General features: G+C 69.2%; 47 protein-coding genes and 1 rRNA gene. 32 read left to right on the forward strand and 16 right to left on the reverse strand.

The window, feature by feature from the left end; all coding sequences use genetic code 11:
- Positions 1-259 precede the first annotated feature (259 nt).
- From ACFOWZ_RS37390 to ACFOWZ_RS37425, 8 genes are all read left to right on the forward strand, one after another.
- Positions 260-550 carry a hypothetical protein gene (locus ACFOWZ_RS37390; RefSeq protein WP_030471916.1) on the forward strand — a complete coding sequence of 97 codons (291 nt, stop codon included), beginning with the start codon at positions 260-262 and terminating at the stop codon, positions 548-550.
- 378 nt (positions 551-928) lie between these two features.
- Positions 929-1,351, forward strand: coding sequence for a peptide-methionine (R)-S-oxide reductase MsrB (gene msrB, locus ACFOWZ_RS37395; protein ID WP_030471915.1), 423 nt, complete (start codon positions 929-931; stop codon positions 1,349-1,351).
- Between the two features lie 252 nt (positions 1,352-1,603).
- Entirely contained in the window at positions 1,604-2,494 is an 891-nt protein-coding gene (locus ACFOWZ_RS37400; protein WP_382378678.1) for a TIGR04222 domain-containing membrane protein, read from the forward strand.
- Positions 2,495-2,584: 90 nt separating this feature from the next.
- Positions 2,585-3,370 carry a TIGR04222 domain-containing membrane protein gene (locus ACFOWZ_RS37405; protein ID WP_382378679.1) on the forward strand — a complete coding sequence of 262 codons (786 nt, stop codon included), beginning with the start codon at positions 2,585-2,587 and terminating at the stop codon, positions 3,368-3,370.
- 23 nt (positions 3,371-3,393) lie between these two features.
- Positions 3,394-4,164 carry a TIGR04222 domain-containing membrane protein gene (locus tag ACFOWZ_RS37410; RefSeq protein ID WP_382378680.1) on the forward strand — a complete coding sequence of 257 codons (771 nt, stop codon included), beginning with the start codon at positions 3,394-3,396 and terminating at the stop codon, positions 4,162-4,164.
- Positions 4,164-4,994 carry a DUF692 domain-containing protein gene (locus tag ACFOWZ_RS37415; protein ID WP_382378681.1) on the forward strand — a complete coding sequence of 277 codons (831 nt, stop codon included), beginning with the start codon at positions 4,164-4,166 and terminating at the stop codon, positions 4,992-4,994. Before ACFOWZ_RS37410 ends, ACFOWZ_RS37415 begins: the two co-directional genes overlap by 1 nt.
- A gap of 1 nt (position 4,995) precedes the next feature.
- The gene (locus ACFOWZ_RS37420) at positions 4,996-5,358 is read left to right on the forward strand and encodes a hypothetical protein (protein WP_382378682.1); all 363 of its coding nucleotides are present in this window, start codon (positions 4,996-4,998) and stop codon (positions 5,356-5,358) included.
- 166 nt (positions 5,359-5,524) lie between these two features.
- Entirely contained in the window at positions 5,525-8,605 is a 3,081-nt protein-coding gene (locus ACFOWZ_RS37425; protein WP_382378683.1) for a S8 family serine peptidase, read from the forward strand.
- Positions 8,606-8,607: 2 nt separating this feature from the next.
- On the opposite strand, the gene hemQ is transcribed toward ACFOWZ_RS37425, so the two are convergent.
- The 3 genes from hemQ to hemE are packed head-to-tail and all read right to left on the reverse strand — an operon-like array spanning position 8,608 to position 11,821.
- Positions 8,608-9,300: a hydrogen peroxide-dependent heme synthase gene (gene hemQ / locus ACFOWZ_RS37430; RefSeq protein ID WP_382378684.1), complete on the reverse strand. Its 693-nt coding sequence runs from the start codon at positions 9,298-9,300 to the stop codon at positions 8,608-8,610.
- 23 nt (positions 9,301-9,323) lie between these two features.
- On the reverse strand, positions 9,324-10,763 hold the full coding sequence (hemG, locus tag ACFOWZ_RS37435) for a protoporphyrinogen oxidase (RefSeq protein ID WP_382378685.1): 1,440 nt from the start codon (positions 10,761-10,763) through the stop codon (positions 9,324-9,326).
- Positions 10,763-11,821, reverse strand: a complete 1,059-nt coding sequence (hemE, locus tag ACFOWZ_RS37440; RefSeq protein WP_382378686.1) for a uroporphyrinogen decarboxylase — start codon at positions 11,819-11,821, stop codon at positions 10,763-10,765. Before hemE ends, hemG begins: the two co-directional genes overlap by 1 nt.
- A 70-nt stretch (positions 11,822-11,891) precedes the next feature.
- On the opposite strand from hemE, the gene ACFOWZ_RS37445 reads away from it, so the two are divergent.
- Positions 11,892-12,434, forward strand: coding sequence for a DUF3000 domain-containing protein (locus ACFOWZ_RS37445; RefSeq protein ID WP_030471905.1), 543 nt, complete (start codon positions 11,892-11,894; stop codon positions 12,432-12,434).
- Between the two features lie 26 nt (positions 12,435-12,460).
- On the opposite strand, the gene ACFOWZ_RS37450 is transcribed toward ACFOWZ_RS37445, so the two are convergent.
- Positions 12,461-13,603, reverse strand: a complete 1,143-nt coding sequence (locus ACFOWZ_RS37450; RefSeq protein ID WP_030471904.1) for a dipeptidase — start codon at positions 13,601-13,603, stop codon at positions 12,461-12,463.
- A 255-nt stretch (positions 13,604-13,858) separates the two neighbouring features.
- Here ACFOWZ_RS37450 and ACFOWZ_RS37455 point away from each other — a divergent pair, with 255 nt between their 5' ends.
- Positions 13,859-14,575 (forward strand): response regulator, encoded by a 717-nt coding sequence (locus ACFOWZ_RS37455; protein ID WP_015099292.1) that lies wholly within the window; start codon positions 13,859-13,861, stop codon positions 14,573-14,575.
- 70 nt (positions 14,576-14,645) lie between these two features.
- The gene (locus tag ACFOWZ_RS37460) at positions 14,646-15,896 is read left to right on the forward strand and encodes an HRDC domain-containing protein (protein ID WP_382378687.1); all 1,251 of its coding nucleotides are present in this window, start codon (positions 14,646-14,648) and stop codon (positions 15,894-15,896) included.
- On the opposite strand, the gene ACFOWZ_RS37465 is transcribed toward ACFOWZ_RS37460, so the two are convergent.
- A complete protein-coding gene (locus ACFOWZ_RS37465) occupies positions 15,844-16,806 on the reverse strand; it encodes a GlxA family transcriptional regulator (protein ID WP_382378688.1) in 963 nt (320 codons plus the stop codon). The two genes, ACFOWZ_RS37460 and ACFOWZ_RS37465, sit on opposite strands and share 53 nt — an antisense overlap.
- Before the next feature lie 110 nt (positions 16,807-16,916).
- Here ACFOWZ_RS37465 and ACFOWZ_RS37470 point away from each other — a divergent pair, with 110 nt between their 5' ends.
- Entirely contained in the window at positions 16,917-17,852 is a 936-nt protein-coding gene (locus ACFOWZ_RS37470) for an NAD-dependent epimerase/dehydratase family protein (RefSeq protein ID WP_382378689.1), read from the forward strand.
- 132 nt (positions 17,853-17,984) lie between these two features.
- Entirely contained in the window at positions 17,985-18,515 is a 531-nt protein-coding gene (locus tag ACFOWZ_RS37475; protein ID WP_382378690.1) for a GNAT family N-acetyltransferase, read from the forward strand.
- Positions 18,516-18,585: 70 nt separating this feature from the next.
- Here the strand turns inward: ACFOWZ_RS37475 and ACFOWZ_RS37480 are convergent, their stop codons facing one another.
- Both ACFOWZ_RS37480 and ACFOWZ_RS37485 read right to left on the reverse strand, forming a co-directional pair.
- A complete protein-coding gene (locus ACFOWZ_RS37480; protein WP_382378691.1) occupies positions 18,586-19,074 on the reverse strand; it encodes an HIT family protein in 489 nt (162 codons plus the stop codon).
- A gap of 61 nt (positions 19,075-19,135) precedes the next feature.
- A complete protein-coding gene (locus ACFOWZ_RS37485; RefSeq protein ID WP_382378693.1) occupies positions 19,136-19,789 on the reverse strand; it encodes a MerR family transcriptional regulator in 654 nt (217 codons plus the stop codon).
- 62 nt (positions 19,790-19,851) lie between these two features.
- On the opposite strand from ACFOWZ_RS37485, the gene ACFOWZ_RS37490 reads away from it, so the two are divergent.
- The 7 genes from ACFOWZ_RS37490 to ACFOWZ_RS37520 all read left to right on the forward strand — a co-directional run bounded on the left by ACFOWZ_RS37490 (position 19,852) and on the right by ACFOWZ_RS37520 (position 29,332).
- Positions 19,852-20,754, forward strand: a complete 903-nt coding sequence (locus ACFOWZ_RS37490; RefSeq protein WP_382378694.1) for a hypothetical protein — start codon at positions 19,852-19,854, stop codon at positions 20,752-20,754.
- Positions 20,751-21,200, forward strand: a complete 450-nt coding sequence (locus ACFOWZ_RS37495) for an ABA4-like family protein (RefSeq protein WP_382378695.1) — start codon at positions 20,751-20,753, stop codon at positions 21,198-21,200. Before ACFOWZ_RS37490 ends, ACFOWZ_RS37495 begins: the two co-directional genes overlap by 4 nt.
- 34 nt (positions 21,201-21,234) lie before the next feature.
- A complete protein-coding gene (locus ACFOWZ_RS37500; RefSeq protein WP_382378697.1) occupies positions 21,235-22,506 on the forward strand; it encodes a thiolase family protein in 1,272 nt (423 codons plus the stop codon).
- Positions 22,503-24,611, forward strand: a complete 2,109-nt coding sequence (locus ACFOWZ_RS37505; RefSeq protein WP_382378699.1) for a 3-hydroxyacyl-CoA dehydrogenase NAD-binding domain-containing protein — start codon at positions 22,503-22,505, stop codon at positions 24,609-24,611. The genes ACFOWZ_RS37500 and ACFOWZ_RS37505 overlap by 4 nt, the downstream gene beginning before the upstream one ends.
- A gap of 139 nt (positions 24,612-24,750) precedes the next feature.
- Positions 24,751-25,074, forward strand: coding sequence for a CU044_2847 family protein (locus tag ACFOWZ_RS37510; protein ID WP_382378701.1), 324 nt, complete (start codon positions 24,751-24,753; stop codon positions 25,072-25,074).
- Complete coding sequence (locus tag ACFOWZ_RS37515; RefSeq protein WP_382378702.1) at positions 25,050-29,024, forward strand: nSTAND1 domain-containing NTPase; 3,975 nt, start codon at positions 25,050-25,052, stop codon at positions 29,022-29,024. The genes ACFOWZ_RS37510 and ACFOWZ_RS37515 overlap by 25 nt, the downstream gene beginning before the upstream one ends.
- Positions 29,025-29,176: 152 nt before the next feature.
- Positions 29,177-29,332: a hypothetical protein gene (locus tag ACFOWZ_RS37520; protein WP_382378703.1), complete on the forward strand. Its 156-nt coding sequence runs from the start codon at positions 29,177-29,179 to the stop codon at positions 29,330-29,332.
- 9 nt (positions 29,333-29,341) lie between these two features.
- On the opposite strand, the gene ACFOWZ_RS37525 is transcribed toward ACFOWZ_RS37520, so the two are convergent.
- The 4 genes from ACFOWZ_RS37525 to ACFOWZ_RS37540 form a co-directional block, all read right to left on the reverse strand.
- A complete protein-coding gene (locus ACFOWZ_RS37525) occupies positions 29,342-29,662 on the reverse strand; it encodes a hypothetical protein (protein ID WP_382378704.1) in 321 nt (106 codons plus the stop codon).
- Positions 29,659-29,883, reverse strand: a complete 225-nt coding sequence (locus tag ACFOWZ_RS37530; protein ID WP_382378705.1) for a hypothetical protein — start codon at positions 29,881-29,883, stop codon at positions 29,659-29,661. Before ACFOWZ_RS37530 ends, ACFOWZ_RS37525 begins: the two co-directional genes overlap by 4 nt.
- A gap of 91 nt (positions 29,884-29,974) precedes the next feature.
- Positions 29,975-30,385, reverse strand: coding sequence for a type II toxin-antitoxin system VapC family toxin (locus ACFOWZ_RS37535; protein WP_030471870.1), 411 nt, complete (start codon positions 30,383-30,385; stop codon positions 29,975-29,977).
- Positions 30,373-30,660, reverse strand: coding sequence for a type II toxin-antitoxin system Phd/YefM family antitoxin (locus ACFOWZ_RS37540; RefSeq protein WP_382378706.1), 288 nt, complete (start codon positions 30,658-30,660; stop codon positions 30,373-30,375). Before ACFOWZ_RS37540 ends, ACFOWZ_RS37535 begins: the two co-directional genes overlap by 13 nt.
- Positions 30,661-30,733: 73 nt before the next feature.
- Between ACFOWZ_RS37540 and ACFOWZ_RS37545 the strand changes: the two genes are divergently transcribed.
- Entirely contained in the window at positions 30,734-31,453 is a 720-nt protein-coding gene (locus ACFOWZ_RS37545) for a DUF72 domain-containing protein (protein WP_382378707.1), read from the forward strand.
- On the forward strand, positions 31,450-33,162 hold the full coding sequence (locus ACFOWZ_RS37550) for a glycoside hydrolase family 5 protein (protein ID WP_382378708.1): 1,713 nt from the start codon (positions 31,450-31,452) through the stop codon (positions 33,160-33,162). The genes ACFOWZ_RS37545 and ACFOWZ_RS37550 overlap by 4 nt, the downstream gene beginning before the upstream one ends.
- Here ACFOWZ_RS37550 and ACFOWZ_RS37555 read toward each other — a convergent pair.
- A complete protein-coding gene (locus ACFOWZ_RS37555; RefSeq protein WP_382378710.1) occupies positions 33,117-33,848 on the reverse strand; it encodes an arylamine N-acetyltransferase family protein in 732 nt (243 codons plus the stop codon). The genes ACFOWZ_RS37550 and ACFOWZ_RS37555 overlap by 46 nt on opposite strands.
- Before the next feature lie 17 nt (positions 33,849-33,865).
- Here ACFOWZ_RS37555 and ACFOWZ_RS37560 point away from each other — a divergent pair, with 17 nt between their 5' ends.
- The 6 genes from ACFOWZ_RS37560 (at position 33,866) to ACFOWZ_RS37585 (ending at position 41,468) form a co-directional block, all read left to right on the forward strand.
- Positions 33,866-34,675, forward strand: coding sequence for a DUF72 domain-containing protein (locus ACFOWZ_RS37560; protein ID WP_382378711.1), 810 nt, complete (start codon positions 33,866-33,868; stop codon positions 34,673-34,675).
- Positions 34,676-34,716: 41 nt separating this feature from the next.
- Positions 34,717-35,085 carry a peptidase inhibitor family I36 protein gene (locus tag ACFOWZ_RS37565; RefSeq protein ID WP_382378712.1) on the forward strand — a complete coding sequence of 123 codons (369 nt, stop codon included), beginning with the start codon at positions 34,717-34,719 and terminating at the stop codon, positions 35,083-35,085.
- Positions 35,086-35,252: 167 nt separating this feature from the next.
- Entirely contained in the window at positions 35,253-37,610 is a 2,358-nt protein-coding gene (locus tag ACFOWZ_RS37570; protein ID WP_382378713.1) for an AAA family ATPase, read from the forward strand.
- Positions 37,607-37,993 (forward strand): hypothetical protein, encoded by a 387-nt coding sequence (locus ACFOWZ_RS37575; RefSeq protein ID WP_382378714.1) that lies wholly within the window; start codon positions 37,607-37,609, stop codon positions 37,991-37,993. The genes ACFOWZ_RS37570 and ACFOWZ_RS37575 overlap by 4 nt, the downstream gene beginning before the upstream one ends.
- A gap of 8 nt (positions 37,994-38,001) precedes the next feature.
- Entirely contained in the window at positions 38,002-38,841 is an 840-nt protein-coding gene (locus ACFOWZ_RS37580; protein ID WP_382378715.1) for a metallophosphoesterase family protein, read from the forward strand.
- Complete coding sequence (locus ACFOWZ_RS37585; protein WP_382378716.1) at positions 38,838-41,468, forward strand: ATP-binding protein; 2,631 nt, start codon at positions 38,838-38,840, stop codon at positions 41,466-41,468. The genes ACFOWZ_RS37580 and ACFOWZ_RS37585 overlap by 4 nt, the downstream gene beginning before the upstream one ends.
- Here the strand turns inward: ACFOWZ_RS37585 and ACFOWZ_RS37590 are convergent.
- Complete coding sequence (locus ACFOWZ_RS37590) at positions 41,449-41,922, reverse strand: very short patch repair endonuclease (RefSeq protein WP_382378718.1); 474 nt, start codon at positions 41,920-41,922, stop codon at positions 41,449-41,451. The genes ACFOWZ_RS37585 and ACFOWZ_RS37590 overlap by 20 nt on opposite strands.
- Before the next feature lie 36 nt (positions 41,923-41,958).
- Here ACFOWZ_RS37590 and ACFOWZ_RS37595 point away from each other — a divergent pair, with 36 nt between their 5' ends.
- The 3 genes from ACFOWZ_RS37595 (at position 41,959) to ACFOWZ_RS37605 (ending at position 44,991) form a co-directional block, all read left to right on the forward strand.
- A complete protein-coding gene (locus tag ACFOWZ_RS37595) occupies positions 41,959-42,591 on the forward strand; it encodes a hypothetical protein (protein ID WP_382378719.1) in 633 nt (210 codons plus the stop codon).
- A 423-nt stretch (positions 42,592-43,014) separates the two neighbouring features.
- Positions 43,015-43,953, forward strand: coding sequence for a helix-turn-helix domain-containing protein (locus ACFOWZ_RS37600; RefSeq protein ID WP_382378720.1), 939 nt, complete (start codon positions 43,015-43,017; stop codon positions 43,951-43,953).
- Between the two features lie 120 nt (positions 43,954-44,073).
- A complete protein-coding gene (locus ACFOWZ_RS37605) occupies positions 44,074-44,991 on the forward strand; it encodes a hypothetical protein (RefSeq protein ID WP_382378721.1) in 918 nt (305 codons plus the stop codon).
- Here ACFOWZ_RS37605 and ACFOWZ_RS37610 read toward each other — a convergent pair.
- The gene (locus ACFOWZ_RS37610; RefSeq protein WP_382378722.1) at positions 44,964-45,764 is read right to left on the reverse strand and encodes an SDR family NAD(P)-dependent oxidoreductase; all 801 of its coding nucleotides are present in this window, start codon (positions 45,762-45,764) and stop codon (positions 44,964-44,966) included. The two genes, ACFOWZ_RS37605 and ACFOWZ_RS37610, sit on opposite strands and share 28 nt — an antisense overlap.
- An 88-nt stretch (positions 45,765-45,852) precedes the next feature.
- Between ACFOWZ_RS37610 and ACFOWZ_RS37615 the strand changes: the two genes are divergently transcribed.
- On the forward strand, positions 45,853-46,212 hold the full coding sequence (locus ACFOWZ_RS37615) for a nucleotide pyrophosphohydrolase (protein ID WP_382378723.1): 360 nt from the start codon (positions 45,853-45,855) through the stop codon (positions 46,210-46,212).
- Between the two features lie 197 nt (positions 46,213-46,409).
- On the opposite strand, the gene ACFOWZ_RS37620 is transcribed toward ACFOWZ_RS37615, so the two are convergent.
- Both ACFOWZ_RS37620 and rrf read right to left on the reverse strand, forming a co-directional pair.
- Positions 46,410-46,574 carry a hypothetical protein gene (locus tag ACFOWZ_RS37620; protein ID WP_156094242.1) on the reverse strand — a complete coding sequence of 55 codons (165 nt, stop codon included), beginning with the start codon at positions 46,572-46,574 and terminating at the stop codon, positions 46,410-46,412.
- 171 nt (positions 46,575-46,745) lie between these two features.
- Positions 46,746-46,862 (reverse strand): 5S ribosomal RNA (rrf, locus tag ACFOWZ_RS37625).
- Positions 46,863-46,963: the final 101 nt, after the last annotated feature.

Genomic DNA, 46,963 nt, shown 5'->3' on the forward strand with positions numbered 1-46,963 from the left:
TGGGGCCATCAGTCCTCATCATCCAGGCTTGATGGTCTCCATCAAACCCGGTACGGAACACCGTCAAGCCGTCGCACTGGCCTGTTGAATCAAGTCCAGTTGATCCCGGTTGCGTGACCAGGTGTTGACGGGTCCACTCCCGCATGGATCCGTCAACATGTTGATTGCCATCAACGCGCGAATCAACGTGTCAACCATCGCGTCAACACGGACGCACGGCACGGCGTTGATCCCCGCCCCTGGCACTACCCTGGGGGTTATGGGCGATTCGAAGGACGAGCGCGAGAAGTTCCAGGAGGAGCTGATCGGCCTCGACCCCCACGACCCCGAGACGAAGGCCTTCGCCGAGCACCTCGACCGGATGAAGCGAGAGCGCCCCGGCTACACCGTCGAGGGGTACCTGGAGGGCGTGCAGGACTTCGCGGACTCGGCGAACCGCACGACCGGACAACAGCGGCTGGTCGCCGTCGTCGTCGTGGGCCTCATCCTGCTCGGCGTGATCCTCACGATCTGGTTCGCGTTGGGCGACATCATCGCCATCATCTTCTGACCCACGCCTTCGGACCCGAGCCTTCTCGTCGGAGCCTCCCAGCCCACGCCTTCCAGCCCGCGCTCTCCGGTCGCGCTCCGGCCTGCGGCTCCCTGCCCAAGCCTCCAGGTCCACAGCTTCCAGCCTCAGCCCTCGTCTGCGCCCCGGTCCGAGCCTCTCGACTCAAGGCTCCCCAGCCCAAGCTTCCCGGCCCACGGCTCCCAGGCTCAGCCCTCCGGTCCACAGCTCCCAGCCCAGGACCCCCAGCCCACAACTCCCGTCCAAGCCCCCGACCCGAGCCCCCACCCCGACCGACAACTCCTTAACGGGGTCTCACGACCGCTCACTCCCCCACACCCGCCGGGAAGCCCTGCGCCGCACCCCGCGTTATAAAGGGACATGGAACCTGTTGTCGGCGCCACCCCCAAAGTCGTGCGTTCCGAAGAGGAATGGCGCGCCCAGCTGAACCCCGCCGAGTACGCGGTGCTGCGCCAGGCCGGCACCGAGCGTCCCTGGACGGGCGAGTACACCGAGACCAAGACCGAAGGCGTCTACGAGTGCCGTGCGTGTGGGGCCGAACTGTTCCGCAGTGACACCAAGTTCGACTCGCACTGCGGCTGGCCCTCGTTCTTCTCGCCCCTGGCCGGCGACTCGGTCATCCTGCGCGAGGACCGCGCGCTCGGCATGACCCGCGTCGAAGTGCTCTGCGCCACGTGTCACAGCCACCTGGGACATGTTTTCGAAGGTGAGGGGTATCCCACCCCGACGGACCAGCGGTACTGCATCAACTCCGTCTCCTTGAAACTCGTTCCGTCCGAATAGGAGACTGAGCCCGAGTCCGGTCGCACTGGACCGGACCGACCTGGGAGGCGCAATGATCTTCTTCGGTACCGACGGCGAAGGCTCCAGCGGAGTCGATGGCGGTTCGTCCAGCTAGATGGCAGCTGGAACCGCGAATCAGTGACAGAAGACGGACAACCCTAAGGCTTCGTCAACAAGCCTTGTGGGCATGTGGCCCGGACCACACCATGGACGCCACCGAAGCACTTTCGGGGCAGTCAGGGGGTGGGTCGCATGCAGAGGCCTTGGGGGTTGTCCGGACCGGAGTTCCTTCAGCTGTACTGGATCGGGCTGGCACTGGCAGTGCTGGTCGTGATCATCGTTCGGGTGCGCGTGCGGGCGGGTCACAGCAACCAGCCCGTGCGTTCGCTCGACATGGACGAGCTCGCGTACCTCGCGGGCGGTCCGCGGCGCGTGGTCGAGACGTCCATCGCGCGACTGCTCACCTCGGGTGAGCTTCGCACTTCACGGCGTGGCACCGTCCAGGTCACGTCCACCTCGCGGTCGCTGAACCCGGTGGACCGCGCCGTCATCACCGACAGCCAGCGCTACACCAACCGCACGGTCAACCTGATGATCCCCGCCGTCTCCAGGGACGGCGTCGTCACGGCGATCGGTCAGCGGCTCGAGGACATGGGCCTGGTCGTCAGCCCGGACGTCGCGAAAAGCGCGCTGCGCAAGGGATCCGTCGTGTTGTGGGTGCTGCTCGCGGTCGGGGTCGTCCGCTGGGTCAACGGGATCGCGATCAGCGCGCCCGTCGGCTGGCTGACGTTGCAGCTCGTCGTCACGGGCGTGCTCATCTGGCTCCTCACGCGGCGCGGCAAGCACCTGCGCACGTCCAAGGGCAACCGCGTGCTCGAGGAGGCCCGCACCACGAGCAGCAGCAGGCTGGCCACTTCCGACGACGCCCTGTACGCGGGCGCGGCCGGCATGGTGCTCTTCGGTGGCCTCGTGACGTACCCGGATCTGGCGGTGCGCAGCTCGTTGCTCGCCTCGTCCTCCTCCGCGTCGTCTTCGAGCTACACCGGCTACAGCGGGTGCTCGTCCAGCTCTTCCTCGTGTTCGAGCGGAAGCAGCTGCGGCGGGGGCGGCGGCTGCGGTGGAGGGTGCGGCGGCGGCAGCTGACCCGTTGTTCGGTCTGAATCAGGTAACACCAGGAACCCAGGGGTAGATCTCACGTCGAAGATGCACTGGCACCAGTGAACGGGAGTGCTGATGGCCAAGTCTTCGACACCGCACCAGACGATCTGGTCCGCGGAGGAGATCGGGTTCCTGGCAGGGGGACCGGGCAGGGCGGCGGAAGCCGTGCTCGCCCGGCTGATGGACGGCGGTCTCGTGCGTGTCTCACGCGAGGGGGTCGTGACCGCCGTCCACCAGAACGGCTACGGCGCGACGACGGCGTTGGAGGCGTACGTCCTCGCCGGGTTGCACGGCACCTCTCGCCCGATCCACCAGGTCGTGCAGGTGGCGATGCACAGCAACGAGATGGCCGCGCTGCACCACAGCCTGATCGCCCGCTCGGTGGCACGTAAGACCGGGAACAAGCACACCGGGTTGCGGGTCCTGCTGTTCCTGCTGGCCGTCGCCTCCGTCCCGGCGGCGATCCTGTTCGACGCGTGGTTGCTGGTGCTCACGGCGGTGCTGCTGTTCCTCGCCATCGTGGTCCTGCGGAACAAGGGCCGGCTCACCAAGCACGGCAAGCTCGTGCTGCTCCACGCGTACCGGAACCCTCGCAGCGGCGCGGACCAGGTGGCGCTTTTCGGTCTGCGCAGGGGAAAGCAGCAGCCGCGAAGGTCCACTTCACACGGTGGCGGGTGCGGGAGCAGTTGCAGCAGCTCGTACGACTGGAGCCACCACAGCTGCGGCGGCTCGTCGAGCTGTTCCAGCAGCAGCGGTTGCTCGTCCAGCAGCTGCAGCAGCAGTTCAAGCAGTTGTTCCAGCAGCAGTAGCAGCTGCAGCAGTTCGAGTTCCAGCAGCAGCTGCAGCAGCTCCAGCAGTTGAGGGGGGAACCGATGGTCACACCGATGACCGCACAGACGACACAGCTGTCCGCGGAACAGGCCGGGTACCTCACGGCGGGCCCGGGCAGGGCCGCCGAGACCGCGCTGGCCCGGTTGATCGACGCCGGCTTGGTGCGGGTGTCGCGCGACGGGCTGGTGTCCGCCGTGCACCAGACCAACCACGGCGCCACCACGCCGGTCGAGGCGCGGCTGCTGAACCACGCGCGGGCCGCCGTCCGGTTCGACGCGATCCTGCAGTCGACCGCGACCAGCACCGAGATGACCCAGCTGCACGAGCACCTGCTGGGCCGCGGGCTCATGCAACGCCCGCGCCGCCGCAGCCCGGCGTGGGGGTTCTCCCTCGGGGTCGCGGTGTTCCTGGTCTTCCTGGGCTTCTCGACGCCCGCCTTCTTCATCGGCGTGCCGATCGCCCTGCTGTTCTTCACCTGGCAACGCGGCCGCAGCGCCGTCACCAAGGCGGGCAAGGAGGCGCTGCGGCAGGTGACCGCGAGCGACCGGGTGCACGCGGTGGCGTTGTACGGCTTCGCGGGCAAGGTCAGCGGGCACAGGGTCGGCGACCTCTTCGACCTCTCGCAGAGCGTCGTCAAGATGATCCCGCTCAAGAAGAAGCACCGGTCCTCTTCGGACGGTGGCGGGTGTGGGTCCGTGTCGAGCTGCAGCAGCTGCGGCAGCGGATGTGGTAGCAGTAGCAGCAGTTGTTCGTCGGGCAGCAGCTGTTCGTCCGGTGGCAGCAGCTGTGGCGGAGGCTGCGGCGGCGGTGGAGGAGGCGACTGATGGCGGGGATCACGGACCTGGGTGTCGGCATCGGCTGGCGTTCGGAGATCGACCTGACCGTGGAACGGCTGCCCGGCGTCGACTTCGTGGAGGTCGTCGCCGAGAACCTCCACGGTGACGTCCAAAGGGGACACCTGCCGGAGTCCGTCACCCTGTTGCTGGAACGCGGAATCCCGGTCCTCCCCCACGCCGTGTCGCTGTCACTGGGCGGCGCAGACCCGGTCGACCTGACCCGCGTCGAGCACCTGGGCAAGGTCGCGGAGGCCGTCGGAGCGCCGATGGTGAGCGACCACGTGTGCTTCGTCCGGGCCGGCGGGCTCGACTCCGGCCACCTGATGCCGGTCCCGCGCACCAAGGACGCCCTCGACGTGCTCGTGGCGAACGTAAAGCTGGCACAGCAGAACCTGCCCGTCCCGCTCGCGCTGGAGAACGTCGCCGCGCTGCTGGAGTGGCCGGACGGCGAGCTGTCCGAGGGCCAGTTCCTGGCCGAGCTCGTGGAACGCACGGACTGCTGGCTGCTCGTCGACGTAGCGAACCTGTACGCGAACGCCCGCAACATCGGCACGAACCCGGAGCGGTTCCTCGACGAGATCCCGCTGGAGCGCCTGGCCTACGTGCACGTGGCGGGCGGCGTCGACCACGGCGACGTCTACCACGACACCCACGCGCACGCGGTGCTGCCGGAAGTGCTCGGTGTTCTCGACGAACTGTGCTCACGCGTCTGTCCTCCCGGCGTTCTGCTGGAACGCGACGACAACTACCCGTCCGACTCCGAAATCGCGTCCGAACTGGCGGCGATCCGAGCGGTCGTGGACGCACACCGTGGCTGAAATGATCGAAGACAATGAGGCTTCGGCTGCGCGCAAAAGGCTTGCAGCCCAGCAGGCAGAGCTGCTAAATGCATTGCTCGCAAACGGTCCGACCCCAGCGGGATTCGACGAACAACGACTCGACGTCGAACGCCGCGCGCTGCTGTCGAAGCGCCGCGGCATCGTGCGGATGCTGGGCCCTGGTGTCGCCGACGAGCTCGGCGATCGGTTTCGGCCGCTCTTCGACGCCTACGCGGTCGAGCATCCGCGCCGTGCGGGCTCACGCGCGCGCGAGGATGCCGCGTCGTTCGCGGAATGGTGCCGCGCCGCCGGAGAACTGTCGGTGAAACGCAAGGCGCGCTGGAAGTTCTGGCAGTCGAACTGACGGGCGAACGATTCGGGGGCCAGAATCCCCCATTCAGCCCTGTGTGACCCGAGCCACCATCGATACGTTCGAAAGGGTCGGGGGACCTTTTTCGCATAACCGCATCAGGTTTTCCGGCCTGCGCGGACCACAGCGCGCAGAAATTCGAACCACTGAGGGGATTCGAATGCACGGAAAATCCACGGTGCTGGGCGCCGCCTTCACTGCGCTCGCACTGACCACGGTTCCGGCCGCCGTTGCGACGGCCGCACCACCACCCACCACACCGCAGAAGGCGGTCGACGAGGTCACGCTCGTCACCGGCGACAAAGTCCTCTTGGGACGAGGACAGCAGGTCGTCGCGATTCAGCCCGGCGAAGGCCGCCGGGGCATGACGTTCAAGACGCACCGCGGTGCCGACGGGCACACGACGGTCGTTCCGAAGGACGCGTTCGGGCCCCTGGCGGCGGGCCGGCTCGACCGCAGACTCTTCGACGTCACCACGTTGCTGGAGTTCGGCTACCGGGACCGCATGCCGTTGATCGTGGACGGTCAGGCGAGACTCGGGGCGCGGTCCGCGAACGACTGGGCCGCTCTCAAGGCCGAGACGGACTCCGGTGACAAGGTCTGGCTCGACGGCATCCGTCAGCCGAGCCTCGACCGCTCCGTGGCCCAGATCGGCGCGCCGGCCTCCCACCAGAAGGGCATCACCGGCAAGGGGATCAAGGTCGCCATCGTCGACACCGGTGTCGACGAGAACCACCCCGACCTCAAGGGACAGCAGATCGCGGAGAAGAACTTCACGACCGACCCCGACAACACCGACAAGGTCGGCCACGGCACGCACGTCGGCTCGACGGTCGCGAGCCACGACTCGAAGTACGGCGGCGTCGCACCCGGCGCGCAGCTGCTCGACGCCAAGGTCTGCATCGAGTTCGGCTGCCAGGAGTCCTGGATCCTCGACGGCATGCGCTGGGCCGCCGAACAGGGCGCCCAGGTCGTCAACATGAGCCTCGGCGGCGGCGACACCCCGGACGTCGACCCGCTGGAGCAGGCCGTCAACGACCTGACGGCCAAGTACGGCACGTTGTTCGTCATCGCGGCGGGCAACGCCGGTTCGCCGGGCTCGGTGAGCTCGCCCAGCACCGCGGAGGCCGCACTGTCGGTCGGTGCGGTGGACCGCGACGACAGCCTCGCCCCGTTCTCCAGCAGGGGTCCTCGTATCGGCGACAGCGGCCTCAAGCCCGAGGTGACCGCACCGGGCGTGGGCATCGTCGCAGCAGCAGCGGGCACGAACGGCGAGCACGTGGCGTTCAGCGGCACGTCCATGGCGACGCCGCACGTGGCGGGCGCAGCGGCCCTGCTCCGCCAGCAGCACCCGGAGTGGACGCCCGCGCAGGTCAAGTCGGCGCTGGCCACCACGGCCAAGCCGACGGCGGGCGTGAGCGCGTTCGACCAGGGCGCCGGCCGCATCGACGTGGCCAAGGCGATCGGCCAGGCGCTGACCGCCGATGTCGCGGTGAACCTCGGCCGTCACGAGTGGCCGCACGGTGACGACAAGCCTGAGACCAAGTCGATCACTTACAACAACCCGACCGACGCGGCGATCACGCTCGACCTCAAGCTCACGAGCGGCGCGCCGCAGGGCATGTTCTCGCTGAGCACCTCGAAGGTGACGGTTCCCGCCAAGGGCACCGCGTCGGTCGAGGTCACCGGTGACACCCGCGTCGGCACGCAGGACTCCACGTACAGCGGCGAGGTCGTCGCCACGTCCGGCCCGCACACCGTCCGCACGCTCGTCGGCGTCGACCGCGAGGTGGAGAGCTACGACCTCACGATCGACCTGACCGCCCGCGACGGGCAGGACCCGGCGAGCTCACTCACGTTCGTCGACGGCATCGACACCAGGACGTTCAAGGCGGTCTACGGCGCGGGCGACCAGAAGGTCCGCCTGCCCAAGGGCACCTACGTGGCCGACACGACGATCAGCACGGCGAACAGCATGGACATGCTGCTGCAGCCGACGGTGAAGCTGCACGGCAACGTGACGATCAAGCAGGACGCCCGCCTGGCACAACCGTTGTCGATCAAGGTCCCCGAACCTGCCGGTGACTTCGTGGCCGGCGAGATCCAGTGGAGGCGCACCCTCGGCCAGTTCTCGATCGGCGCGGGACTGGTCTCGTTCGGCGGCTTCGACGGCATCTCCGTCGCCCAGGTCGGCGGGCCGCTCTCACCGAAGGAGCTGTCGTCGCTCACGACGCTGCACGCCAACTCCGCGGCCGACGCGAGCACGTACTACCGGCTGTCCTACCCGGTCGCAGGCAGCCTGCCGAACGGTCTGACGCGCGCACCGGCCAAGCAGGACCTGGCCCGCGTCGAGGCCACCATCGGCGGCCTGAAGCCGGACAGCAAGGCGAACAAGGGCGAGTTCCCGCTGTCCGTGCACGGCCTGAGCGGCGGTTCCGCGCTCTACCCCGTGCCGGCGGGCAAGACGGTCGACTACGTGACGACCGAGGACGTGCGCTGGCAGTCCATCGTCAGCATCGCCCACGCGAACGGCGCCCAGGCGAGCGTCATCTCGGGGCCGCGCACGTACGAGGCAGGCAAGACCTACCAGGAGAAGGAGAACCAGCCGGTCTTCTCGCCCGGCCTGCCCGAGGCGCCGTACCCGTACACCTCGCGAAACGGCACGCAGCTCTCCTTCCGCGTCCCGCCGCTGAGCGACGCGAGCAACGGCGAAGGCTCTTCCACTGTGGACAGTGCCCGAACGGCCCTGTACCGCAACGGTGTGCTCATCGGCGAGAGCACGACTCCCTACGGCAACTTCCAGAACGTGCCGCTGCCGGAAGGCGACTTCCGCGCCGAGATGAGCCTCGACCGGAGCTCGCAGTTCGAGTTCAGCACGAAGGTGTCCGGGGTGTGGACCTTCAAGTCGAAGGGCACGCCGGACCAGATCGACACCGTGCCGCTGTCGGTGGTGCGGTTCGCGCCGAAGCTCGACGCGAACGGCGGGGTGCCCGCGGGCACGTTGCAGCGCATCGGGTTGCTCACGCAGTCCCAGGGCGACACGGGCAAGGTGCGCGTCACCGGTGTCGAGTACTCGCACGACGACGGCCAGTCGTGGCGCCGTGCAGGAGTGGTCGGCAACAGCGCGCTGATCTACCACCCGGCGAACGCGCAGTGGACCTCGTTGAAGGCCACTGCGACGGACGCCAAGGGGAACACCGTTGAACTGACGGTGATCCGTGCTTACCGAGTCAGTGTCTGATTTTAGGGCAGGTTCGTAACCAGTTCGGCCGCCGGGACGCGGGTGCCCGTGTAGAAGGGGATCTCCTCACGCACGTGCAGCCGCGCCTCGGTGCCGCGCAGGTGCCGCATCAGGTCGACGATGCGGTGCAGCTCGTCGGCCTCGAACGCGAGCATCCACTCGTAGTCGCCGAGCGCGAACGACGCGACGGTGTTCGCGCGCACGTCCGGGAAGTCGCGGGCTTCCTTGCCGTGGTCCGCCAGCATCTTGCGGCGGTCCTCCTCCGGCAGCAGGTACCACTCGTAGGACCGCACGAACGGGTACACGCACACGTACTTGCGCGGCTCCTCGTTCGCGAGGAACGCGGGGATGTGGCTGCGGTTGAACTCCGCGGGCCGGTGCAGGGCGACCTGCGACCAGACCGGCGTGGAGACCTTGCCGAGCGGGGTGCGGCGGAAGCCCGTGTAGGCCTGCTGCACCTGCTCGATCTCCTCGGCGTGCCACCAGATCATGAAGTCCGCGTCGGCGCGCAGACCCGCCACGTCGTAGACGCCGCGGACGGTGACGCCCTTGCCCTCCAACGCGTCCAGGTAGTTCTGGGTCTCGTTCGCGGCGGCCGACCGGTCCTCCGGCAGCTTGCCGGGTTCGACCCGGAACACCGACCACATCGTGTAGCGGATGGTGTCGTTGAGCTCGTTGTAGTTCAGGCGCGCCATGCGTCCATCTTGGCACGGGCCCGTCAGCGGCGAACGCGGCCCAGCAGGTGTGCTGCGACACGGGCGGCGGCCGCGTCGGCGGTGGCGATGCACGCGGGCACGCCCACGCCGTGCAGCGTGGCGCCGGCCACGGCTAGCCCCGGCACGTCGCAGATGCCCTTCTCGATGGTTTCCACGAGATCGAGGTGCCCGACGCCGTACTGCGGCAGCCCGCCGCCCCAGCGCTGCACCACGTAGTCGATCGGCTCGGCCCTGATCCCGGTCAGCTCGTGCAGGTCGTTGCGCACGGCCTTGACGAGGTCGGCGTCGCTGCGCTGCAGCAGCGCGGTCTCGCCGTGCCGCCCGACCGAGCCGCGCAGGATGACCGGTTCGCCGATGTGGGACCACTTGCGGCTGGAGAACGTGAACGCCTTGGCGGTGAACGGGGTGATGCGGTCGCTGTACCGCTCCCCCTCCGCGATCAGGATGCCGGAGCGGTCGGGCAGCTGGGTGCCCGGTGGCAGCGCGAGCGCGACCACGGCCATCGAGGCGACCTCGACCTTGCCGTACGCGGCGGACACCTGCGGCGCGATCTCGTGCAGCAGCTTGCGCGCCGACGGTGCCGGGACCGCGAGCACGACACCGTCGCACTCCAGGTACTCAGGGGTCGCGGCCGAGCCGATCTCCAGGCGCCAGCCGTCACCGAGCCACGACAGCACGCGGACCGGCAGACCCAGCCTGACCTCGGGCTTCGCGACTTCGGCGAGCCTGTCGACGAGCGAGGACACCCCACTGCTCAAGCTCGCGAACACCGGCGGTCGCGCGGCACGGGGCTGCGGTGGCGCGGGCATCATCATCGCGGCGGCCGCGAGCAGCGAGCCGACGCCCTTGTCGAGCAGCGTCGCGATCTGCGGCATCGTGGCGCGCAGGCCCAGCTCGTCCGCGCGGCCCGCGTAGACGCCGCCGAGCAGCGGGTTGACGAGCCGGTCCGCGACTTCGGGACCGAACCTGTCCTTCATCAGCGCGCCGACCGCGACGTCGCCGCCCCTGAGCTCGACCGGTGGCAGCGTCGGTTCCATCTCGACCCGCAGCGCGCCCTCGGACGACAGCACGTGCCGCACGGCCTCGACGCTCGCCGGCACGCCCATGAACGTGTGTGCCGGCAGCTGGTGGGTGCGCCCGGCCGCGTGGATGGACGTCTTCGCCGCCGTCGGGTGCACGACGTCACCGGAGAGCCCGACCTCGTCGATCAGCTCCTGCGCCTCGGGCTTGCGGTGCAGGAACGCCTCGGCGCCGACGTCGAAGCGCACGCCGGCGAGCTCGGTCGTCCGCAGCTTGCCACCCAGGCGGTCGGACTGCTCGATCACGGTGATCTTCGCGTCGGGGCCGAGCAGCAGCCGCAACCGGTGTGCGGCGGCCAGGCCGGAGATCCCTCCTCCGACAATTGCCACTCTTGGGGCTGCGTGCGGCGTTCTACCGTGCATTACAAACCGTGGATCAGTTCGACGGTCCGGGTGATGATCTCCGGATCGGTGTCGGGCAGGACGCCGTGGCCGAGGTTGAAGATGTGGCCCGCGGCGGCCTTGCCCTCGGCGTGGATGCGGCGCACCTCGCGTTCGACGGCCTCGAAGCCCGCGAAGAACAGCGCCGGGTCGAGGTTGCCCTGCACGACCGGCTTCGGCAGCTCGGGAGCGGCCTTCTCCAAGCGCTCGACCGCCACGTCCAGCGGGATCCGCCAGTCGACGCCGACGACGTCCGCGCCGGCCTCGCGCATCGCGGGCAGCAGCTCACCGGTGCCGACGCCGAAGTGGATCCGCGGCACCGTCGTGATCGTCTCGAGCACGCGCTTCGAGTGCGGCAGGACGAACTCGCGGTAGTCGCGCTCGGACAGCGCGCCCGCCCACGAGTCGAACAGCTGGACCGCCTGGACGCCCGCGTCGAGCTGGGCGTGCAGGAACGCCGCCGTGACGTCGGCGATCCTGGCGAGCAGCGCGTGCCACAGCTCGGGGTTGCCGTGCATGAGCGCCTTGGTGCGCTCGTGGTTCTTGCTCGGGCCGCCCTCGACCAGGTAGCTCGCGAGCGTGAACGGCGCCCCTGCGAACCCGATCAGGGCGACGTCCTGCGGGAGTTCCTTGAGCAGCAACCCGATCGCGTCGGCGACCGGCTGGACCTGCTCGGCGTGCAGCTCCGGGAGGGCCTTCACGTCGTCGAACGTCCGGACGGGATTCGCGACCACGGGACCGGTGCCCGCGACGATGTCGAGGTCGACACCGGCCGCCTTGAGCGGCACCACGATGTCGGAGAAGAGGATCGCGCCGTCGACGCCGTGCCGCCGGACGGGCTGCATGGTGATCTCGCAGACCATCTCCGGGTCCATGCACGCGTCGAGCATCGCGGTGCCCTGACGGAGCGCGCGGTACTCGGGCAGCGACCGGCCCGCCTGCCTCATGAACCAGACAGGGGTGTGCGACGGGGTGCCTCCCCGGGCAGCCACGAGCAACGGCTGCGAACCAGAAGACACTGCGGGAGTCATCTCTTTCATTCCTTTCATGGTCCCACGTCCCGGCGTGCCGCCATCACCCGGCCGGATTGCGAGGCATACAGTCAGTTGTGTGACCGAGCCGGAAATCTTCCGCCGGGCGGTGGGGACGCTCAAGTCGGTTCGCCACAGGCCCGAGATCGAACTCACCGAAGTTCGCCCGCCGCAGCGGCTCGCGCCGTGGGCGTACGCGCTGACGGCTGAGGTCACCGGCCCGTCGGACGAGCTGTCGACCGGGAGACTCGTGCTGCTGCACGACCCTGACGGCGACGAGGCGTGGGGCGGTGTCCTGCGCGTCGTGGCGTACGTGCGCGTCGAACTGGACCACGAGCTGGCGTCTGACCCGCTGCTGCCCGAGGTCGGGTGGTCGTGGCTGACCGAGGCGCTGGAGCAGTCCGGTGCCCGCTTCACCGCTCTGGGCGGGACCGTGACGCAGACGTCGTCCGCGCGGTTCGGCGACATCGCGGGTCCCGCTCGCACGGACGACCTGGAGCTGCGCGCGTCGTGGACCGCGCTCGACGGGGAGCTCGCCGAGCACGGCACCGCGTTCTACGAGCTGATGGCGACAGCCGTGGGGCTGCCGCCGGTCGGGGTCACCCTGTTCGGTCAGCGCTAGTCAGAACAGGGCTAGTCAGAACAGGGCTAGTCGGCGTCGCGCAGGACGCGCAGGACGTTGGCGCCCGCGAGCTTCGTGCAGTCGTCCTCGGACCAGCCCTTGTCGAGCAGAGCGCCGATGAGGTTGGGGTAGGTCGAGACGTCCTCGAGCCCCTCCGGGAGCGACTTCACGCCGTCGTAGTCGCCGCCGAGGCCGAGGTGGTCGATGCCGACGACCTCGCGGGCGTGCTCGATGTGCGTGACGACGTCGTCGAGGGTGGCGCCGGGCTTCGGGTGCTCGACGGACCACTTCTCGCTGAACGTCTTGCGCTCGGTCATGTCGGCGTGGTTCGCGCCGGCGGCGGTCATCGCGTCACGAAGGGCTGCATCCCATTCAGCGACACGGGGTGACACGAAGTCCGGAACGAATGTGATCATGGCCACACCGCCGTTGGCCTTCAACTTGATCAGGACGTCGTCCGGAATGTTGCGCGGGTGGTCCGCAACGTGGCGGCACGACGAGTGGCTGAAGATGACCGGCTTGACGCTCGTGTCGAGCGCGGCGTGCATCGTGCTGGGCGCGACGTGGCTCAGGTCGACGAGCATGCCGATCCGGTTCATCTCGCGCACGACCTCGCGGCCGAACTCGGTGAGCCCGCCGTGTTCTGGCTGGTCAGTGGCACTGTCGGCCCACGGCGTGTTGTCGTTGTGGGTCAGCGTCATGTAGCGGACACCCAAACGGCGCAACGCGCGCAGAACTCCGAGTGAAGAGTTGATGGAATGTCCGCCCTCGGCGCCGAGGAGGGACGCGACACGCCCGGACGCGAAAACTTTTTCAGCCTCTGCGGCGGTGGTCGCGATGCCCAGGTGGTCGGAGTACCGCCCGGCCAGCTCGTAGACCAGTTCGACCTGCTCCAGGACGGCGGTGACGGCTCCGTCCCCCGCGAGCTTCCCGGGAATCCAGACGGACCAGAACTGCATCCCCAGACCGCCCTCGCGCATTTTCACGATGTCCGTGTGCAGGCTGGGCTGACGTTCCGTGAGATCGATCTTCGCGGCGGTCGTGTAGACGTCCTCGCCCGTTCCCTCGCCGAACTCTCGCAAGGCCCACGGAAGGTCGTTGTGGCCGTCGACGAGGGGCACACGCTGCAGCAACGCTCGCGCTCGCTCGAGACCGGAAGAGCTCTGCACAACCAACTCCTAGATGTCGTTCTGAGAGGGGCCCGTGTTACTCCCCCTATCCAGTTGTCATCCGATCGTGTGACACATGAGGCCATCTGTCACAACTCAATAGGGATAGATACCCGATTGATCGTCCCGTAGACCCGCATGGGCGGCTACGCTGCCCCAGACGACACCACTTTCGGTCGATCAGTGGCGCGGCTGATTGGACGAAAGTCTCCGGTGCCGGTCGGGGGGCACGACCGACTCCAGGGAGGTAGTGACGTGGCTGCCGTCGGCTTAGGTCAGGCCGTTCGTACCACGCCAGCCGGCTCGTTGCCGGCGAACATGGTCCCGCACCCGCGGGAAGAGCTTTTTTCAGTGCTGGTGGTCGACGACCACCCACTGCTGAGGGAGGCGATATCAGCTCGGCTCACCCAAATGGGAGCCGGGACAGTGCATGAGGCCGCATCGGTGGCAGAGGCTCGGGCGCGGGCACTTGCAACCGGACCGTGCGACCTCGCGATCCTCGATCTGGGCCTGCCGGATGGCACCGGCATCGACCTGGTCACGGAGCTCCGTGCCCAGGGCTGGCCCCGCATCGTGGTCCTCGCATCCTCCGACGACCCCTACGCGGTCAGGTCGGCCTTCCAGGCGGGCGCCCAGGCGTACCTCCTGAAGTCCGCCTCTCCGATGGTGGTCACCGACGGGGTGCGCCGGGTTCTCGATGGCGGCGTTTACGCAGATCCGAGCGTGGCACCAGTACTCGCAGCGGGTACTCGGGTGCCGGGCACCGACAACACGCCGCGGGAACTCTCCGCGCGTGAGGTCGAGGTGCTCCAGCTGGTCGCCGATGGCCAGAGCAACAAGGAAATCGGCGAGGCTCTGAGCCTGTCCGCGTTGACGGTGAAGTCTCACCTGTCGCGGATCGGCCGGAAGCTGGGCACCGGGGATCGCGCTCAGATGGTCGCGCTGGCCATGCGTGCCGGCGTGATCCGCTAGATACCGGTTTGAAGCACTGAACCGGCCGAGAACACCTGTGAGTGGTGCGATCGTCGTAGGGTCATCCGCTGTGGATGTACCCGCCGACGAGCCAACCGCACCAACCGGACCAGATCCGGTACCGCTGACGGAACCTGCTGATGGGGTCCCGCCCGTGGTCGCCGATCCTGCTGCGCTCCGGCGAGCCGCTGACGCGCTCGCCGGGGCGAAGGGCCCGGTCGCGGTGGACACCGAGCGAGCCTCGGGCTACCGCTACTCACAGCGTGCCTATCTGGTGCAACTGCGCCGGGAGGGCGCCGGCACGTGGCTGGTCGACCCGATCGCCCTGGGCGGTCGGATGGACCCGCTGGTGCAGGCGCTGGACGGCACCGAGTGGGTGTTGCACGCAGCGTCTCAGGACCTGCCGTGCCTCGCCGAACTCGGGCTGCGACCCGGCGTGCTGTTCGACACCGAGCTGGCGGGCAGGCTGGCTGGGTTCGAACGCGTGGCATTGGGCACGCTGGTCGAGCGACTGCTCGGCTATCGGCTGGAGAAGGGGCACGGCGCGGCCGACTGGTCGCGCCGCCCCCTTCCTGCCGACTGGCTGACGTACGCCGCTCTGGACGTGGAGCTGCTCGTGCAGCTGCGCGACGTTCTCGAGGCCGAGCTGGAGCGCCAGGGCAAACTCGCCTGGGCGCTCGAGGAGTTCGAGGCGGTACGGACGGCGCCTTTGCCGCGCCCCCGTACCGACCCCTGGCGGCGCACGTCGGGTATCCACCGCGTGCGCAACCAGAGGCAACTGGCCCTCGTGCGGTCGCTGTGGGAAGCCCGCGACGCCGTGGCCCGCGAACGCGACATCGCTCCCGGCCGAGTCCTGCCGGACTCCGCCCTGATGGAGGCAGCCGCCCGCAACCCCGCTTCGGAAGCCGAACTGCTCGCGCTTCCGGTCTTCCGCGGCCGATCCCAGCGCCGCATGTCGGGCGTCTGGATGAACGCCCTGCGCAAGGCCGCCGCCCTGCCCAAGTCAGAGCTGCCGGAACCCGCGGGCCAGCACGACGGCCCACCCCCGCCCAACCGCTGGGCGGACAAGGACCCGGACGCCGCGGCCCGCCTGGCCGCGACCCGAGCGGCGCTGACGTCCATCGCCGAGGCGAACACCCTCCCGGTGGAGAACCTGCTGCTGCCGGACCTGGTGCGCCGCACCTGCTGGCAACCGCCGGACGACCTCTCCCCCGAGTCCGTGGCCGCCGTGCTGCGCGAGGGCGGGGCAAGGTCGTGGCAGGTCGAGCTCACCCTGGAAGCGCTGACGAAGGCGCTGGCCGCGACGGCTCCGTCGTCGTGAACGACCGGCGGTAGGCCGTCGGGGTGAGGCCCGTCCTGCGGAGGAGGTGCTGCCGCAGCGAGTCGGCGCTGCCGAGGCCGCTGTGGTGGGCGACCAGGTCCACGGACAACGTGCTGGTCTCCAGCAGCTGACGGGCCCGGTCGACGCGTCGGTGCACCAGCCAGCGGACCGGGCTCACCCCGGTCTCCGCGTGGAACCGCCGGGTCAGGGTCCGGACGCTCACGCGGGCGTGCGCGGCCAGGTCCGTGAGGGTGAGTGGCTCGTCGAGCCGCCGCAGCGCCCATTCACGGGTGGCGGCGAGCGAGGTGTCCCCGGTGGCCGGCAGTGGCGTGTCGACCACCTGGGCCTGGTCTCCCGGCCGAGGCGCGGCGACGACGGCGAGCCGCCCCGCGGTGGCCGCCGCCGCGGCGCCGAAGTCGGTGCGGATCAGGTGCAGGCACAGCTCGATGCACGCGGCGGCACCGGCCGAGGTGAGCACCGGACCGTCGGCGACGTACAGCACGTCCGGCACGACCACCACCGCGGGATGGCGGCGCGCGAGCTCGTCGGTCAACCCCCAGTGCGTGGTCGCGCGGCGCCCGTCCAGCACTCCGGCCTGCGCGAGGACGAAGGCTCCGGTGCAGATCGCGGCCATCCGAGCACCCGCTTCCGCCGCCCCGCGAACGGCGTCCAGCACTCTCGTGTCGGTGTCACGCCCACCACCGCCGATGACGATGCACGTGTCGGCGCCGGTGATCGCGCCAAGATCGAGGTCGACGACGACGTCCGGCCCTCCGACCGCCTCGACCCGTCCGGGATCCGCCGTACAGGTGGTGATCTCGTACCCGTCCACGGCGTCCAGGAGCATCCGCGCGATGGCCAGGTCGAAGGAGAACACGGGCGCGACCACGACGAAGACGACTCGGTGCATGGCCAGAACCTCCGGGAACGTGGCAAGCGGGCCGGTGCCGCGGACCGAGCGCGCGCACCACAGTGGATCAAGCAAATCCACGCAACCCGATGTTCCCCGGAAAGAGGACCATGCACGTCATCATCGGCCGTGGCGCCACGGCCAACGCCGCCGCACTGCTGCTAGCCGAGTCCGGTGACCAGGTCAGGGTGGTGAGCCGCACCGGCGGCGGCCCCGAACACCCCAGGATCACCCGAATCGCTCTCGACGCGGGCGACGCCACCGCGCTGACCGACGTGGCCGACGGCGCGACCACGATCATCAACTGCGCCATGCCCGCTTACCACACCTGGCCGCAGACGGTTCCGCCGTTGTTCGGCGCGATCCTGTCCACCGCCGAACGCACCGGCGCCGTCTACGTGATGCTGGGCAACCTCTACGGCTACGGCCCAATGGAAGGGCCTCTCACCGAAGACCATCCGCTGGCCGCGACCGGCCCGAAGGGCGAGGTCCGCGCCCGCACGTGGCTCGAGGCCAAGGCCGCGCACGACGCGGGCAGGGTGCGCGCGACCGAGGTGCGAGCCGGCCAGTTCCTCGGCCCCGGCGCCTTCTCCATCTTCAACGCGATGGTCGTCCCCAAGGTCCTGACCGGCCGCCTGGCCCTGGTCCCCGCCGCCCTGGACACCCCGCACTCGTTCACCTCGATCGACGACGCCGCCCGCACCCTGGTCACCGTCGCCCGCGACGACCGCGCCCACGGCCACCCCTGGCACGCACCGGTCGTCGTCTCGTCCGTCAGGGACGCGGCGACCCGGCTGGCCGAGCTGGCAGGCGCACCACCACCACAGCTCGCCGAGATGACGGACCGGGAGCTGACCTTGCTCGGCACCACCGCCCCGCTGTGGGACGAGCTCTGGGAGACCCACCACATGTCCCACGCCCCGTTCGTCGTGGACGCCTCCCGCATCCAGTCGACGTTCGGCCTGCAAGCCACACCGCTCGACGACGTCCTGACCGCAACGCTCCGCGCGACCAGCACGCCACCACGAGCCCTCACCACGGCCTGACCCCGAACCGATATATCAGCCCAACCGATATATCAGTTCCTCCCACCTTGCTGACCTGCCCCTTAGCAATGACTCTTTGGACTTCGTCCGCAAAAGACTCATTGCAAGGGGTCTGGAGGCGATGATCGGCAGGTGACGGAGGACGGAACGAGCTCGCCCCGCGTGCGAGCCGAGATGATCAGCACCGCCCGGCTCGACCTGCTGCCACTGCGGGTCGAGCACGCCGCGGAGATGGCCGAGGTGCTGAAGGACCCGGCCCTGCACGCGTTCACCGGCGGCGCGCCACACACACCGGAGGCACTGCTCGCCCGCTACGAGCGCCTGGTCGCCGGCTCTCCCGATCCGGCGGTGCACTGGTTGAACTGGGTGATCCACCTGCGCGAAGAAGACCGTCTCGCCGGCACGGTCCAGGCGACCGTCGCCGACGGCACCGCCGAGATCGCATGGGTCGTCGGCACACCGTGGCAAGGCCGCGGCATCGCCGGCGAAGCAGCACGAGGCCTGGTCGCCTGGCTCGGCACGCAACCGGTCCACACCGTCATCGCGCACATCCACCCCGACCACCACGCGTCCGCCGCCGTGGCCACCGCGGCAGGCCTCACCGCCACCGACGAGCAGCACGACGGCGAGGTCCGCTGGCTGCTCCGCCAGCCCTTGCAATGACTCGTTTGCGGACGAAGTCCAAAGAGTCATTGCTAAGCAGCAGGTGGGAGGGCGTGCGCGAACCGATATATCAGTTGGAGAGGCGGTCACCGAGGCGGCGAGCCAGATCGGCGACCTCCTCGTCGGGCAGGTCGAGGTAGCCCCGGGATGCTTCGAAGACGGCGAACTGCTGATCTTCGTAGGGCACCCCGGGAGGGAGCGGCGCGAGGTGCCAGTGAACGTGCCGGTTGGCCTGTTGGCTGCCGAGCGACAGCACGTACAGCCGTTCGATCGGCACCAGCTCGCCCAGAGCGGTGCCGGCCCTGTGCACGATTCGCTGGAGCGCCGCGTACTCGTCGGGCGTGAAGTCGCCGATGACGTGTTCGCGGTGGTCGACCGGTGCCACGAGGAAGTGCCCGACGACTGACGGGAACCTGCTCGCGAAGACGACGGCGACTTCGTCCCGGTAGGCGACGTGGTGCGGGTAGTCGGGGTTGCCGGCGAGGAGCTCGCAGATGAAGCACGCCCGGCGGGCGAGCGAGTGGTAGTCGGCGGCGTTCCACGGCACGCGAGCGGTCATGATTCATCTCTACCGTGACGGCCGCGGAATGTCGGGCCTGTGCTTCGCGCGCGCCGGTCCTTCAGCCGTTCACCTTCGGCAGGGCCGCGCTGTCGCCGAGCACCTCGCGCGACACCTGGGCGTGCGCGAGCCGCCGGACCGCCTTCAGCACCGCGTCCCCGATGAGCGTGCCCACGACCATGCCCTCGATGACCGCGTCGGCCGAACCGCGCCGGGCGATGTACTCGAGGTCCGCCTGAGCGATGATCTTCAGCCCTTCCAGGTAAGGGTCGAGCAGCTCGCGGAAGTGGTCGTGCCCGACCGACCGTGCCGCGGACAGCGCGGCGGCCAGCATGTGGGTCACGTTGCTCTCCGTGACGTCGACGCACTCCCGCTCGCCCTGCCGCGCGAAGAACGCCTGGACGTCCTCGACGGCGAGCGGGTCGAGGTCGACCGGGCCCGGCTGGCTGATGGCCTCCTGCACGGCGCCGAGCTTCTTGTGCAGTGACTGGTCGCGGGTGTCGATGGCGGCGAGGACCTCGCGCACCGAGGCGATGGAGAGGCCGCCGACGTCCACCAGGGCACGCACCAGGCGCAGGCGGCGGAGGTGCTCGTCGTCGTAGTGGGCCTGGTTCGGGCTGGTCAGCACGCCGGCGGGCAGCAGTCCCTCGCGCAGGTAGTACTTGATCGTCGGCACCGGAACGCCGCTTCGCTTCGAAAGCTCGCCAACACGCATATGGATAGTGTACCTTTCCGATAGCGGAGAGTTCCGCTATCCATTTGCCTGAGGGGGCTCGGATGTTGAAGACCGCGTACAACTGGCACCGGCCGTTAATGCTCTTCACGCTTTCGATGGTGGTTCTCGTCCCGGTCGCCGCGCTCGGCATGCTGCTGGACGACCGGGTGCTGCTCGATTCGCCGATCTGGTTCAAGCCGTTCAAGTTCGCCGTGTCGTTCGTGCTCTACAGCGCGTCCCTGGCGTGGTTCATCAGCCTGATGGAGGGCCGGGCGCGCCGCGTCGCGTGGTGGCTCGGCACCGTGGCCGCACTGCTCAGCGTCGGCGAGATGGTGATCATCGTCGGGCAGGTCGTCCGGGGGAAGCGCAGCCACTTCAACTTCGAGACGCCGCTCGACACGGCACTGTTCAGCGCGATGGGCATGATGGTCGTGATCCTCTGGGCAACGAACCTGGTCATCGCGCTCATGTTGCTGCGCAAGAAGTTCGACAACCCGGCACAGGGCTGGACGGTGCGCTTCAGCCTGCTGATCGCGCTGATCGGCATGGGCGTCGGCTTCCTGATGACCGGACCGAAGCCCGGCCAGTCCATCGACAAGGGGACGCTCGGCGCGCACTCGATCGGTGGACCCGACGGTGGACCGTCGATGCCTTTCACCGGGTGGAGCACCGTCTACGGCGACTACCGGGTCGGCCACTTCATCGGCATGCACGCGCTGCAGGTCCTGCCCCTGCTGATCGCACTCGCCGGCCGGTGGGCGAACGCGCGGCTGGCGTTCGCACTCAGCGGCGGCTACCTCGGACTGACCCTGCTGGTGATCTGGCAGGCCATGCGCGCCCAGCCGTTCGTCAGGCCCGACGGCCTCACCTTGATCGTCGCCGCCGCCATCGCCGTCGCCACCGCGCTCGGCGTGGTGTGGGCACGGCAGCAGAACAACGCCGAAAAGGAGCTCGTTCCCGCATGACCGCCACGCTGTTCGACCTGACGTTCCTGCTGATCGCACCGTTCTGGGCGCTCATGATCCTCGCGCCGAAGTGGTCGTGGACGAAGAAGATCGCCGAGTCGCACCTGATCGTGCTGCCGCCGGTCGTGATCTACGTCGTGCTGATGATCCCGGTGCTGCCGGAGCTGTTGCCGCTGGTCACGCGGCCCGAACTCGCGAAGCTGGCCGAGTTCATGAGCACGGACACCGGTGCGGCGCTGGTGTGGGCGCACATGATCGCGTGGGACCTGTTCGTCGGGCGCTGGATGTACCTGGAGGGGCGCCGCCTGGACGTTCACCCGCTGGTGATGGCACCCGTTCTGGTGATCACCATCCTGCTGGCCCCCGTCGGGTTGCCGCTGTTCCTGATCGTGCGCAAGGTGTGTGACGCAAAGAACAGGGGTGCAGCTGTGGTTACTCACCAGTAACTAGGGTTAGAGTTGGCGTTACCGACCGGTAGGGATGTCGCGCACCCCCTGCCCGGTGGACAGAGTTGTCACCACAAGTGGAGGAGACGCCGTGGCCGCACCAGCAGCGCCGGCACGCGTTCGGAACGTGGTCTTCGTCGACGGCGTCCGCACGCCGTTCGGCAAGGCCGGCCCCAAGGGCATTTTCGCCGAGACCCGTGCCGACGACCTCATCGTGAAGGTCATCCGTGAGCTGCTGCGCAGGCACCCCGAGCTGCCGCCGGAGCGCGTCGACGAGGTCGCCATCGCGGCGACCACGCAGATCGGCGACCAGGGCCTCACGCTCGGCCGCACCGCGGCACTGCTCGCGGGCCTGCCGAAGTCGGTCCCCGGTTACTCGATCGACCGCATGTGCGCGGGCGCGATGACCGCCGTGACCACCGCCGCGAGCGGCATCGCGTTCGGCGCGTACGACATCGCCATCGCGGGCGGCGTCGAGCACATGGGCCGGCACCCGATGGGCGAGGGCGTCGACCCGAACCCGCGCTTCCTGTCGGACAAGATCGTCGACACCAGCGCGCTCGTCATGGGCCAGACCGCGGAGAACCTGCACGACCGGTTCCCGCACATCACCAAGGAGCGCACGGACGCCTACGCGGCCGCCTCGCAGGCCAAGTACGCCGACGCGCTGAAGAACGGCAAGATCGGCCCGGAGCTCGTGCCCGTCGCGACCCGCTCCGCCGAGAACGGCTGGGGCCTCGCCACCGCCGACGAGCCGCCGCGTCCCGGCACCACCGTCGAGGACCTCGCCAAGCTCAAGACCCCGTTCCGCCCGCACGGCCGGATCACCGCGGGCAACGCGGCCGGTCTGAACGACGGCGCGACCGGCTGCATCCTCGCCGAGGAGGAGACCGCGCGCGAGCTCGGCCTGCCGATCGGCATGCGGATGGTCGGCTACTCGTTCCTGGGCGTCGAGCCCGAGGTCATGGGCATCGGCCCGGTCCCCGCCACCGAGAAGGCTCTCGAGCGCGCCGGTCTGTCCATCGAGGACATCGGCCTGTTCGAGGTCAACGAGGCGTTCGCCATCCAGGTGCTCGCGTTCCTCGACCACTTCGGCATCGCGGACGACGACCCGCGCGTGAACCAGTGGGGCGGCGCGATCGCCACTGGCCACCCGCTGGCCTCCTCCGGCGTGCGCCTGATGACGCAGCTGTCGCGTCAGTTCGCCGAGCGCCCGGACGTGCGCTACGGCCTCACCACCATGTGCATCGGTATCGGCATGGGTGGCACCGTTATCTGGGAGAACCCGAACTGGAGCGGCAAGTGACCATCTCTGCTGAGGAAGCAAAGGCGATCTTCCCCGACGAGGTCGTCACCGTTGCCAAGACCCGTCTGATCTCCGTGCCGGGCCTGGACAAGCCGGTCGCGTTCATCACGATCGACAACGGCCTGGACCACACCCGTCCGTCGACGTTCGGCCCGCAGTCGCTCGTCTCGCTCGGCGCGGCGTTCGACGAGGCGTACGCGGCTCAGCCGGCCGCCATCGCGGTGACCGGCAAGCCGTTCATCTTCGCCGTCGGCGCGGACCTGTCCGCGGTCGAGCAGGCGACGGACCGCTCGCAGGGCGTCACGATCGGCCAGCTCGGCCACGACGTCTTCAAGAAATTCACCGACTCGGACATCCCGACCTTCGCCTTCGTCAACGGCGCGGTCATGGGCGGTGGCCTCGAGCTCGCGCTGTCGTGCCACTACCGCACGCTCGCGTCGAACGCGGCCGCGATCGCGCTGCCCGAGGTGTTCCTGGGCCTGTTCCCGGGCTGGGGCGGCACGCAGCTGCTGCCGAACCTGATCGGCGCCAACGACGCCGTGACGGTGATCTTCGAGAACGCGTTGAACCAGAACAAGATGCTCAAGCCGAAGGAAGCCCTGGCGCTGGGCATCGCGGACGTGCTGTTCGACTCCGCCGACTACCTGGAGCAGTCGCTGCTGTGGCTGTCCGGTGTCGTGCGCGGTGAGATCACGGTGCCGCGCAAGGAGATCGACCGCGGCGAGGCGTGGGACGCCGCCGTCGCGCGGGCCAAGGCGATCGTGCACGGCAAGACCAAGGGCGCGGCGCCGGGTGCGCAGAAGGCCCTGGAGCTGCTGGAGCTGGCGCGCGAGAACGACCTGGAGAAGGGCTACGCCGCCGAGACCGAGGGCCTCGCGGACCTCGTGATGAGCGACGAGCTCCGTGCCGGGCTGTACTCGTTCAACCTGGTGCAGAAGCGCGCGAAGCGCCCGGCGGGTGCTCCCGACAAGTCGCTGGCGCGCAAGGTCACCAAGGTCGGCGTCGTCGGCGCCGGTCTGATGGCCTCCCAGATGGCGCTGCTGTTCATCCGTCGCCTGCACGTGCCGGTCGTGCTGACCGACATCGACCAGGCGCGCGTGGACAAGGGCGTCGGCTACGTCCACAGCGAGATCGACAAGCTGGCGGGCAAGAAGCGCATCTCGCCGGACGAGGCGAACCGCCTCAAGGCGCTGGTCTCCGGTTCGCTCGACAAGGCCGCGTTCTCCGACGCCGACTTCGTGATCGAGGCCGTGTTCGAGGACCTCGCCGTGAAGCAGCAGGTGTTCGCCGAGGTCGAGGAGCACGTCTCCCCCGAGGCCATCCTCGCCACGAACACCTCGTCGCTGTCCATCACGGACATGGCGTCGAAGCTCAAGCACCCCGAGCGCGTCGTGGGCTTCCACTTCTTCAACCCGGTCGCGGTCATGCCGCTGCTGGAGATCGTGCGCGCCGAGCAGACCGACGACGCCACCCTGGCGACGGCGTTCGCGGTGGGCAAGCAGCTGAAGAAGTCCTCGGTGCTGGTGAAGGACGCGCCCGCGTTCGTCGTGAACCGCCTGCTGACCCGCTTCATGGGCGAGGTCATCAAGTCGGTCGACGAGGGCACCTCGTTCGAGGTCGCCGACAAGGCCACCGAGCCGCTCGGCCTGCCGATGTCGCCGATGATCCTGCTGCAGCTGGTCGGCTCCGCCGTCGCGCTGCACGTGTCGGAGACGATGCACGGCGCGTTCCCGGACCGCTTCTCGGTGTCGGAGAACATGAAGAAGTTCGTCGCCGCGGGCAAGGGCGCCGTCTGGCAGTGGGACGCGTCCGGCAACCAGACCGTCGACCCCGAGGTCCTCGCGCTCTGGGAGTTCGGCGACGCCCCGCTCACCGGTGACGAGGTGAAGAACCGCGCGCTGGAGGCGTTGGCCGAGGAGATCCGGATCATGCTCGACGAGGGCGTGGTCGCGGAGGCGCAGGACATCGACCTGTGCATGATCCTCGGCGCCGGGTGGCCGTTCTGGCTGGGCGGCATCACGCCGTACCTGGACCGCACCGGCATCTCGGAGAAGGTGACGGGCAAGCGTTTCCTGGCGCCGGGTGTGGCGTCGGTTCCCGCGTAGTTCCCTGAACGTCGGCCAACGCCCGGTTCCCCACGTGGGAGCCGGGCGTTGGCGCGTTCGGGTGAACCTGATCTGTTCGACTTCGGTGCGGCGAGGCGCTGGTTACCGTTTGCAACCAACCGAACGCCGGAGGTGGCCTGTGCCGCACGTGGTCGAACTGCCGCTGGACGACGGCGAGGTGGTCCTGGTCGAGGTCGACGACGCCGAGAGCGCGGAGCTGGAGCGGGTCGGCAGAACCTCCACGGCCGTGCACGACGCGACGGAGACGTTGCAGGACGCGTTGCGCCGCACCAAACCGGCGGTGCAGGCGGTGGTGCGGCAGATGCGGGAGCTCGCCCCCGACAAGATCACGCTCAAGTTCGGGGTGAAGCTCACGGCGGCCGCCGGTGTGGTCATCGCCCACGCCGCGAGTGAGGCGAACTTCGAGGTGAGCGTCGAGTGGAACGCCACCCCTCAGAGCTGAGCTTCGAACGGGCCGCGGTCCGGATCCGCGGTCCGCGCGGCACGGTGGGTACCGGGTTCCTGGTCGCCGAGGACCTCGTCTGCACGTGTGCGCACGTGGTCGCGAACGCGCTCGGCTCGGACCCGACGAGCTCCCAGCCTCCCGACGGCCTGGTGACCGTCGACTTTCCCTTGGTGGACGGGGTTTCCACGACCGCGCAGGTGGTCGGGTGGGTGCCGATCGAGGGCGACAACTCGGGCGATGTCGCGCTGCTGAGGCTGACGACCCTGCCCGCGGACGCTGAGCCGGCGCGGCTGGCGCCGGACGGTGGCGGGTGGGACGAGCCCGTGCGGGTGCTGGGGTTCCCGCGTGGTTTCGAGGCGGGTGACTGGCTCGACGGGCGGCTGCGCGGCCGTCAGGCCACCGGCTGGGTGCAGATGGAGATCAGCGGCGTCGAGGCCGGGTTCTCCGGTGGTGCGGTGTGGAGCGCCGAAGCCGGCGGCGTCGTCGGCGTCGTCGTCGCCAAACAAGGCTCCCGGACCTACATGGTGCCGTTGCGCACCGCGTTGCCCGCCGACGTGCTGCGCAGCAGGCCGTGCCCGTACCGCGGGCTGGAACCGTTTCGCGAGCAGGACGCGGAGCTCTTCCACGGCCGGGCGCGGGAAACCGCGCGGCTGCGGGAGTTGATGGCGCACCGGCGGATCGTGGTGGTGACGGGGAGATCGGGCTGCGGCAAGTCGTCACTGGTCCGGGCGGCGCTCTGGCCGAAGCTGCGCGCAGAGGGTCGCACTCTCACCGAACTGCCCCGCGTCGTGCCCGACGACGTCGAGCTGCCCGCGGACGGCGAAGGTGTGCTGTTCGTCGACCAGTTCGAGGAGATCGAGCCCCTGCGTGCGCGGAAGTTGTTCGAGCGCCTCAAGAACTGGGTCGCCGAGGTGCCGGAGGTGCCGGGCCGGCCACCCGCCCGTCAGGTCGTGCTCACGGTGCGCACGTCGGCCGTCGACGAGATCTTCACCGCGCCCGACGCCGAGATGCTCGACTCCGGTGGCGTTCAGGTGCTGCCGATGGGGCCGGACGACCTGCTCGCCACGATCCTCGAGCCGGCCCGGCCGCGCCGGTTCGAGGAAGGTCTCGCCGACCGCATCGTCAGCGACGCGCTCGACGCGCCTGGCCAGCTGCCGTTGCTGCAGTTCGCGCTGACCCGCCTGTGGGACAAGGAGCTCACGTACCGCGACTACGAGGCGATCGGCGGAGTGGCCGGTGCGCTGGCCGAGTACGCGACGAGTGTCTACCAGCACCGCTTGTCCGACCAGGCACTCGCGCGCAGGCTGCTCGTCCGGCTGGTGCGGCCGACCGACTCGTCGTTCACCCTGGCTCCTGCCAGGCTCGCCGACCTCGACCCGGAGCTGCGGGCGATGGCGGCCGAGCTCAGCACCCATCGGCTCGTCGTCATCGACCGCAACGTGGTGTCGCTGGCGCACGAGGCACTGGTGCACGAGTGGCCCGCGCTGAACGAGTGGCTGGTGGCCGATCGCGACTTCCTCGCGTGGCGCGACCGGATGCGCGCGAACCTCGAGGTGTGGCGCGGCAAACCCGAGGATCGGGGGACGCTGCTCAGCGGCGGCCCGCTCGACGACGCGGAAACCCAAGCAGCCCGACGACCAGAGGAACTGTCCACAGAGGAGCACCGCTACATCACGACCAGCCGTGCGGCAGCGGACGGGCGCCGACGCCGGCGCCGGTTCGCCATCGCGTCCATCACCGTGCTCGCCGTGGTCGCGAGCGGGCTGGCCGCGGTGTCCATCCACCGCAGCGACCAGCTCGCGGACAACCTGTACCGCCAGGCGGCACCACTGCTGGCCGCGGAGTCCGCTCAGCGCACGGGTCTCAGCTCCGCGTCAGCCGTGCAGTTCGCCCAGGCGGCGTGGCGGCACGACCCCGGCAACCGCCAGACGTGGGGCACCATGCTCCAGCAGGTCGCGCGGATGGGCCGGCAGGAGTCGATTCGGGTGCTCTGGACCGAAAACCCGGTGAGGAAGGCCAGCAGCAGCGGGGACGGCAACGTCGTCGCCATCGCCGACACCTCGGGTCGCGTCTCGGTCTGGTGGGGACTTCCCCACGACGGACCACCGAAGGACTCGTGGCAGGTCACGACGTCGGAGAAACTGCGCGGCCTGTTCCTCAGCGACGACGGCACCACGCTGGTGGTCGTCGGCGAACGCACGAGTGTCGACGTGTGGCGTGTCGCTGACCGCTCCGGCCCGAAGCGCCTGCGTGAGCCCGAACCGAAGTCGGACGCCACCCCTGCCACCGGACTCTCCGCCAGGTTGTCCCGCGACGGCGGCATGTTCGTCATGGCGACAGATCCCGATCATGAAGGACTCGGCAGCGGCCTGCCGAGTGTCGTCGAGGCCTACGACACGCGTTCGGGCCGTCGGGTGCCGACGGGCATCGCGCCTGCCAGGGAAATCGAGGTCAAACGAGTCGACGACAAGGTTGTGTGGCTCTCCGAACATGACAAGAGCGGAGGTCACCTGAGGGAGCGCGACATCGTCTCCGGAGCTGTCCTGCGGGAGCTGCCCGGCGGAAGCGTCAGCCCGCTCGGCGTTGTCTCGGACTGCAGCACCGAAAAGAAGCTGACCATCACCGACGCCGTGGCCAGTGCGCAACGGTTCTCCGGTGCCTTGCCGGGGTGTGGCAGCCTGGGCGCCAGCTACGACGACACCGGCCGTTTCGTGTTACTGGGCAACGGAAGCGGTGACGATCTCTTCCAGCTGGTCACCGCTGTCGACGTCGCCACCGGTGAGGTTTTTCAACAGCAATACCCGTACACCAACGACGTCGCGTCCGAGCCGGACGGTGCAGCGATCATGACTCGCGCCGGCGACGACGTGTGGCTGACCATCGTGAGCGGCACGATCGTGAGGCGGTCGAAGCCGTTTCAGCGCAAAGATGATGCCACTGCGTTCGCCGAGACGATCACCTCCGGCAACGTGGCGATGACCGACGACGGCCGATTGCTCGCAGCCAGCCGGTTGGAGAGCAAGACCGTCGCACTGTGGGAGTTGCCCTCACAGCGACGCATCGGTCTTCTCGACACTGACCTCAAGAGCCTCGCGTTCACCCCGGACGGACGGCGTCTGCTCGGGGCCGCCGACGGCGAGGTGCTCGTGCTCTCGGTGCCCGGCCTGCAGGTCGAGCGCACCATCACACCGCCTCTCCCGCCCGGCATCGGGCCGCCGAAAGCGGTAGCCGGCTGGAAAACCACTGTGTTGCCGTCGAACGACGAGGTCGTCGTCATGCACGCGGGCGCGTTCACCCGGTGGCGACTCGACACCGGTGAGCGGATCGGCGACGTGATGCCGTTGGCGCGCGACGATCCGACCGGGCTTCGCAAGGCCGGCACCGCCTCGGAGGCCATCCCGAGAAAGGGGCATCCCGGCGAGTTCTTCGTGAGCTTCCAGGAAGGAGTAGGGCTCTTCGACATCCAGCAGGGCCGGATGTCGCGCAGGTTCGAGCGGGCCGGGGTCAAGCTGCGCAGCGCGACGGCGGACAGCCACGGCAACATCGCGGTGCAGCTGAGCTCGAACGAGTTGTGGCTGTGGAACCCCGACGACGGCAGCCTGCAGAGCAGCCCCGAACCGCTGACGGCTGAGATGGACCTCATCGGGTGGACCGACGACGGCCTGATCATCGCGACTCCGACAACGGGGTCGGAGCTGACGTTCTGGGACAGGGCGACCGGTCGCGACGTCCTGCGGGTCGACCCACCTGGCTACACCGCGCAATGGCTGCTGGACGGTTCGGTGCTGCGTGGTGTTTCCAACGACGGCCTGATCGAGGTCGATCTGGCGCGCGACCGCTGGATGAGCACGCTGTGCGCGATCAACGATCGCGACTACACCGCCATCGAACGCAAGGTGCTCGAACGCACCGCCGGCGCCGAGACCGACGGACCGCCCTGCCGTTAGACCGGTAACGGCTGTCGGCACGGTACCGACGTCTGCCGACTGACCATTTCGCGCTCCTACCTTCTGCACATCGCACAACCACCGCAGGAGGAGCACTCGATGATCACCAAGCTCACCGTCGCCACCAGGACGCTGGCGCCCGGCCAGCAGTGGTGCGTCAGGGCCTCGTGCGCTACTGGTCCGCCGAGCTGCGGACGTCCAACGGCACGTTCCCGGGTCCGGGCTACTACAACGCGTGCGCCACGAACAACGGCACGGCGAACACCACCGTCACGCTGCAGATTCGCACCGACAGCGAGTCCTTCTGACGTCCCGCGTCACTCCTCGATTTCGGGCTGGTACTGCTCCACGCTGCCGTCCTGGCGGATGAAGTAGGCGTCGATGTTCGTCGCCCGCAACGTCACCTCGGACCCGGCCACCAGGTCCCGGTAGCGCAGCAGGTCCGGCAGTCCGATCGCGACGACGTCGAACGGGTGCTTCTGGCGCAGCATCAACGACCGGCGCAGGGCCTCGCTGAACGCCCGGCGCGGCGAGTCGTCGTCGTCGGGAACCTCCACCAGCGCGCCTTCGAGCTGACGTTCGAGAGCGGCCCGCACCTGGTCTGCGGTGCACCAGGCCGCGATCTCCGTGAGAGTCATGTGTCCCGTATCGGCGAAAATCGCGGGATCATTAGCAGTCCGGATGTTTCGATCAGGTCATGGTGGTGCGCCCCGCGATCCTCGTCGACGTCGACGGCCCGCTGAACCCGTACCTGCGCCGCTCGCCACGTCCCTTCGACCAGGCTCTCGAGCGGCGCGAGGCCCAGGCCGAGATCGCTGGTCCTCTTCCCCGCCGCGTGAATGATCTCGACGATCCGCATCGTGACCGCGGCGATGCGGGACGTGGCCGCGGTGCCGCCAGCTTGTCCAGCGCGTTCACGCCGAAGTCCGTCATTCGAATCTCCGGGCCGGTCAGACCTGCCGGATCGGCACGACCTCCACGAGCCGTTGGACGTCCTTGAAGTCCTTGACGTTCATCGTCAGCACCGGCAGGCCCGCGACCGCCGCCGTGGCCGCGATCTGCAGGTCCATGCGCCGCGGCCGTGGCGACCGGCCCGCCCGGCGCACCAGCGAGGCCATCTGCCCGTAGACCTTGGCCTCCTCCACGCCGAACGGCAGCACCTCGAACGTCTGCAGCGCCGCGTAGTACCGCTCCGTGCGGGCGAAGCGTTCGACCGGGTCCTCCGTGTCGAGCCCGAACGCGAGCTCGGCGATCGTGACCGCGCTGAGGAACGGCTGGGCGTTCAGGTACTCGCCCAGGTCAGCCCGCTCGAGCCTGATCACCACACAGGTGTCGAGCAGGCAGCGGTTCACTCCTGCCACGGGTCTTCCAGCGGGTCGTCCGCACCGAAGACCTCGTCGGCCGCCTTCCGGTCCGCCTCCCAGCGGTCGGCGTCGACGGGCGGCAGCGTGCCGAACAGCACCTGGATGTCACCGAGCGGCGGACGGGACACGGGGTCCTCCCGATATGGCGAGAGCTGGGCGACCGGCTTGTTGTTGCGGGTGACCACGAAGCTCTCACCCGCCTCGACACGCCGCATGATCTCCGCGTTGTCGTTGCGGAGCTCACGCTGCCCGATGGCTTTGAGCTGCTGCATGACACCACTGTAGCTCATCCCCCCGATAGGTGCTACAGAGTAGCTACGGGCGCATGTGGCTACCCCAGACGACATGATCAGGATCGGCACGTCGGGCTGGCGCTACCCCGAGTGGCGCGACGGCTTCTACCGCGGCGTCCCCCAGCGGCTCTGGCTCAGCCACCTCGCGGCGCACGTCGCGACGATCGAGATCAACGGCTCGTTCTACCGGCTCCAGCCGCCGTCGAACTACCAGAAGTGGGCCGCTCAGACACCCGACGACTTCCTCTTCGCCGTCAAGGGTTCACGGCTGATCACGCACCACAAGCGCCTGCGGCACGTCGAGGACGCGCTGAAGACCTTCACGTCCTCGCTCGCGCTCGGCACCAAGCAGGGCCCGATCCTCTGGCAGCTGCCGTCCACCCTGCGCTTCGACGAGGCGGTCCTGCGGGATTTCCTCGCGATGCTTCCACCGGGCAGGCACGCTCTCGAACCCCGCCACGAGTCGTTCCGCACCGACGCCTACTTCGACGTGCTGCGCGCGCACAACGTCGCTCACGTCGTGTCGGACGCACCGACGTTTCCGTGCATCGAGGCAGTCACCGCCGACTTCGCCTATGTCCGCCTGCACGGCCACGACGAGTTGTACATCAGCTCCTACGACGACGAGCAGCTCGACGAGTGGGCGCGGAAGATCCGCGACTGGGACCGCGACACCTACGTCTACTTCGACAACACCATGGAAGGCGCCGCGCCTCGCAACGCCGAAGCTCTGGCGCAATGTCTAGACCAACCGCTAGCTTCACGTACGTGAATATCACTCGCGTCTCGGCCACCCTGCTCCTGGCCGCGAGTCTCGTAGCTCCCGCGCAGGCGGAACCGGCGTCCTGGACCGGTCCGCTGAGCACGCGCGGACGGTGGATCGTCGACGCCCACGGCGACCGCTTCAAGCTGAAGTCCGGCAACTGGCACGGTGCGAGCGGCACCTGGAACGGTTCCGGCGACATCAACGACCCCGCCAACCACCACGCCGGCGAGAAGGCCGACCAGGTCCCACTGGGTCTCGACCGCGCGTCGATGCAGCAGATCATCAGCGGCTTCAAGGAGATCGGCGTCAACAGCGTCAGGCTGCCGTTCTCCAACCAGATGATCAAGGACACCAATCCCGTCCACGGCCTGAAGGACGCGCAGCTCAACGGCAAGCGGCCGCTCGAGATCTACGACGCGGTCGTCGCGGAACTGACGCGCAACGACCTCGCCGTCATCCTCAACAACCACACCACCACCTCCCGCTGGTGCTGCGGCGTGGACGGCAACGAGCGGTGGAACACCAGCCAGAGCACCGACCAGTGGATCAACGACTGGGCGTTCATGGCGAACCGCTACAAGGACGACAAACGCGTCGTCGGCGCCGACCTCTACAACGAGGTGCGCCGCAACGTCTGGGACGACCCGAACTGGGGCTGGGGCAACGACCACGACTGGCACAAGGCGTCCCAGCAGGCTGCAGACCGCATCCAGCAGACAGCACCGGACCTGCTGGTCATCGTCGAGGGCATCAACTGGACGGGCATCCCGGTCGACGGCTTCGCGCACGGACGCCCGACGCTGGAACCGGTGCGGTTCCTCAGCCACACGCTCGCGAACCCCGGCAAGCTCGTGTACTCGGCCCACTTCTACGGCTACACCGGACCGAACCACAGCGGCGCGACGGGGATCGGCGAGACGACCGACCCGCGCTACCAGGACCTGTCACCCCAGGAGCTGACGGACGTCCTGCAGCGCCAGGCGTTCTACATCACCGAGGCGCAGAAGCACTTCACCGCGCCGTTGTGGATCAGCGAGTTCGGCGTCGGCGGCATCGACGAGTCGAACCAGAAGGCACGTGACTGGTTCGAACGCTTCGTCGACCAGCTGATCGCCAAGGACACCGACTTCGCGTACTGGCCGCTGGTCGGCTTCCACACCAACAGGACCGGCAACAGCTGGGCCCTGCTGCGCTGGGACGCGAACGGCAACCGCATCAGCGTCCACGACGGCGACGACTGGCGCGCACCGGCGTGGAACCGGCTGATCAGCGCACCGGGCCGCACCGGGCAGATCCCGCGCGAGACCCGGTGGAACATGTTGCTCAAGGAATCGTGCCCGCAGAACGAGAAGCTCGTCGGGATCAGCCACACGGGCAACCGCGGCGTGTGCGTCAGCGGTCCACAGTGGAGCAACACCACCAGGGTCACCAACGAGCAGCACGTCACCACCGACTGGGCCGTCGGCTACACGAAACTCCAGTGCCCGCAAGGCAACGCGGCCGTCGGCTACGCGAACTTCACGCTGGTCTGCGCGCCGGTCGCCACCGGGACGACCACGCGTGTCCTGTGGTTCGACCGCGGCGACAACCGGCCGGACCAGGGCGGTGACTGGGCGAACGGGCACTACAAGGGCCAGTGCGCACAGGACGAGCACATCGCCGGTGTCGCCTACAACTGGCGCAGGACGCCGGACGCGTTGCTCTGCCGGAAGTGAAGCCCGAAGTGCTCCAGGAAGGCGGCCGCGGGATCCTCGACTGGAGTCGAGGTCTTGTGGCCGTCCTTCGTGATCACGACCTTCTCGTCCGTCACGGTGATCCGCCCGTCGAGCCTGGCCAGTGACGCCCGCGGCGCCTTGCGGAAACCCGACTCCGGCGCGGTCTGCTGCCACCAGCAGGCCGGCACGAACTCGGCGAGCTCACGCGGCCGCCGCTCCAGCCGGTACGCGGGCGCGCCGTCCATCAGCACGTCGACGTCGTCGCCGTGGTCGACCAGCCGGAAAACTCCGAACGGGTCCTTCTGGTCCTCCCGCGACGACCACGCCAACGGGTGCAGCGAGAACGCTCCGAACCCGACGTCGACCAGCCAAGAACCGTCCACCAGCAACACCATGTGATCGAACGGCGGCCCGAACCGCTCCCCGTTGTGCACCCGCGCGGCCAGCAGCTCGACGGAGTGACCCAAGTCCCGCAACAGCTCCGCGAACAACCCGTTGAGCTCGTAGCAGAACCCGCCACGGCGCTGCACCACGATCTTGTCGTACAGCCACGGGACCTCCAGCACGATCCGGATGTCCATGTGGGTGTAGAGGTTCTCGAACGGGACGCTCAACAGGTGCCGTTCGTGCAGCTCCGCCAACGACGACGAGCGAGAGGCGCCGATGCGCTGTAGGTATGCGTCCACCGTGCCACGATAACCACATGGGCGAGGTCAGGATCGGCACTTCGGGATGGGTCTACCCGCCCTGGCGCGGCAAGTTCTACCCCAAGGGCGTCACGCAGAAGCGCGAGCTGGCCTACCTGAGCGAGCAGCTCGGCTCGGTCGAGATCAACGGCTCCTTCTACTCGCTGCAACGCCCGTCGAGCTACCAGAAGTGGGCCGCCGAGACGCCGGACGACTTCGTGTTCTCCGTCAAGGGAAGTCGTTTCATCACACACATGAAGCGCCTCAAGGACGGCCACGAGCTCCTCGCGAACTACCTCGCGTCCGGAGTGCTCGCCCTCGGCCCGAAGCTCGGCCCGATCCTCTGGCAGCTCCCGCCCACGCTCCAGTTCGACGCGGACCTGCTCACCCGCTTCTTCGAAAGCCTCCCCCGCACCACCACCGAGGCCGCGAAGGTCGCCGAACGCCACGACCACCGCGTGGATCCGGCCCACACCACCACGGACGCCGAACGGCCGATGCGCTACGCCCTGGAAGTCCGCCACGACAGCTACAGGACGCCGGAGTTCGTCGACCTGCTGACACGGCACGACATCGCGCTCGTGGTCGCGGACGCCGCAGGCAAGTACCCGTTGATCGAGGAGGTCACCAGCGACTTCGTCTACGTCCGGCTGCACGGCCACGACGAGCTCTACGTCAGCGGCTACACCGACGAGGGTCTCGACACGTGGGCGGAGAAGGTGCGCGGCTGGGCGAAGCAGGGTGACGTGTACGTGTACTTCGACAACGACGCGAAGGCGTACGCGCCACGTGACGCCATGGCGCTCCAAGATCGTCTCGCCGATTGATCCAAACGGACGCACACTCGTTCTCTGACGGAGGTGCGCCCATGTCGACGAAGAGCCTCATCGCCGCGTTGGTGATCACTGCGGGAGCGGTTGCCTCCAGTGGGATCGCCGTAGCCCAAAAGTCAACTCTGGGTGACAAGACCTGCGACAAGGGCGAGTTCTGCGTGTGGGCCGGGCCGGACTACACGGGGGCCGTGCAGCGGCTCGACCTGGAGTCCGCGAACCCCGCCGAGTGCATCACGCTCACCCTCGTCGGGAGGTCGTTCGTCAACCGCCTGAGCAGGGACGCGAGTGTCTACCAACGCGAGAACTGCTCGACGGAGGCCGAGTTCACCACCTACCCCAGACACGGCACGTACGTACCCGACGCGTACTTCGTCATCAGGGCGCTGGAAGTGTGGGGGCCATAACGAGGGTGGACTACTTTAGTCACCCTATGTAACACCACCCGATCGTGTGAGTACTCACCAGTAGGTCTCATTTGGTGCCTAGGTTGCCGCCCTATCGAGTGGTGGCAGCTGGAGGAAATGTGACCGTGGCGGGTGAAGCCGGGTTACTCGAACTTATGGCCGGGCGATTGGCCAAAGACGATCTCACCCCACGTGCGGCGGAGCTGGTGCTGGCGGCGTGCCGAGGCGAAGCGGCGCTGGAGCGCGCGCTCGCCGGCGTGCCCGCCCAGGACACCGCCGTGCCGCGAGAGCGGACGGACGGCCCTGGCCAGGGCATCTTCGTGTCGGAGATCCGCGTGCGCGGCTTCCGGGGCATCGGTCCCCAGGCGCGCCTGCCGCTGGCGCCGGGTCCTGGCCTGACCGTCGTCACCGGGCGCAACGGTTCGGGCAAGTCGAGCTTCGCCGAGGCCGCCGAACTGGCGCTGACCGGTTACAACGCCCGCTGGACCCGCGCACGGCACGACGTGTGGCGGCAGGGGTGGCGCAACCTGCACCAGAGCGACACCGCCGTCGAGCTGGAGCTCGTCCAGGCTGCGCTGCCGGACCGCACGACGATCCGAAGACGCTGGACGCCCGACGAGGACCTGGCGCAGGGCGAGTGGACGCAGGACGGCGAGCCGTTCGACGACCGCAGGTGGCACGACGCGTTGGAGACCTACCGGCCGTTTCTGCCCTACAGCGAACTGGGGACCGTCCTCGACGCGCAGCCTGAGGACCTCTACGAAGCGCTACACCGTTTGCTGGGGTTAGAGGCTATAACGGAAGCTCAACAGTCTCTCGCCGAACACCGCAAGCGCCTCGCGGAGATCGTTGCCCGTCCCTACGACCGACGTGAACGCGTGCGCGCGGAGCTGGCGGCGTCGCAGGACGAACGCGCCCGCCGCGCCGCGGAGCTGCTCGGCAGCGACTCCCCCGACCTCGACGCGATCGCGGACCTCGCACTCGGCGCGGACGTCGGCAGCGGAACGAACCTGCTGCACCAGATCGTGGACCTGGCGCTGCCACCGGACGACGAGATCGACCGGTGCCGCGAGACCCTCGATCTGGCGTTAGGGGCTGTAACTGTCGTTGCAACGGACAACGCGCAGGACTCGCTCAGGTGCAGCGAGATCCTGAGGCTCGCGATCCAGCTGCAGGAGTCCGGCGGCAACCAGTCGTGCCCGGTGTGCGACCTCGGCCGGCTCGACGGGCTGTGGCTGCACAAGGCCAAGGAGCGCGCCGAGCACCTCGCGAAGGCCGCCGCGGAGCTGCACGAGGCCGCGGACCGGCTGGACGTGGCCGTGGCGGCCGCGCGGGCGTTGTGCCAGCCGGCGCCGGACGTGCTGCTGGAGGCGCAGAACATGCTCGACACGACGACCGCGCTGCAGGCGTGGCAGGCGTGGGAGGACTGCGTCGCGCTCGACGACCCCGTGCGGCTGCGGCGTGAGCTCTTCGACCGCTATGCCGAACTGGTAGCGGTCATCGAACAGCTGAAGTCCGTGGCGCGCGAGCAGATCGACCGGCGCGACCTGGTGTGGCGGCCGATGGCGATCGCGTTGTTCGAGTGGCATTCCCAGGCGCAGCAAGCGCTTGCGGACGCCGAGGTGCTCGCCGACGTGACCGAGGCGGAGAACTGGATCCGCAAGACCGCGGCCACGCTGCGGTCCGAGCGCATCGCGCCGTTCGCCAAGGAGTCGCAGCGGATCTGGCAGCGGTTGCGGCAGCAGAGCAACGTCGACCTGGGCGCGGTGCGGCTCGGCGGCACCCGCAACGTCGAGCTGGACGTGTCGGTCGACGGCGTCTCGAACTCGGCGCTCGCGGTGATGAGCCAGGGCGAGCTGCACTCGCTGGGGCTCGCGTTGTTCCTGCCGCGAGCCATGGTGGACGAGAGCCCGTTCCGGTTCGTCGTGATCGACGACCCGGTCCAGGCGATGGATCCGTCCAAAGTGGATGGACTCGCGCAGGTGCTCGCCGACGTCGGGCTCACCCGCCAGGTCGTGGTCTTCACGCACGACGAACGGCTGGTGGAGGCGCTGCGGCGGTTGCGGCTCGCGGCGACGGTGTGGGAGGTCTGCCGCGGCGAGGAGTCCGTCGTGCAGGTGCGGATGTCCGACGACCCGGTCGGCCGCTGCCTGAACGACGCTCGCGCGATGCGGGTCGACGAGGACCTGCCGGACGCCTTGCGGGCCGAGCTGGTGGCGTCGTGCTGCCGGGCGGCCCTGGAAGCGGCGTCGCACGCCCGGTTCCGCCGTGAACGGCTCGGCCGCGGGATGCCACACGCCGAGGTGGAGCGGGTGCTGGAGTGCGCGTTGACGACCAGGCAGAAGATCGCGCTGGCCGTGCTCGACGACCTCGCGGAGCCCGCGAAGCTGTTGCCGCACCTGGAGGACGTCGTCGGTTCGTGGGCGGTCGACCTGCTGCAGGCGTGCCGGGTCGGTGGTGACAGCGGAGATCTCGACGTGCTGATCCGCGACACCGAGTTGCTGGCGGGGTGGTTGCAGCGATGAACGTTCCCTCTGACGTGCAGGACCGGCTGACCTGCGTCGCGAACCTGCTGGCGCGCCCGGACCAGCTCGACGGCGTCCGGATCCGGTGCTGTGCCGAGCTGTTGCGCACGGCCGTGGAGCGCTCGGTGGCCCGCGCTTGTGGCGCCGAGAACACGGACCAGCCCGTACACGCACTGCTGATCAACCTCGCGTCTCATGTGGACGCCGACGTGGCGCACGACGCGTCCCAGCTGTGGCACGCGCTGAGCCGCGCGATCCGGCACCACGGTTACGAGCTGACCCCGACCGTCGCGGAGCTGAGCGGCTGGCACTCCGACACGGCAGCGGTCGTCGCGGCTCTCCAACCGACCCTGACCCTGTCCGGCACCATCGAGATCACCTGAAGGCACTGGTGAAACTGCTGCTGTTCGCGGACCTGCACCTGGACACGCGCTTTCCCAATGAGGGTCCCCTGCGGCGCCAAGCGTTGCGCGACACGCTGGGCCGCATCGTGGACCTCGCGGAGGAATCCCAGGCCGACGCGGTGCTCTGCGCCGGCGACCTGTACGAGCACGAGCGCTGCTCCCCTCACACCGCCTCGTTCCTGCAGTCGTCGTTCGACTGCTCGGTGCCGGTGTTCCTGGCGCCCGGCAACGACGACTGGTACGGACCGCAGTCGGTCTACCAGCAGGTGGACTGGTCACCGAACGTGCACGTGTTCTCCTCGGAGTCGTTGACGCCCGTGGAGCTCGCCGACGGCATCACGCTGTGGGGAGCCGCGCACGTCGGCCCCGGCCCTGCGCGTGACTTCCTGGACGGCTTCGCGGTGAACCGCGGCGGGGTGAACCTGGCCCTGGGCCACGGTTGCGCGCCGGAGGACGTCGAGATCACCGGGCTGGACCACGCGTTCCTGGGCCACGTGCACACGCCGGAACACGCCGTCCGCTACACGTTCCCCGGCAACCCGGACCCGCTGACGCCGGGCGAGACCGGGGAACGCGGGGCGGTGCTGTGCACGGTGCACGACGACGGCACGGTGTCGCGCGAGGTGTTCGACGTGTCGGCGTCGCGGTCGCTGGGGCTGCTGGCCGAGCGAGCCGAAGCGTTCCCGTCGCTGGACTTCGACTCCGTCGCCGCGGAACGGACCGTGCGCGGCCAGTTCGTGCGCGACGTGCTCGCGGACCCGTCCCTGGACACGGCGTTGCGCGGCCGCGTGCTCGCAACCGGCCTGCGCGCGCTGGAGGAACGATGAAGATCGAGTCGGTGACCGCGCACGCGTTCGGTCCGCTGCACGACCGGACGTTGCCGCTGGCGCCCGGTCTGACCGTGGTGTCGGGCGTGAACGAGTCCGCGAAGTCGTCCTGGCACGCCGCCATCCGGGCCGCGCTGTGCGGCGAACCGTCGGCGCGGCACCGTCCGTGGCAGGGCGAGTCGTGGCGCGTGACGGCGATGGTGTCGCTGGCGTCCGGCGAAGTCGTTGCGGTGGACCGGGATCTGAACGACGACTCGGCGCCGGACGTCGCGCGCAGGGTGGGCCTCGACCGCACGTCGTTCGCCGCCACCGCCTGCGTGGACCAGGCGCAGCTGCTCACGGTGCTCGACGCCGCGGACGGTCTGCAGGAACACCTGCGCCGTGCCGCCGCCACGGCGGGTACGGACGGCACGGTGGAGCAGGCGTTGAAACGGTTGAACGCTCCCGTGGACGCGTTGCGGGAGGCGCGGAACCGCTTGCGCGAGGCGGAAACGGACCTGGGCGTGGCTCGGCGCGAGCACGTCCGGTACCTGGAGCTGAGCGCGCGGGCGAGGCTCGCCGCCGCAGCGCGCGCCCGCCTGGCCGTCCAGGAGCACGCCGCGTCGATGGAAGCGTTGTCCGCACGCGTCGCCCGGCTGACCGAGTTGCAGAAGCGTTTCGGCGACTCACCACCCTCCGGTCTCGCCGCGCAGGAGGAGCTCACGCACGTGGTGAACCGCGCGCTGGCCGCGTGGCGTGCCGCCCCGACCCCGCGCGTGCTGACCGGTCCGTCGGCGGCGACCCTCGAAGGCGAGCTCGAAGCCCTGCCGGAGTTCCCCGTCGGTGAGACCGCGGTGGACGACGAACTCCGAGTCGTGGCAACGGCTTACGAAACCGCAGCCGCCGTCGCGGCGGCCCACAACGAGCGCAGGCCCTCACCCCCGACCACCGCCGAACCGTCGGTGCTGCGCGGCCTGGCCACGCGCCTCGACCCGGCCGCCGGTGGCCGGCTGACCACCGCGTCGATCGAGGTGGACACCGCCCGTCAGATCCAGGACGAGGCCGCCGCGCACGCAGCGCGGTCCCAGGTCGAGGCCGACGTGGCGGCGGCGCGCGTGCACGAGATCGCCGTGCCGAACCCGTTCCTGCGCAACGCTTTGCTGGCACTGAGCTGCCTGACCAGCGTCGTGGGACTGCTGCTGTTCGTGGTGGGCCAGCAACTTCCCGCCGTCGGCGTGCTGGTGGCCGCTCTCGTGGCCGGTGTCGGCGGAGTTCTGTCCCGAGGCAACGCGGCTCAGCGCAACGCCGCGGTCGCCTTCGCCGCCGAGCGTGCCGCAGCCGCCACCGACGCACGAGCCGTGCTGTTCGCCGCGGACCGGGCACTCGCCGAAGCGGAAGGCCAGCGCGCGGTGGCGTCGGAAGCCGTGCGCGTGCACGACGAAGCCGCCGCCCAGTGCGCCGCCCTGGGCATCCCCGCCGACCGCGAGACGTTGTGGCGCCTCGCGAACCGCGCCGCCTGGGAGGCGGAGCACGCCGACCTGGTGTCCGAAGTGGCACGCACCGAGAAGGCCGTCCGCGTGGAACTGGCCGCCCGCGGCAAGGTCGAGGCAGGCATGTCCGTGCCGGACCTGCTGGTGGACTACGAGACCGACTGCAAGGTCCGCGCCCGCCAGGCGTTGATGGCGGCCCAGCGCCCCCTTCTCGCCCAGGCACTCGAAGACCGTCGCCTGGCGGAGTCCACCGTCGCCGAGGCCACGGTCGCCCACACCAGGGCCCTGGCCCTGCTGCGCCACGCCGTGACGGCCATCGGCGGCACCGGCGAGCGCCCGGAGGACCTGCTCCGCGCGATCGCCGAGTGGCAACGAGGCTGGGACCGGATGCTCCGCGAGGCGGAAGAGGAGCGCAACGCGTGGGCCGAGCTCCAGAACCTGTTGGCAGAGGGCACTGTGAACGACCTGGAGACAACCCTCTCCGCCGCCCAGACCGAGCACGCCGCGCTGATCGAAACCGCCGCCCGCTACGCCGCCTGCGACCCGGTGGACCCGACCCTGGCCCCAGCAGCCGACGCCCTGGCCGCCACAGTCGCAGAACTGGCCCGCAAACTCCCCAGCGTCCCGGACGCGGAGGAGGCCGTGCAGGCAGCCGCCGCCGTCCTGACCGAGGTGACGGCGGAGGTGGAAGCCATCGACCTGGCCTCCCGCTACCTGACGGCCGCCCGCGAGAAGGTGCACAGCACCATCGCCCCGGCCCTGGAAACCACCCTCCGCACATGGCTCCCGTTGGTGACCGACGGCCGTTACGTGGACGCCGCCGTAGACCCGCAGTCCCTGACCGTGCGGGTGTGCTCCTCCTCCGAGACGTGGCACCAGGCTTCACGTCTGTCTCTGGGCACCGCCGAACAGATCTACCTGCTGCTACGCGTGGCCCTCGCCCAACACCTCGCCACCGAGCCGTGCCCGCTGCTGCTCGACGACGTCACGGTGCAGGCCGACGACGCCCGCACCCGAGCGGTGCTGGACCTGCTGCTGAGGTTGTCGGAGGACCGGCAGATCGTGCTGTTCGCGCAGGAGACCGCGGTGCTGGAGTGGGCGCGGGAGCGGCTGGGTGAGCGGGACGTGCTGCACCAGCTCACGCCGGTGGCGGCCTGACCGGTCTTCGAGAGGTCACCAGCGCGGCGACCCGGACGGCGACTTCGTCCGGGTCGTCGTGCTCCCACACACGCACGACGAGCCATCCGGCGGCCGTGAGCTGCGCGTCCGTGTCGTGGTCGCGGACGACCACGCCGTGCAGCTTCACCCGCCACCACTCGCGGTTCGCCTTCGGCAGCTGACCGTGCTCGGGGCACGAGTGCCAGAAGCAGCCGTCGACGAACAGCGCGATGCGCGGACCGCGGAACACGACGTCGGCTCGCCTGCGCCGGTTGGTGCCGGGCGGTGCGACGTTCACGAGGTAGCGCAGCCCCCTGCGGTGCAGCGCCCGGCGAACCGCCAGCTCCGGCGCGGTGCCGACCTGGCGGGTCCTGCGCATCACCCCCGAGGTCGCCGCGGAGCTGGCACCGGGTGCGGGCCCCGGGTCGACGTAGCGGTACACGACCTGCAGCATCCCGGAATTGTCAGACCCCGTCGCTACCGTCGCCCCATGACCAACGCCGCCTTCCGCAAGCGCACCCCCACCACCGACGAGAAGCTCGCCGACCTGGGCCTGCGCCTCGCGGTCCTGGACCGGGCGATCGCCGCCGGCATCGACGCGCGCGCCGCCTCGCCGCCGTTCGGGCCCACCAACGCGCCCGGCCTGCTCGACTGGATCCACCGGGTGGGCACCCTCCGCGAGCTCCTCGCGAGCGAAGGCTGGCAGCGCCTGGACCACTGGAACGCGAGCCTGATCCGGCACCCGTCCCGCCCGATCCTGCTGGGCACCCTGCAGGGCAACCGCGGCACGGGCTCGCCGGACGCGCCGTTGCGCAGCGACTACGCGAAGGGGCCCGCCATCGCGGCGATGATGCGAGACAACGACCACGACCAGTTCGCGCTGTTCGAGAACGCGCGCAGCGAAGGACTGAAGTTGTGGTTCCTGGTGACGTACCCGTTGCAACTGGAGGACAGGCTCGTGGTGCTGCGGGAGGTGTCGCAGCCGGAGCCCACGCCCCAGAACCAGGTCATCGAGCGGTGGGCGCACCGGATTCCGTTGCCGCCGATGGAGTTCCCGGTGCTCAAGGCGCCCAATGTGGACGGTCCGGAGGAGGTGGACTTCCCGATCGCGCTACGTCGTTGAGGCGACGCCGAACGCGACCTCCGCCTACGCCAGCCCGAGCAGCCACGCGCCCACGTACGCGCTGCGCAGAGTCGGGTCGTGGCTCGGCGTCACCGGCTCGGCGCTACGCGGGCAGGCCGCAACGCGCTGAGCAAGCAACCACGCCCGCGTTCCGCGACGCCGGACCGCCCGACGGCACCGGCCCGGAGCTTCGTCGGGTGGCGGCGCCGCACCGCCCAGCCCAGCAACCACGCTCGCGGCCCAATGCCGAGTCGCTTCAACGCCACCGGCTCGAGCCCACACCGAACAGACGCACGCGCTGAACAACACCACGCAACCACTACCGCGCCGCCCACAGCCCGCCCGCTCAAACACCACCGGCCGAGCCCAAACCGGACAGTCGCGGCGCGCTGAGCAGCTGCCGTCCTGCCTACCGGGACCCGCGTGGCAGCTCGCCGCGCCACCGGTGACAATGACCGGATCATGCTCACGCCCTCGCGACTCACGCTCGCCCGCACCCGGCGCGGACTCACCGCGGCCGAGCTCGCGCGCAAGGCCGGCGTGCAGGCGCGGGCCATCGGTGAGTACGAGCGCGGCGTGCGCAGGCCCAAGGCTGCCACCGTCGAGTCGCTGGCCGGGGCGCTCGGGTTTCCAGCCGCGTTCCTGAGTGCGCCGGAGCCGCCGCGGCCGCAGAACGCGCCGGTCGACGCCCAGGCCACGGCGGCGGCGCAGTTGGCGATCGAGTTCAACGGGTGGCTGGAGCGGCTGTTCGTGTTGCCGCAGCCGGATCTGCCGCCGCCCAGGACGTCGCCGGGGCGCACTCGCGATGCGTGGCGGCTTGCTGCCGGGCCGGCGCCGAACATGGTGCAGTTGCTCGAGTCGCACGGCGTTCGGGTGTTCTCGTTGCCGGTCGACTGCGCTGGGCAGGAGGCGTTCTCCTGCTGGCACTTCGGGACGCCGTACGTGTTTCTCGACCCGACGGTCACGCCGGAGCAGGCCAGGTTCGACGCGGCGGTGCAGCTGGCGGTCCTTCTCGGGCACGACGAAGCCGCCGAGTTCGCCGCCGAGTTCCTGATGCCCCAGCGGCTTCTGGCCGGTACGGACCACCGGCACTGGCACGTGACCAGGGAGCGGTTCAGCACGCGGGCGAACGTGCACAGCCTGGCGCAGGGTGGCATGGCGCGGCGGGAGACGTCGAAGCTCCTCACCAAGGTGTTCAAGGTTCTTCGCGAGAACGGCACGACGCCGCTGCACGTCGCCAAGGAGCTCAACCTCGGACTGGAAGAGCTCAACGGTCTGGTGTTCGGATTGGTGCTGACCGCGCTGCCCGGCGGCGGAGAACGCGGGCCCCGAGGGCGTGCGCGCCTCACTCTCGTTCACTGACCGGTCACAGGCTGCAATTTTCGAGCCGTTGTATTAGGCCAAACGAGCGATTTGTGAAACGCATCGCTCGGCATCCCCGACACTGAGAGTGACGGGAAGCCGAGTCGTGAGGACGCGCCCATGACGATGCAGCAACGCACAGAGCCATCGCCCGCCGCAGTTCTGATCTCCGTTGCCGTGCTCGCGCTGGTTCTGACCGTTGCTTTCGGCCCGCTGGGCTTCGTCATCGGGCTCGCGTTGTTCGCGTTGATGTTCATCGGCAGCAAGAAGAAACCGGCCGAACAGTCCCTGCCGTCGCGTACGCGCTCCCGGATCCGGCGCCTGTCCACGGCGGGCCGCGTCGCGATCGTCGGCGAGTCGTACTACCAGGACGCCATCGCCGAGGTGGCGAAGCACGCGACGGCGCACTCGTCGGACGAGCCCATCCCCGCGACCGCCGTGCTGGTGCCGGAACCTTCCGACGGGCACGACCGCCAGGCGGTGCGGGTCGATCTGCTGCGCGGCGACGGTTGCGCGGTCACGGCCGGGTACCTGCGCACCGATCAGGCGGCCGACTACCAGCCGCTTCTGCTCGAACTGGCCGAACGCGGCGAGGTCGGCTCGTGCCCCGCCCGCATCATGGGCGGGGGTCAGCGTCACTACGGCGTGCACCTGCAGCTCGGTGCCCCGCGGCTGTTGCTGCTCGACCACGAGGCCCTCGGCACGGCACCGACCATGCCCGCCGAACACCAGGTCACCGTCACGGGCGAGGAAGCGCATCAGCACGTGCTGCACCGCGTGGTCAACGGGCACACGCCGGTGCACGTTATCGCCGAGCTCCGCGACTGCCGCATCGCCAAGGGCTCGCACACGGGCGAACACACACTTGAGGTGCTGCTCGAAGGCGAATGCATCGGCCAGCTCTCCTACGCGATGGGTCTGCGCTACTGCGACGTGGCGCAGGAGTGGCGCGCCCGCACGGGGCGCGCGCTCTGCGAAGCGGTCATCGTCAACGAGGGCACGCGCGGCCTTCACGCGAAGCTGCTGCTGCCCAGGTAGTCCGCAAACGTTCGCGGCTCACGGCCGAGGGCCCGTTGCACGCCATCGGACAGGTGTGCCTCGGCTCCCCTCCGGATGCGCACCAGCAGCATCGTGACCAGCTCGGCGATCTCGTCCGGGTATCCGAGCGCGCGCAGCGTGGCTGCGAAGTCGTCAGGGGCGACGTCCGTGTAGAGGACGGGGCTGCCGGTCACCGCCACGATCCGCGCCAGCATCTCGGCGAACGACAACGACTCGGGCCCGCTCAGGTCGTAGGTCTCTCCCGCGTGACCGGGCTGCGTGAGCGCCGCAACGGCGACCTCGGCGATGTCGCGGACGTCGATGAACGGGTGGACGCCCTGCCCCGCGGGCACAGCGAGCTCGCCGTGCCGCACGGGCTCGGCGAACATGTCCTCGTCGAAGTTCTGCATGAACCAGGTGGGACGCAGAATCGTCCACTCGGCACCGGAGTTCTTGATGGCCGCCTCGAACGGGTCGTCCTCCGGCGCACCCCGCATGGACAGCAGGACGAACCGGGTGACGCCGGCCTTCACGGCCACCGGCACGAAGTCGGCAAGCGCTGCAGGATTCTCCGGCGGCACGACGTAGGCAGCGGTGGTGCCGGCAACGGCGGGTTCCCAGGTGCCTGGGAGAGACCAGTCGAACTTCGTGGCCGACGACCTCGACGCCGGGCGGGCGGCAGGACCGAGGAGTTCGGTGACGCGACGACCGGTCTTGCCGGTGGCGCCGAGCACGAGGACGGTGGACGACTTGATTGCGCTCAATGTTGACATGACCAGAGCCAATCAACATTGACGCGGACGATCCATGCTTGATCGGCCGTCATCCTTGCTCGTTCGTCCACGTGGTACTTAGTGGAGCATGAGTCAGCGTGATCTCGTGGACCTGAGGGACGCCTTGCGGGCGTTCGCCGCTGCCCGCGACTGGGACAGCTACCACACGCCCAAGAACCTGGTGATGGCGTTGTCCGCGGAGGTCGGCGAGCTCACCGACCTCTTCCAGTGGCTGACGCCCGAGGAGGCGGCGAACGCGATGCAGGACCCCGATCTCGCCTGGAACGTGCGGGACGAGCTCGCCGACGTGATGCACTACCTCACCCGGCTGGCGGACAAGCTCGGTGTCGACCTCGTCGAGGCCGCGTTCGCGAAGATCGAACGCAATGAGCGGCGGTTCCCCACCGGAAGCCTGACACCGGTCCCGGTCGAGAAGCGCGAGCTGTAGCGGACCCGATCGTCGGTGAAGCGCCGTTCCCCAGGCACGTCACTGCGACTTCGCCGGCGGAGAACGGCGCTTCCGTGTTCAGCGTCGACAGGATGACCTGGATTCGCGACCACCACCTGGGTCCCGGTCCAGGGTCCTGGCGCCGACCGCCGGCCCGTGATCGGCCGAGCCGTCGCGCTCGACGCGCTGCGGTCCCGCTAGAGGTACGTGAGCAGGAGAAGGATCAGGCACACCAGCAGCACGACGCCGAGCACCGCGGGCAGGAGCGACTGCGAGGACGGCGCGGGCTCGCGGGCGTGCCTGCCCCGCCTCCTGCGCGCTCGCCACCGCAAAGGTGCCTCCCCTGCCCACTGCTCGTTCATGACGATCACGGTAGGGAGGAACAACCTGCGCTTGACCTGCATCACCCGCTCGCCTGCGCCTCATCACCCGGTCGGCGGCTCAAGCGGACACGGCCCCTCGCGTGGACGGGCCAGAACACAAAAAAGCCCTGCGGGGAGCGCTTGTGGCGCTCGACCCGCAGGGCAAATTAAGTTCGGCGGCGACCTACTCTCCCACACCGTAACCAGTGCAGTACCATCGGCGCAGAAGGGCTTAACTACCGGGTTCGGAATGGGACCGGGTGTTTCCCCAACGCTATAACCACCGAAACACTATGAAATTACAACCAGCAACCCCGCGGGGCCGCGATCGGTTCTGGTTGTTCTTCCAGAACCGCACAGTGGATGCGTAGCGTCTTTGTAACAAGTCC

Origin of the sequence: Lentzea rhizosphaerae, from assembly GCF_042649515.1 — a bacterium.
Classification (GTDB): domain Bacteria; phylum Actinomycetota; class Actinomycetes; order Mycobacteriales; family Pseudonocardiaceae; genus Lentzea; species Lentzea aerocolonigenes.

Coding starts and splice junctions, on each gene's coding strand:
- ACFOWZ_RS37585 (WP_382378716.1), top strand. CDS start 38,838: ATGAAGATCGAGTCGGTGACCGCGCACGCGTTCGGTCCGCTGCACGAC.
- ACFOWZ_RS37575 (WP_382378714.1), top strand. CDS start 37,607: ATGAACGTTCCCTCTGACGTGCAGGACCGGCTGACCTGCGTCGCGAAC.
- ACFOWZ_RS37605 (WP_382378721.1), top strand. CDS start 44,074: ATGACGATGCAGCAACGCACAGAGCCATCGCCCGCCGCAGTTCTGATC.
- ACFOWZ_RS37565 (WP_382378712.1), top strand. CDS start 34,717: ATGTCGACGAAGAGCCTCATCGCCGCGTTGGTGATCACTGCGGGAGCG.
- ACFOWZ_RS37530 (WP_382378705.1), bottom strand. CDS start 29,883: ATGCGGATCGTCGAGATCATTCACGCGGCGGGGAAGAGGACCAGCGAT.
- ACFOWZ_RS37545 (WP_382378707.1), top strand. CDS start 30,734: ATGATCAGGATCGGCACGTCGGGCTGGCGCTACCCCGAGTGGCGCGAC.
- ACFOWZ_RS37615 (WP_382378723.1), top strand. CDS start 45,853: ATGAGTCAGCGTGATCTCGTGGACCTGAGGGACGCCTTGCGGGCGTTC.
- msrB (WP_030471915.1), top strand. CDS start 929: ATGGAACCTGTTGTCGGCGCCACCCCCAAAGTCGTGCGTTCCGAAGAG.
- ACFOWZ_RS37525 (WP_382378704.1), bottom strand. CDS start 29,662: ATGACTCTCACGGAGATCGCGGCCTGGTGCACCGCAGACCAGGTGCGG.
- ACFOWZ_RS37400 (WP_382378678.1), top strand. CDS start 1,604: ATGCAGAGGCCTTGGGGGTTGTCCGGACCGGAGTTCCTTCAGCTGTAC.
- ACFOWZ_RS37500 (WP_382378697.1), top strand. CDS start 21,235: ATGTCGCGCACCCCCTGCCCGGTGGACAGAGTTGTCACCACAAGTGGA.
- ACFOWZ_RS37610 (WP_382378722.1), bottom strand. CDS start 45,764: ATGTCAACATTGAGCGCAATCAAGTCGTCCACCGTCCTCGTGCTCGGC.
- ACFOWZ_RS37540 (WP_382378706.1), bottom strand. CDS start 30,660: ATGCAGCAGCTCAAAGCCATCGGGCAGCGTGAGCTCCGCAACGACAAC.
- ACFOWZ_RS37480 (WP_382378691.1), bottom strand. CDS start 19,074: ATGACCGCTCGCGTGCCGTGGAACGCCGCCGACTACCACTCGCTCGCC.
- ACFOWZ_RS37465 (WP_382378688.1), bottom strand. CDS start 16,806: ATGCACCGAGTCGTCTTCGTCGTGGTCGCGCCCGTGTTCTCCTTCGAC.
- hemQ (WP_382378684.1), bottom strand. CDS start 9,300: ATGGCGCGCCTGAACTACAACGAGCTCAACGACACCATCCGCTACACG.
- ACFOWZ_RS37495 (WP_382378695.1), top strand. CDS start 20,751: ATGACCGCCACGCTGTTCGACCTGACGTTCCTGCTGATCGCACCGTTC.
- hemG (WP_382378685.1), bottom strand. CDS start 10,763: ATGCACGGTAGAACGCCGCACGCAGCCCCAAGAGTGGCAATTGTCGGA.
- ACFOWZ_RS37490 (WP_382378694.1), top strand. CDS start 19,852: ATGTTGAAGACCGCGTACAACTGGCACCGGCCGTTAATGCTCTTCACG.
- ACFOWZ_RS37470 (WP_382378689.1), top strand. CDS start 16,917: ATGCACGTCATCATCGGCCGTGGCGCCACGGCCAACGCCGCCGCACTG.
- ACFOWZ_RS37620 (WP_156094242.1), bottom strand. CDS start 46,574: ATGAACGAGCAGTGGGCAGGGGAGGCACCTTTGCGGTGGCGAGCGCGC.
- ACFOWZ_RS37425 (WP_382378683.1), top strand. CDS start 5,525: ATGCACGGAAAATCCACGGTGCTGGGCGCCGCCTTCACTGCGCTCGCA.
- ACFOWZ_RS37560 (WP_382378711.1), top strand. CDS start 33,866: ATGGGCGAGGTCAGGATCGGCACTTCGGGATGGGTCTACCCGCCCTGG.
- ACFOWZ_RS37410 (WP_382378680.1), top strand. CDS start 3,394: ATGACCGCACAGACGACACAGCTGTCCGCGGAACAGGCCGGGTACCTC.
- hemE (WP_382378686.1), bottom strand. CDS start 11,821: ATGAAAGAGATGACTCCCGCAGTGTCTTCTGGTTCGCAGCCGTTGCTC.
- ACFOWZ_RS37390 (WP_030471916.1), top strand. CDS start 260: ATGGGCGATTCGAAGGACGAGCGCGAGAAGTTCCAGGAGGAGCTGATC.
- ACFOWZ_RS37415 (WP_382378681.1), top strand. CDS start 4,164: ATGGCGGGGATCACGGACCTGGGTGTCGGCATCGGCTGGCGTTCGGAG.
- ACFOWZ_RS37420 (WP_382378682.1), top strand. CDS start 4,996: ATGATCGAAGACAATGAGGCTTCGGCTGCGCGCAAAAGGCTTGCAGCC.
- ACFOWZ_RS37405 (WP_382378679.1), top strand. CDS start 2,585: ATGGCCAAGTCTTCGACACCGCACCAGACGATCTGGTCCGCGGAGGAG.
- ACFOWZ_RS37595 (WP_382378719.1), top strand. CDS start 41,959: ATGACCAACGCCGCCTTCCGCAAGCGCACCCCCACCACCGACGAGAAG.
- ACFOWZ_RS37590 (WP_382378718.1), bottom strand. CDS start 41,922: ATGCTGCAGGTCGTGTACCGCTACGTCGACCCGGGGCCCGCACCCGGT.
- ACFOWZ_RS37485 (WP_382378693.1), bottom strand. CDS start 19,789: ATGCGTGTTGGCGAGCTTTCGAAGCGAAGCGGCGTTCCGGTGCCGACG.